Here is a 57042-nt window from a genome sequence, read left to right as displayed (position 1 = left end):
ACGATGACCGCGTTGAGCGGCGAGGTGTGGCCGACATACCGCATCACCGCCCGCTCCACCACGACGCCGAGCGCGAGTCCACACAGGAGGGCGGCGCCGAAGCCCAGCCAGTACGAGCCGGTCGCGGACGTGACGCTGTACGCCGCGTACACGGTCGCGACGGCCATCGCGCCCTGCGCGAAGTTGACGATCCGGGCGCCGCGCCAGATGAGCACCAGAGCGAGCGCGAAGGCGGCGTACACCGCGCCGCGGGAAAGCCCGTCGAACGTGAGGAACACGAACCGGTCCACCGGCTCCCTCCCTTCAGAATCCCAGGTACGCGTGGCGCAGCGCGGTGTCGTCGCGCAGCCGCTCGGCGCTGGCGGCGACGGCGACGCGGCCAAGGGACATGACCACGCCGCCGTCGGCCACCGAGAGAGCGCCGCGCACGTTCTGCTCGACCAGCAGGACGGTGAGGCCGCTGGTGTCGCGCAGCCGCCGCAGCAGCGCCATGATCTGTGCGGTGACCCTCGGCGCGAGACCCAGTGACGGCTCGTCGAGCAGCAGCAGCCGGGGCCGGCCGACGAGTGCCCTCGCCAGCGCGAGCATCTGGCGTTCGCCACCGGAGAGCTGGTGTCCACTGTGCTTTCGGCGGCCGGCCAGCGCGGGAAACGTCTCGTACGCCTCGGCGATGTCGCGCCGGAGCCCCGCGGCGTCGCGTCGCCATAGGCCGCCCAGCCGCAGGTTTTCCTCCACGGTCAGCTCGGCCACGACACCCCGGCCCTGCGGCACGTGCGCGAGCCCGCGCCGCACGAGCTGCTCCACCTTCGCCCCACGCAGGTCGGCGCCGTCGAAGACGATCCGGCCCGCGGTGGGCTTGAGGAGACCCGAGAGGGTGCGCAGCAGCGTGGTCTTCCCGGCGCCGTTGGCGCCCAGCACCGCGGTGATGGCGCCCCTCGGGACGGTGAGGTCGACCTCCTTCAGCACGGGCGCGGCGCCGTACCCGGCGACAAGCCCGTGGACCTCCAAGATGGACGCGCCGGTCATGCCGGTGTCTCCGCGTCCACTGTGGTCACCTCGGCGCCCAGGTAGGCCTCGGCGACGGCCGGGTTGTCGCGGATCTCGTCCGGCGTGCCGGCGGCCACCACGCGGCCGAAGTCGAGCACGACGATCTCGTCGCAGACCGCCATCACCAGATCCATGTGGTGCTCCACGAGGACGACCGCGATTTTCCGGTCTTTGATGAACCGGCCGAGCTCCTGGACCTCCTCGGCGCTCAGGCCGCCGGCCGGCTCGTCGAGCAGCAGCAGTCGGGGCCGGGCGGCGAGCGCGCGGGCGAGGGCGACTCGCTTGCGCACCGCGTACGGCAGGGTCGCCGGCGCCGCGGCGGCGTGCTCGGCCGCACCCACCTCGGTGAGGCACTCCATCGCCAGGTCGCGGAGGCGGCGCTCGTCCCGGTCACTGCCGGGGAGCCCGAGCAGCGCCGGGACGAAGCCAGCCTGTGCCGTGTGGCTCGCCCCCGCCATCACGTTTTCCAGCACGGTCAGGCCGTCGAACAGCCCGACGCCCTGAAGGGTGCGGGCGATGCCCAGCGCGGTGAGCCGGTGTGGCTTGGGCCGCAGCGGCGCGCCGTCGAGTGTCAGCGAGCCGGCGGACGGCGTCACGAACCCGCACACGACGTTGAACAGCGTCGTCTTGCCGGCGCCGTTTGGCCCGATCACACCGACGATCCGGCCGGGCGGCACGCGCATCGACACGTCGTCGAGCGCGACCAGGCCGCCGAACCGGGCGGTGATGCCGTGCAACGCCAGGGCCATGCTCACCTCGCCGGGTTATTACACCAGGAGTGTAGGTTCTTGGATCGAGTCGTCCAATCCCCTGTTACGCGCTCGTTACGCGGGCAGCAGGTCGACCAGCTGCCCGAGGGCGGCGCGGTGCCGGTCCGGCGTGCCGAAGGCGATCGCCGACGCCTTGGCCCGCTTCAGGTACAGGTGTGCCGGGTACTCCCACGTGAAGCCGATCCCGCCGTGCAGCTGCACGCACTCCTCGGCGGCGTGCACGGCGACCGGAGCGCAGTGCGCCTGGGCGAGGGCGGCGGCGACCTCGGCCTCGCCACCCGCCTCGCCGGCGCGGGCGGCCGCGTACCGGGCGACCGCCCTGGCCTGGGTGACGTCCACCCACACGTCCGCGAGCCGGTGCTTGACCGCCTGGAACGAGCCGACCGCGCGGCCGAACTGGCGCCGCTCCTTCACGTACCCGACGGTGGTCTCCAGGCACCACGACGCGACGCCGAGCTGTTCGGAGGCGAGCAAGGCGGCCCCGGTCGTGAGCGCCGCGCGCACGGCGGCCGCACCGGTGCCGGCGTCGGCGATCCGCTGCCGGGGCGCCCCGGCCAGCGTGATGTCGCAGAGCTGGCGCGTGGTGTCGAGCGATACCACCGGTGTACGGGTGACGCCGGACGCCCGCGCGTCGACCGCCCAGAGCCCGTCGCTCGCCGGCACCAGGAGGATTTCCGCGGACAGTGCGTCGGCGACGCTGGTGATGGTGCCGGGCTGGGGGACGGGGTCGTCATATGGCGACCGGGAGAACGGCACGGCCAGCGCGGCGACCACCTCGCCCTCGGCGAGCAGCCGGAGCAGGTCGGTGGCGCCGCAGGCGAGCAGGGCGGTCGTCGCGACGACGGCGCTGCCCAGATATGGCACCGGCGCGACCGCCCGCCCCAGCTCCTCCAGCACGAGCGCGGCGACCCGGTGCTCGGCACCGGCGCCGCCGAGCTCCTCGGGCACCAGCAGCCCGGCCAGCCCCATCTCGCCGGCGAGCGTCCGCCACAGCTTGGCGCCACCTTGCTCCTCCGTAGACAGCAGAGCGCGGAGGCTGTCCCGGAGGTCTGTTTCGGTGTCGTCGTAGAGCAGGTCCGGTGTGGTCATCGCGGCAGCCCCAACACCCGCTCGGCGATGATGCCGCGCAGGATCTCGGACGTGCCGCCTTCGATCGAGTTGCCCTTGGCCCGCAGGTATCGGTGGGTGGGCGCCCGGTCGGCCACGTCGGTGCGCTCGGGCCGGCGCAGCGTCCAGTCGTCGTGCCGCAGCCCCTCCTCGCCCAGCACCTCCAGCTCGAAGCCGGTGATCCGCTGGGCGAGGGTGGCGTGCGTGAGCTTGACCGCCGAACCCTCCGGGCCGGGCTCCCCCGCGGCCAGCTGCTGGCGCAGCCGCGCGGCGGTCAGCCGGGCCGCCTCGGCCCGCACCCAGAGCCGCATCAGCTCGTCGAGCCGCCCCGGCGTACGCACGTCGGGCCGCTCCCGCCAGGTCCGCACGAGCGGCTCGATCGGGCCGCCTTCGCGGGGCAGCGGGGTGCCGCCGATCGCGACGCGCTCGTTCATCAACGTGGTACGCGCGACCTCCCAGCCCTCGCCGGGCGCGCCGAGCCGCAGGTCGTCCGGGAGCCGCACGCCGGTCAGGAAGACCTCGTTGAACTCGGCCTCACCGGTGATCTGCCGGAGCGGCCGCACCTCGACGCCGGGTGCGGTCATGTCGCAGACGAAATACGTCAGACCGCCGTGCTTGGGCGCGTCCGGGTCGGAGCGCGCCAGCAGGATGCCCCACCGCGCCTTGTGTGCGAGCGAGGTCCAGACCTTCTGCCCGGTCACCACCCACGTGTCGCCGTCGCGGACGGCGCGGGTGGCGACGGCGGCGAGATCGGATCCGGCGCCCGGCTCGCTGAAGAGCTGGCACCACACCTCCTCGCCGGTCCAGAGTGGACGGAGGAAGCGACGCCGCTGCGCGTCGGTGCCGTGGCGCAGGATGGTCGGCGCGGCCATGCCGAGCCCGACGCCGTTTCGGCCCGGGTCGTTGTCCGGCGCGCCCGCCGCGGCGAGCTCGGCGTCGACCGCCGCCTGGAGCGCGCGCGGCGCGTCGAGGCCACCGAGTCCGACCGGAAAGTGCACCCAGGCGAGCCCCGCGTCGAAGCGGGCGCGGAGAAACGCGAGCCGGTCGCCGTCGACGGGGTGGCGGGCCAGCAGCTCCTTGACGAGAGCGTCCCATGTTTTTGCACTCACAGTGCAATCATATGGGCGACTGCCCTCCCGGGGAAGCCGTCAGTTGCGCGTGCGACCCATGTACACGTTGCGGGCGCGATAGAAGGTGTCGGCGGTGGGCCCCGGCGAGCCGGACGAGCCCTCCATCTGGAGGTTGATGATCAGCCACATCGGCTTGCCGACGAAGTTGGAGCCGCGGTGCTGCCCCTTCCACTGCCCGTCGAGGTAGTAGTGGATGTCCACGTCGGTGGCGTTGACCTTGGCAATCCACACCCGGTACTCGTGCCAGCCACCCGGGTTGGACACGCCGACGATCGTGTTGTCCCACGCCCCGTCGTAGGTGTTGAACCAGTTGCGGGCGTCCCCCTTGTACTCGAGGATGTCGCTCTCCGGCGGCCAGCTGTTGGCGCCGGTCAGCCAGAACGCCGGCCAGGTGCCACGCGTCGAAGGCGCCTGAAACTCGCCCCGCACCTCGTAGTTGGGAAACTGGTCGTTGACCAGCACCTGGTCCTTGGCGTGAATCGCGCCCGAGTGGTAGCGGATCGGCAGGTGCGGGTCGGCGGAGCTGGTGCCCTCGTCCCAGTTGATGCGCGTGGCCTTGATGTTGAGCTGCCCGCTCGGCGAGAGGTAGACGTGGTTGGTGTCGGTGGCGCTCGCATACATCCGTGCGCTCCCGTTGTGGTCGGAGCCCCAGGGATAGCGGAAGTGCCACTCCGCCATGAGCGCGTTGCGGTCGGCGAACGACGACCCGTTGATCAGCGTCTCCCAGGTCGCCGCCCGCGCGGACGGCTGGGCGATCACCACCACACCCACCAGCGTTACGGCCAAGCTCAGCCCGGCCCGCACGATCCGGATCATCGGGAACCACCTCCGGAGGCCGAGCGTAATATCGAAATCTATCGAAGTCTATGTGGATTTGTCGGCGGTCCCTGGCAGGCTGGCGGCCATGGATGGAGCAGACCCCGACCGCTGGTCAGCCGTCGCCGAGGGCTGGGCCGAGCTGTGGGGCGGCTACGCCCAGCCGGTCTGGCGGGCGATCCTGGACGCGAGCGGCGCCAGGCCGGGCACCCGGGTGCTCGACGTCGGCTGCGGCTCCGGCGACCTCCTCGCCTTCGCCGCCGGCCTCGGCCTGACCGCGGCGGGCATCGACCCGGCGCCCGGCATGGTCGAGCAGGCCCGCGCCCGCCTCCCCGAGGCCGACATCCGCCTCGGCTCAGCGGAGCCCCTTCCCTGGCCGGACGCCCACTTCGACCTGGCGGTCTCGGTCAACGCGCTCCAGTTCGCCGAAGACACCCTGGACGCCCTGGCCGAGATGGCACGGGTCACCACCCTCGCCGGCCATGTCGCGATCGCAAACTGGGCCGAAGCTGCCCAAAACGACCTAGACGTGATCGAGAAGGCGGTAGCCCGCGCCGCCGGCGAAGACCCCCTCCCGGACGGCGAGCTACGCCAGCCCGGCGGCCTCGAGCGGCTGTTCGCCGAGGGCGGCCTGGAGGTGGTCTCCGCCGGCCTGGTGCCACTGCCCTGGCACGCCGCCGACGACGACACGCTGGTCCGCGGCGTCCTGCTCGGCGAAGACCAGGCCACCATGGCCGCCCGCGCGCCCGCCGTCCTTGCCGCCGCCGGCGGGTACCGCACCGCTGACGGCGGATACCGCCTGGTGAACGCCTTCCGCTACGCCGTGGCCCGCCACCGGCCCTGATCAAGCCCCCTTCACGCGACGCGCCGGGTGTGAACCGAGTTGGCAGTTGCTTCGCGACTGGGCTAAAGTTCTGATCCGTCGCCGGGAAACATCCCGGCTGGTAGTGCGGACGTAGCGCAGTTGGTAGCGCATCACCTTGCCAAGGTGAGGGTCGCGGGTTCGAGTCCCGTCGTCCGCTCGGAGTGAGGCCACGACAAGACGTCGGGGGTCACCTCGGTGGAGTGGCCGAGAGGCGAGGCAACGGCCTGCAAAGCCGTGTACACGGGTTCAAATCCCGTCTCCACCTCGCACCACATACGGGCGATTGGCGCAGTGGGAGCGCGCTTCCTTGACACGGAAGAGGTCACTGGTTCAAACCCAGTATCGCCCACCAAATCGGTTCTACTTGAACCATGGCCTGCCAGAACCATGGCAAGCAGGTCCGCTCCGGTCAGATCAGACCACGCAGCCTCGCCCTCGTCGGCGGGGCTGTTGGTGTTCGGGCCTCCGTACGGGTCCGTCCGTCGTTGGAAGGTCAGCTGTTGCGCTTCCACGAGATCCCGTACCGGCTGGGCCAGCTCGTGGCGCGAGATCTCCTCGCCGTCGACGAACAGCTTGGCAAAGACGATCTTGTTCATCGCCCGCTTGAGGCTGGTCCCGCCCTGGTCGTAGAAGGTCTTCGGGTCACCTACCAGCGCCAACGCTGCCAGGAACACCTCACGCCCGGCTTCCAACCGGCTGGAGGCGTCGGCCAGCTGTGCCTGCACCTGGTCGTGCTCGGCCCGGATCGTTTCGAGCTTCTTGCGGATCTTGTCCCTCGGCCAGCCCGGAGATCCCACCAGTTCCAGGTACTGGTCCTCCTTGGCGTCGAGCTCGCTCAGGCGAACCTTGAGGCGCTTCTTCAGCGCCGCCAGGCTGCCCAGGTCAGCCAGTAGCGCGTCGTCCAACTCCCGGCGTACGCGCTCGCGGAACTCATCGCCCAGCCGCACCGTGGCGTAGTGCCGCGCGACCGCCGCCTCCACCGCCTCCACACGCAGATAGGGCTGGTCGCAGCCGTGCTCTTGGCGGCCTCGGCACAGGAAGTAGAAGTAGATGCCGCCGTTGCCCTTGCCGCGCATGATGATGAACCGCCGTCCGCAGCGACCACACCACAACGTGCCCTTGAGGTAGTGATTGTGGGTCCGCTGGCGAGTGCCGCCGCCTCCGTGGAGCGCCAGCACCCGCTGCACCCGCTCGAACACCTCTGACGTTACGAGTGGTTCGTGCCTGCCGGGGTACTCCTCCCCGTCGTGCCCGATGACCCCGAGGTAGTAGCGGTCAGCCAGAATCGTCCAGAACTGACTGATCGACAGCGGCTTCGGTGAGGTGCGCTTGTCTCCACGGGTGCGGAGGCCCGCCGCCGTCAGCTGGTCGAGCACCTGCCGCGCGCTGTACTGGCCCGTGGCGTACAGCGCGAAGCCGCGCGTGATAAGCGGCCCGCGTTCCGCGTCGACGGCCACGGCCCGAATCTCCCGTCCGTCCACGTGGTCGCGGACATTCAGGTAGCCGAGCTTGGCGCGAGAAACCGTGCCACCGGCCTTCGCCTTCTGGCCCATCTTGTAGCGAATGTCTGCCCCGTTGGCCTCGGACTGGTACTGGTCGACCGCGTGAATAATCGTCTCGACCATCGCGCTTTCCGGCGACTCGCCCATGTCGAGCACCGTTGACACGACCCGCACGCCATAGCGACCCAGTTCACGCTTGGTAATTGCCGCGTCGATGCTGTTCCGAAAGATGCGGTTGAAATGGTAGACAATGACAAAGTCCACGTCTTGCTCGCGCCGGATGCGAGCCAGCATCTCCTGGAATACCGGTCGCTTGTCGACCGTGGTGGCCGTCCGGCCTGGCTCGACGTACGTGTCGACGATCTCCGCGCCCAGCTGCTCTGCCTTACGGGTGGCCGCCTCGCGCTGGGCCCGAGCAGGAGACGTGATGGAGCTTCATCGGTTCGCGCTCATCGTCGACCGCCTGCCCGACCGAGCAGACGCCGCGCAGGTGGCTGACCGGCACGGCGACATCTTCCTCGCGCCCGGCCACCACGAGGTTACCGTACAACGCGCCGCCCTCAGCCTGGCTGAAGCCGTCGTCTCGGCCGTCCATGACTTGGAGGCACTCGATCTCCAACCAGTCCGGGTTTGCGACAACGACTGGGTCACCCTGGCGCATATCGCCGAACGCATCGAGCGGTCCCGCGAACTCGTGCGGCTCTGGTCCATCGGGCGGTACGGGCCGGGCGACTTCCCGCCGCCGCTCAACCCCGGCCGCGACACCAAGTTCTACTCGTGGACCGAGGTCGCCGTCTGGCTGCGGCGTCACATGGACGTCGACGTAGACCGGCCCGACCCGACGCTCGTGGTCGCCAACTTGCTGTTGCAGGCCCGCCGCTTGGCTCCGTCAACTCGGAGCCGCGAGGTCCTCGGCAACCTGGTCGACTCGTACCGACCGACACTCAAATAGCCTCGCAGCAGATGACCGCCTCCGGCAGCATTACCTGCTATGGCCGATGAACCCGAAGGCGACGCTTCCCAAGCACCGCAACGTACCTACGTCGTCGTGCTCCGAGCGCGGTCTGGCGCCCGGTTCAGGCCCGAGGAAGGTAGCGAGTTCTTCCTCCCGTCCGTGCCAGGCTCCCAAGGCACGGTCCGCTTCCGGCTGCGAACGCGTTGGGTTAACGCGGGTCACGAGGCGCCGCTCCCGCGGGAACTGTGGATCGAGGCTCGAGGTCCGGCACCGTCTCTTGACCAGGCGTCCTCGACCTTCGCGGCCGTGGCTCGCTACCTTGCCGCGCTGCTCGCCTTCACGGCCAATACGCAGGTAGGTATTCCTGAAACTCACCTGGCCTACGACGCGTCAGACGGAGTCACCCATCGCGACTTCCTTGAGGTGTTCGTTCCTGATGAGCGCGGCCACCCAGGCGAAGGACGCCTCGTCAGGACTGACGAGATCACGGCCGTCTTCGTCGGCATGGACACTGCCCCAGATGGCGCACGGATCTCGCGAGCCCTTCATCAATACAGCCTGGCGCTCCGGTACTGGTATTTCGGTGGCGAGTGGCTCGCCCTGGCCCACCTCTACATGGCTGTCGAGAACCTAACCAAGGCCGTAATCCGACGCCGATGCCAGGACGCCGGCATCGATGAGGAAGCACTCGCCGAGAGTCAGGCAATCGACACGAGCGACAGCTCAAAGTGGCCACATAGGCTAGAGGTTTGGGCGCGCCGAGAGATAATCTTCGACGGCAACGTCGCCGCATATAACCGAGCGCGAAACGCGAGCGATGGCGTTGAGCATGGGTTCATGGAAATGAACAAGGTATATGAGTATGCGCTCGCGACCACCGAGATCACCTTCGGTTACGTGCGACGAACCATGTTGCGGCTCGTGGGTATCGACCAGGCCGGTCAGCCCGACCTCTACGATCGCCCACCGCGCGACGTCCAATCGCTGCGCAAAATGATTCGTGGACAGTTCATTGGCGATGGCGCCGATCCTGCGCCCGCAGGCGAAGAGTACCCCTACCTCAAGTGGAACTCAAACGTCAAAACCATGACGCGGGACGGCGACAAGTTCTCGCTCTCGTTTGAGGAGAAATTCCGGGTCTATTGTGCCCCCTCGTATACCTTCACCGGACAAGCCTTTGAGGTCCGAGGACGGGCTGAGACAGGCAGCCCCATACGCCTCGATACTGTCATAGAGGTCACGAAGACACCGCCGACGTTGCCAACGTCGGAGGCATTCGACCTCATGCAGCGTGCAACCTCCTTCGCGAAAACGGTCGCAGCGCACGGTCAAACGTCTGGGATACCGCCCCTGTTGCTGAACGTCTTCGGTCTTTCGGCAGTACAGCTCTCGGTCTTCGAGGCGATCGAGGTCCTGCTCCGCCGCAATAGCCTTGCTGAAACACTCGTCCTGCTCCGCAATCTCATCACTGGGACGTGCCGGCTCCAAACTATTGCCAACGATCCGAATCCTATTGGAGTGGCCATCCGGCTCAAGCTCGATGCGCTGGAGCGACAAATTGCCCTCTACCCCACCGATGAGAACGTTGCACAACTCGTGGGTGGGAGGATCGCCGAGTATCGCAGGGCCGCAACAAAGCGAGGGATCGCCATTCCAGACTCCGTACCAGACATAACGAGCACAGAGTTCTACTGTGAGAGTGCCAACACCTTGCGGTTCACAGAAGAAGTCGCGCAGGGCGACGAGCTAGCAATCGCCCTACACACCAGGACGGAAGACGACGGTAGCCAAGGCATTCACACCACCCTGCCCGACGACAAGATGGTTCGCGGGATCGCCGCCGACTCTGCATCTGCTCTAGTGGTGTCATTTGTTTCACTGGCTATCGTTCTCGGCTGGTCCTTCGATCGCGATGTGGCGTCTGCCCTTGAGGCAGACGCTCAGCGCCTCGGCGCGGACGAGTAACGCTGAGACGACCGCCGGCGTCAAACAGCGGAGCCACAGGTCTCGTCTCTCGCCAAGCGCCGAGGCAGCCAAATCCCCAACTATCGTCTCGTCTATGCATGTCTCCTCAGGCCACCCGGCCGTGAGCGGCGACTAATCGTCCACGTGATAGCGGCTCCAGTTGGATGACGATCACGCCAAACGGGCCATGTATACCGGCTGATACCTCGTTGTACGGTACATGTCGCGATCGGTAAATCTTGAGCCTTGACGCCCTAAGCCTGTAGTCGTACCGTTACTGCACGTAATCAACGCACGTTCGGTCGAGAGGGAGTCGCAGGCCAGGTAGCCCGAAGAGGAGGGGCATAGAGGTGAAACTCAATATATTTTCGGTCCCATTATCGAATGTGCCCCGACTTGAAGAAAAGTTTGCCTCCGTCGGCCTCATGACCGTAAACGAAGGCGAGCAAAGTGGCTGGAAAACCGCCTTTTACTTTTCGAAGGACGAAGAGCCAAATCCCATCCCGTGGGTTGAGGAATACGCGGAGTTCTTCGGCAAGGGCACCTTCCGCAATCTCATCTATTTTGCGGCCTACGTATTCCACAAAGAAGACCGCTACTTTGTTCTCACATACGGCAAGAGTCACTTCTACGTCAGACCGCTCTGTGATCACGACTTTGGCATTGAGATGGCCAAGCGAATCGCCGACGAGAACGACATCAAACAAACCGCTTCCAAGAAGTTCGCCGGCAAGAAGAAAAAGGAAATCAAGAGCTATACGAGCAACACGCCGCTCAACATCGAGAGCGGCGAGTCGGTTGACTACTTGCGGGCAGCCATAGAGCTCGGCACCAGAGAATCGTTCGGCCAATCGGGAAAATTTGGCTCCTCGGTACTACTCAACGCCCCCATCACGAAGACAGACATCGGCGCGTTGCTCGACAAGATTGTGGCCCTTCTTGGTAAGGAGCCAAGATTTAAGCTTCCGCGCACCACGGTCATCGCAGACGAAGAACAGGTCAACGCTTACGACCAAGGGTTGGTAACCGCGATCACCGGCGACGGCGACACCACCGAGTTTACACACTCGGGCCACGATATTATCGGCGTCGACTTCGTCTTCTCCGGCAATGAACGCTATACCCTTTCGTGCCGCGGCCACAAGCAGAAAGCGCTCGGAGACGCGGAGCTGGATATTACGCTGCTGCGTGAGTACATCGCATCCGAGGATATTAAACCCGACGAAGTGCTCGACATCCGCGTGCGCATAGACAACGAGGGCCAGAAATCCTACTGGAAACCGCTTCGAGAGGCGCTTGATTTTATTGTCGCGGGCGAGAATGTCATGCTCTCTCAAGGCCGCTGGGTTCGCTTCAACGAAGACTACATCGATCAGCTAAATGAATACCTGGACGCCATTCCGGTCGAGGCCACCGAACCGGAGTTTCGCATCATCAGCATGGAAGAAGGGGATTTCAACACTTCAGAAGCCGCCAAAGGTCTTGGTTATGTGGTGGCAGATAAGGACTTCTCCAAGATTAAGACAAAGATGTCAACACCCATCGAGGCGTGGGACCTACACAAAGGCGCGACAGTTTACGCTGTCAAGTTCGGCACCGCACAGAATCTCGGCTACGTCTGCGACCAGGCCAACAATGTCCTTGAGATCATTCGAACCAATTCCAACCTGAAGAAGCTGAATCAGGAGTTCAAAACTTATTGCCTTTGGCTCGGCTTCAAGCTGAAGAAGCTCCCTACCGGAATTTCTGCATCCGGGTCGATCATCCTCAAGCAGAAGATCGAAGCGTGGGCGCGTAGGTGCCGAGATCTCGGGATCGAGCCGAGACTCAAGCTGTCCCTGCGTCAGTAGGCTTGGCCTGGCCGTACGGCCCCTATCAACGACCTCTCAACGGTGGTACCGCCCAACGCCGCTTCGGCGTAGCGTGCGCTTCACGCAACTCTCGCTAACGCCATACTGCTCCGCGAGGGCGCGAATCCGGGTCCCGGCCCTGAAGCGCTCGACCAACTCTTCTCGCTCCGCCTCGGTCAGCCGCCGGGTCATGCTCGGTTCGCCGGTACTGAAGACGCCAAGCTCGTCCGTCCGATCACCTGCTTCGATCCGCCGCGGTACGTCGATCATGGGACCAACGAGATCCTGGCAGTTCGAGTATCGCCGTAGGACCTCCACACATTCTCCCAGCTCACGGCCCCTTTCCTCAGTAATCAGGAAGGGGCCGCGCTGCTGCCCGGGTGACGGCCGACGCGGAAGATTTCTAGTGTGGGGTCGTGGCTGTCGGTCGTCTGCGTCGGGTCGCCGTCCTCGTGCTCGAGGGGGCGAAGCCGCTCGACGTGGGCATCCCGGCGCAGGTGTTCACGACGCGGGCGAGCATGCCGTACGAAGTGCGGGTGTGCGGGCCGGCGCCCGGCCTGGTGACCGGCGGTGACGGCCTTTCTTACCACGTCGCCGACGGCCTTGACGCGCTCGCATGGGCCGACATCGTCTTCATCCCGGGCTACCGCTTTCCGGACCGTGACGATCCCCCGCCGGTCGTGGTCGACGCGCTGATCGCCGCGCACGGGCGGGGCGCGCGGCTGGCCGCGATCTCGACGGGGGCGTTCGCGCTGGCCGCGACCGGTCTGCTCGACGGCCGGCGGGCCACCACGCATTGGCACTACACCCGGGCGCTCGCGGAAAAGCACCCGACCGTGCGGGTGGACGAAAATGTGCTGTTCGTCGACGAGGGCAGTGTGCTGACGTCGGCCGGCGCGGCCTCGGGCATCGACCTCTGCCTGCACATCTTGCGCGGTGATCTTGGGGTGGCCGCCTCCAACCACGCGGCCCGCCGGCTTGTCGCGGCACCGCACCGCAGCGGTGGCCAGGCGCAGTACGTGCCGCGCAGCGTGCCCGAGCCGCTCGGCGAACGGTTCGCGGTTACCCGCGAGTGGGCGCTGCACCGGCTCGACAAGCCCCTCACGCTCGAGACTCTCGCCCAGCACGCGGCGGTGTCGCCGCGCACGTTCTCCCGGCGGTTCGTCCAGGACACCGGGTACACGCCGATGCAGTGGGTCCTGCGCGCCCGCATCGACATGGCCCGCGAGCTGCTCGAACGGTCACAGCGCAGCGTCGAGCAGATCGCCGCCGACGTCGGGCTGGGCACCGCGGCCAACCTGCGGCTGCATTTCCGGCGCATCCTCGGCACCACCCCGAGCGAGTACCGCCGCACCTTCGCCCGCGGCAACCAGGTGGCGTGATCCTTGCGGACCGTGGCGCTCACGCCGCTGTCCCGGCCGGCCACGAAACCCGAATCTGGACTCATGACACGCATCGCCATCAACGGATTCGGCCGTATCGGCCGCAATGTGCTGCGCGCGCTGCTGGAACGCGACAGCAAGCTCGACGTCGTCGCCGTCAACGATCTCACCGAACCCGCCGCCCTCGCCCGCCTGCTCGCGTTCGACAGCACCGCCGGTCGGCTGGGCCGGCCGGTAACCGTCGACGGGGACGCCTTGGTGGTCGACGGTCGCCGCATCACGGTGCTCGCGCGGCGGGAACCGGCCGAGCTGCCCTGGGCGCGGCTCGGCGTCGACATCGTGCTCGAGGTGACCGGCCGCTTCACGTCGGCCGCCGCCGCCCGCGCCCACCTCACCGCGGGGGCGAAGAAGGTGCTGGTCGGCGCTCCCTCGGACGGGGCGGACGTCACGCTGGCCTACGGGGTCAACAACGACGCGTACGACCCGGCCGCGCACACGATCGTCTCGAACGCCTCCTGCACGACCAACGCGCTGGCGCCGCTGGCCGCGGTCCTCGACGAGCTCGCCGGCATCGAGCACGGCTTCATGACCACGGTGCACGCCTACACGCAGGAGCAGAACCTCCAGGACGGCCCGCACCGCGACGCCCGCCGCGCCCGCGCCGCCGCTGTCAACATCGCGCCGACCACGACCGGTGCCGCCAAGGCGATCGGCAAGGTGCTGCCCCGCCTCGACGGCAAGCTGTCCGGCGACTCGATCCGCGTACCGGTGCCGGTGGGCTCGATCGTCGAGCTCAACACGAGCGTCGCCCGGGACGTGACCCGCGACGAGGTGCTGACCGCGTACCGGGTGGCGGCGGACGGGCCGCTCACCGGCGTACTCGAGTACTCGGAGGATCCCCTGGTCTCCTCCGACATCGTCGGCAACCCGGCGTCGTCGATCTTCGACTCGGCCCTCACCCGGGTCGACGGCCGCCACGTCAAGGTCGTCGCCTGGTACGACAACGAATGGGGCTTCTCCAACCGTGTGATCGACACGCTCGAACTGCTCGCCGCCTCCCCGTTGGAGTAGCCGGCACGCCGCACGCCGAGGCGTTCCGCGTCGTGCCGGCCGTGGACGCCAGACTGCGGGGTATGGAGTTCTTCTGCTACCACCGTGACCGGTCCGACTCGATGGCGCTGCGCGAGGAGCTGTTGGAAGAGCATTGGTCCTACATGGACCGATACTCCGGACAGATGATCGCTCGCGGCCCCACTCTCGCCGGCGACGGTGAGACGGCCACCGGCAGCGTGCACATCGTCGACCTGCCCGATCCGGCCGCCGCGCGGGCGTTCGCGTTCGACGAGCCCAACTATCAGGCCGGTGTGTACCGGGATGTGCTGTTGCGCCGGTGGCGCAATGTGTTGGGCCGCGACATGTGGGACTTTCCTGGCGGCCGGACCGGTGGCGACCGATACCTGGTGCTCGGGCTGGGCGCGGGGCCGGCCGCTGACCTCGCGGTGCCGGCGGGCCGGGACGAGTTGATCGCGTACGGGCCGCTGCTGTCCGACGACGGCACCGTGTGGCTGGGCACCGCGGCACTCGTCCATGCGCCGGACCCGCACGAGGCGGGCGCTTTGCTGGCCCGGGACCGGTACGCCGACATCGAGGTGCACGCCTGGCGCTTTGGTGGCCGGCCGGCGTGATCCGCAGCATCGCCCAGGTCACGGCGACACCTTAGGAAACGTGCCCGGTGCGCGGCCGGCGCAGGCCGACACCGGCTCGCTGCTCAGCCCGATCACCCAGATCTACGGCACACTCGCCGGCGGCGGCCAGCCCGAGCAGGTGGTCCGGCAAGTGGTGACCGCGGTGGCGGGCATCCGCGCCGACGTCCTGGCCCACGTGGAGCGGATACCCATCGCCGGCGTGCGCGCCTGCGCCACCCGGCACGTCAACGAGTTCGCCGATCTCGAGCGGCTCGCGCCGGCCGCCGCGCGGGCGTGGGCACAGGACGCCACGACGTGCGTGACATTGATCGACACCCACCTGCGGGCGGCTCAGGTCCGGCCGCCGCAACCCGACCCGGTCGTGCCGCCCGACGACAAACCCACCGTCGACCTGCTCGGCCTGGCGGTGAACGTGGTCGGGCCGATTGCCATGACGGCTCGGTCGCACACCGGGCTCGGCAACGACGGTCTACGGCAGGCGCTGGTCGGCGCCAACAACACGGTGATCACGAAGATCGCGCCGTACTGCACCGAATGGCGACAGTACGAGGACGACTCGAACCTGTTCGAGCTGTGGTTCGTGCGAGCCGTGGCACTCGTGCGAGGAAACGCCCGTGACTCCACCCGTGGACAAGGATCGGGTCAGGTCCGAAGCGATGAAGTACACGAGCTGGGTCATCGCGCGCGCCGCGCTGTCCCTGCTCTGACCGTCGACGGCGGCCGAGCTGACCGTCGAGCCGATCGTCAGACCGGCCGCCACATTCCAATCTGGACGGTGACGCCGGTCGAGGCGAGCACGAGCGGCTCGTGGTCCGGCGTGGGCAGTCCCGCGGCCTGTACCACGTCCTGGTCGAGGTGCTCGACCTCGGCCCGGCGCAGGGGCCACGGCGGGTGCTCGGCGTTCGCGGCGACCATGCGCCCGGCGAGCCGGCTGTAGAGCCGGAATCGGGCGGTGAGGAAGTGGTCGAGCGGCCGGACGCCGGTCTCGGCCAGCTCCTCACCGACGCGCACCGAGACGTCGCACCGGGCGCCGGCAGTGCCCGGCCAGCGCCGGCGGGCGCGGTAGACCATGCGCGGTCCGACGACCTCGACGGCCATGCCGGACCAGAAATACGGCAGGCCATACGCCGCCCGGCCGGCAGACACCGCGGGCAGCCGGCCGGCGTCGAGCGAGAAGAACCAGATGCCACTGAGCCCGTCCGGCCCGCGGACGTAGGTGCGCACGTTGGTCTCCGGAAACCGGGACAGCCACGGGAGTGCGGGAACGCCGGGCAGGCGCACGCCCTCCATCCGGAACGGGACCAGGCCGATCCAGGCGGTGCCGTCGTGGGTCTCCACCGTCAGACCGGACGGCAGGAGTGCCTGCACCTGATCGGCGGGGTATCGCCAGTGCAGGAAGGTGAGATCGCGCCAGCTCTGGATCATCACCGCCATGGACCGAAGCCTACCCAGGCCGGCTCACCGGTCGACCGAGATGGTGGCCGTGGCGAGGCGGCCCTGATGCTCGGCGACGTCGCCGCAGATGGGACCCGAGCCCCCCGGCTTCGGCCCGTACAGCGCGATTTCGTGGCTACCTGGCTTGGCGGACCTGGGCACGTCCATCGCCATGAAGATCTGCGCGTGGTCCTGGTTGGCCGGAGCCGCGTACCGGAGAAGCTTGTGCGCCGTCGGGGCGCCGTCGAAGCGCAGCTCCGCCGCACCGCACAGCCGGCGGTTGCGAAACGCCAGCACGGTCAGCCGCTCGCCCGGTGCCGCCGACTCGGGCACGACAAGCTGGAGGTGTACCGGCGAGATCGTCTCGGCGGACGGCGGGGGCAGGGCGGGCCCCGCCGGCTGGGCCTCCGGCGATCGGTCGCCGCCGGTCGTGTGGACGGCCAGCAGGACCGCGCCGGTCGCCACGACGAGCGTCGCCTTCTCGGCGAGCTTTCGCATTCGGCGCCTGGTCGGCGAGGTGGACGATGGCTCGGGATCTCCACCAAATGTGATCACGTCGGGGTTCATCGCGGTCTCCTCGAAGGCAATGTGGAAGGAGGTCACTAATTGCTTTCGCAGCCCAATCGGCGACTACCGCGATAAGCGCGGGCCTGGCAGGATGAATCGCACATCCTGGATCGGGCTTGCGGCTCCCATGACATCTGTCCGATGTGGTGTCCGGCGATGTTCCCGGACGACTCGCGGACAGCGCGGCGCGGCTGGCCTGACCTGAGAGGGGTCGGCAGATGGACGCCCACGGTGCTGGCGAGGTGGCGAGCCACGCTGATCCCGTGCAGGATTTCGCCGAGCGATTACGCGAGTTGCAGATCAATTCCGGCGGACCCTCGGTGCGCGATCTGGTGAGACTTACCGATAAAGTCGGTTTGCCGTACACGCGAGGGACCATTCATGACAAGCTGACCGGTCGCTCGGCGGCTCCTTGGGAGTTCGTAGAGGCATTCGTCCGGGCCTGCGCTTTGCACGCCGGTGCGACCGGCGAGCCCGATCTACGACCATGGCGTGAATCGCATGCGCGAATGGTGCGCGAGTTGGCCGCGCTGCGGGCCGGGCGGCGCCGCACCGTCCGCACCGACGTGTGCCCGTATCGAGGGCTTGAGTCGTTCACCGCCGAGCACAGCGAGTGGTTTCACGGGCGCGACGCGGCGGTGCACGACGTGTTGGCCGCGCTGGCCGCCCACCCGCGCGGCGTCCTGCTGCTCGGCCCGTCCGGGGCCGGCAAGTCCTCGGTGCTCCAGGCGGGTGTCCTGCCCGCGCTGGCGGCGGGCCAATTGCCCGGCAGCGACCGGTGGATCAGGACGCTGGTCCGGCCCGGCAAAGATCTGCTGGCCGAGCTGCGCCGCGCGGGGCTCGACGACGTGGAGAGCCGACCGATCGGTGCGGCGGTCGCGGACCGGCTGGCCGGCGAGCCGTCCGCTTCCCGTGTCCTGCTGGTCGTCGACCAGTTCGAGGAGTTGTTGACGCCGGCGGTCGCCAACGAGGAAGACCCAAGCCACCAGCGGGCGATCGACGCGTTGGCGGCCGCGATCGGCACCCCCGGGCTGAGCGTGGTCCTGGCCCTGCGCGACGACTTCTACCCCCGGCTGGCCTCGCACGCGCCGGCGTTGCTGCTGGCCCTGAGCCCAGGCCTGTGCAACGTGTCGGCAAACCTCAACGTCCAGGACCTGCGCGACATCATCACGAGGCCGGCCGAGGCCGTGGGCCTCGACTGCCAGGAGGGTCTGCCCGAGCGGATCATCACGGACGTGCTGGCCGCCGACCTCCACGCCGAGCCGGCACGCCACGCCCCGGTCACGATGCTTCCGCTGCTGGAGCTCACCCTCCAGCAGCTGTGGCAGCGCCGCCACGAGGGTGCCCTGACGCACGAGGCGTACCAGCGGATCGGTGGCATCGCCGGGGCCCTGACCACCTGGTGCGACAGCGCCATCGCGGAGATGCCGACCGGGCGGCGGGCGATCGCCCGGCGGATCCTCACGGCGCTGGTCCGCCCCGCCGACACCGTCCACCACATCCCCGCGGTCCGGCAGCAAAAGTCCGTAGCGGCGCTGCGCCAGTTGGCCGGCACCGCGGCCCCGGCCGGCGGCGAGCCGTCCGAGCACGGCGTCGACGAGGTCCTGACCGTGTTGACCGATCACCGCATCGTGGTAACCCGTACGGCTGGGCGACCGGACGGCGCCGATGCCGTCCCGGTCGCCGAGCTCGTCCACGAGGCGCTCATCCGAGACTGGGCCACCCTGCGTGAGTGGGTCGCCCAGGACCATCGCTTCCACGACTGGCTGCGCCGCGCGGAGGAGCGGCACACCCGCTGGGCCGACCACCATGAGGCCGGCGATCTGCTGCACGGCAGCGACCTGGCCGAAGGCGTCGACTGGTCGCGACAGCGCCGGCTGCCGGCACACATCGCCAGCCTCCTGACCGCCAGCCGGCGATACCAACGAATCGGGATCCGCCGCATCCGCATCCTGGCCGCGGTGCTGGCCGCCCTGCTCGTCGTGGCCCTCGGCGCGACGGGGCTCGCGTTGCGGCAGCGGCAGAGCGCCCTCACCGCACAAGAGGTGGCCCTGTCCCGCCAGCTCGCCGCCCAGTCCACCGCCCTTTTCAGCTCCAACCCCGAGCTGGCGGGACTGCTGGCCGTCCAGGCCTACCGGACGAGTCCGACCAAGGAGGCCCTCGGCAGCATCTACAGCGCGGAGGCCTCCCCGCTCCTGCGGCTGCTGAGCACCGACGCAGACGTCGACGCACAGGGGTCCGTGGCATTCAGCCGGGACGGGCACCTCCTGGCCAGCGCCGCCGCCGACGGCACCGTCCGGCTGTGGAGCATGCCCGACGGGCAACTCCGCGCCACGCTGACCGGCCACACCGCGGGCGTGCCGTGGATGGCGTTCAGCCCGGACGGCAGCACCCTGGCCACAGCCGGCGAAGACCGCACGGCACGGCTGTGGGACCTGGCCGGGAAGCGGGAGCGGGCCACTCTCGAAGGTCACACCGAAGCGGTGTGGACAGTGGAGTTCAGCCCGGATGGTCGCACTTTGGCCACGGCCAGCGCAGACGGCACCCTGCGGCTATGGGATTTGGCCAGCACGCGGTCCCGCGCCACTCTGCGCGCCGACGCCCTTGACGTGTACACGATCGTGTTCAGTCCAGATGGGCGCACCCTCGCCGCCAGCAGCAACAACCCGAACGTGCGACTGTGGGACGTCGCCACCGGGCGACCGCGCGCCACCTTCGCCGGCCACAGCGACCACGTGTGGAACGTCGCGTTCAGCCCAGACGGACGCACGTTGGCCACCTCCAGCGAAGACCGCACGGTGCGTCTGTGGGATCTGACCAGCCGGCGACCGCGAGCCACTCTCCACGGCCACACCGCCGGGGTGCGGGCGGTGGCGTTCAGCCCGGACGGGCGCACTCTGGCCACCGGGAGCTTTGACCACACGGCCCTCCTGTGGGATGTCGCCACGCTGCGACCGCGCTCCACTCTCACCGGCCACACCGCCGACGTAAACGTCACGGACTTCAGCCCGGACGGCCGGATATTGGCAACGAGCGGCAGCGACGGCAGGCCCCGGCTGTGGGAGGTGGCCACCGGAGAGCCGCGGGGCACGCTACCCGGCACCGGCACCGGCGTGGCGGCATTCAGCCCCGACGGGCGCATGATCGCCGCCGCCAGCCTCAACGGCACCAGGCTCTGGGACCTGACCGTCGGCCAGCCTCGCGTCAGCTTCACCATCGGCGAGACCAACATGGGGACGGTGCAGATCGGCCCGGACGGGCACACCCTCGTCACCGGCAGCACGGACGGCAACGCCCAGCTGTGGGCCCCGACCGGTGGACCACCGCGGGCCACGCTGGCCGGACACACCGGCTGGGTCCCGGAGGTGGCGTTCAGCCCGGACGGAAAGACGCTGGCCACGGTGAGCCTCGACGGCACCGGGCGGTTGTGGGACCTGCCGAGTAGGCGCACACGCGCCGCCCTCCGCGGCCACACCGACGAGGTGTGGTCGGTGGCCTTCAGTCGAGACGGCCGCACCGTGGCGACTGGTGGCGCGGACAAGACCGTCCGGCTGTGGGAGGCCACCACCGGGCATCTGCGTGCCACGCTGCCTGGCCACGCCGACGGCGTGATATCGCTGGCGTTCAGTCCGGACGGCCGCACCCTTGCCACCGGCAGCGGCGATCGCACGGTCCGGCTGTGGGACCTGGCCAGCAGGCGGTACCGCACGCTCACCGGCCACGTTAGCGCCGTCGACGCGGTGGCGTTCAGCCCCGACGGCAAGACCCTCGCCAGCGGCAGTTGGGACGGCGTGCGCATGTGGGATGTCGCAAGTGGACAGGCCCGCCTGACTCTCACCGACCACACCCAGCAGGTGATGACGGTCGCGTTCAGCCCAGACGGCCGCACCTTGGCCAGTGGCGGTTACGACCGCACCGTCCGGCTGTGGGATGTGGCCACCGGGCTGGTCCGCGACGTCCTCGTCGGCCATTTCGCCAATGTGCTGTCCCTGTCGTTCAGCCCCGACGGGCGCACTCTCGCCTCGGGCAGCTGGATGGGCGAGGTGAAGCTCTGGGAGGTCGGGATGCCCACCGTCGCCGCCGCCATCGACAAGATTTGCCGGATGGCCAACCGCGACCTCACCCCGCGCGAGCGTTCCGTCTACCTCCCCGCGAACCAGTCATCCACGCCGATCTGCCCCTGACCGCGGCCGGCCAGGCGGGGCCGAGCCGCCGGCCGGGAGCGATGCCCGCGGGAAAGCACCCCAAGAAACGGTCCGCAGGTGACGCGGACGTGGAAATCTGCCGGCTAGCGATCGTCGGACTGGGCTTCGAGGAAGGCGCGCAGGATCTCCGCACTCGCTTCGTCGAGGCCGGCGGTGAGGTCGTCACCGCGTTCGCCTTCGGCCGCGCGGCGGATCGCCTCGCGCATGGGAACCGGATCCCACCGCGAACCCGTCGGCGATGGGATAGCGCATCGCGAGCACCGCGACGCCCAGCTCCTCGACCATCCCCCGGGCCAGGCCCACCGGAGCGCCCGGGTCCGCCCCGTCGGCCAGGTCGACCTGGTCGGCGGCGTCGCCCAGGCCCAGGTCGCGCAGCGTGCTGGGCGCGGCCATGGCGCCGGAGCTGCACGCGGAGAGCACAGCCAGCTTCAGCCGCTCCATAGGGGACTGCTCGACGCCGGACAAGTTACCGCGTCGCCTCGAAACCCGCCTGGGTGCCGCGTGTGATCACGCCGGCGACGACCGGCGGGTCATCGGCCATCGGTACGTGGCCGCAGCGCGGCAGCGCGTCGATCCGCACGGTGCCGGGTAGCTGGTCGAGGTGCCGGGACTGGCGCGGCAGCAGGATCATGTCGCGGCTGCCGAACGCGAGCGTCATGGGTGCGGCGATGCCGGTGCCGTCGAGGAACCGCCGCGTGTTGGTGGCGCGCATCGTCGCCTCGAAGCCGGTGCACTTCGCCAGCGCGCGCACCGAGGTGCGGGCGTAGTCGGCGCTCATCGCCCACGGCCGGCCGTGGGTCTGCGCGAGAGTGACCGTCCGCCCGACCGCGGTCGCGACCGCCCACAGCAGCAGGCGGGTGGCCCGGCGCGCCATCCACCGGCTTGCGCCGAGGCTGATCCGGCAGTACAGCGGGGCGCCGCCGCGCCACAGCCCGGCCGGGGAGAGCAGGGTGACGGTGCGCACCTCGCGGATCCGGGCCAGCTCCAGGACCACCCAGCCGCCGAGCGAGTTGCCGGCGATGTGAAACGGCCCCACGCCGAGCCGGTCGAGAAACTCCAGGAGCGCCGCGGCGAGCGCGGCCGGCGTCGGCTCTACGGTGGCCGGCAGCTCCGGGGAGTCGCCGAACCCGGGTAGGTCGACGGCGATGACGTCGAACCGCTCGGCGAGGTGGACGACGACCGGCTGCCAGGTGGCCTTCGAGCCGCCGATGCCGTGTACGAGCACCAGCGGCTCGCCCCGGCCGGTACGGGTGAACGCGAGGTCAGTCATGGCGGACGGCCCCCAGGTGGCGCAGCTTCTCCGGGTTGAGCACGAAGTCGATCTCGGTGATCCGGCCGGCGAAGACGGTGAACGCCATCACCCCGACCACCCGGCCGGCGCGGCTGAACACCGCGCCCGGCATGCCGTTGACCGGCGTCATCCGCCAGTCCGTGCGGTCGCGGGCGGCCAGGCCGAGCAGCAGCCTCGCGACGTCGCGGGCTCCGCTCACCGGGCGGCGCGCCGAGGTGACCTGGCCGCCGCCGTCGGAGCGCAGGACCACCCGCGGGTCGAGCACGCCGGCCAGCGCGTCGAGATCGCCGTCCGCGGCCGCGCGCAGGAACGCGGTGACCGCGGTGCGGTGCTCGTCGCGGTCCGGGGTGAAGCGCGGGGCGCGCTCGTCTACGTGCCGCCGCGCGCGGGCCAGCAGCTGCCGGCACGCCGTCTCCTGCCGGCCAACGATGCCCGCGATCTCGGCGTGCGCGAACCCGAACGCCTCGTGCAGGACGAAGACGATCCGCTCGGCCGGGCTGAGCGACTCCAGCACCACGAGCATGGCGAGGCTGACCGAGTCGTCGAGGGTGAGCCGGTCTTCCGGGCCGAGCGCCGGCGCCGGGGCCACGACAGGCTCCGGCAGCCACGGCCCGACGTACCGCTCCCGGCGGGCCCGGGCCGAGGTGAGCTGGTCCAGGCAGATCCTCGTCACGGTGGTGGTCAGCCAGGACCGCGGATCGTCGACCTCGGCGCCGGTGCGGACGAGGCGCAGGTACGCCTCCTGCACCGCGTCCTCGGCCTCGCTGACCGTACCCATCAGGTGGTAGGCCACCCGCATCAGATGCGGCTGGTGCTCTTCGAACATGTCGTCCACGCAATGGGAGACGACGCACCCCCCGCGCGCGTGACATCGCCCCGGCTTTTCAGCCCAGGAAACGGGCGCAGGCGACGAAGCCGGCCAGGGCGAGATAGGCGAGATTGGCCGCGATCACCCTCGACTCGTGGCGGCGCAGGTGGGTGATCATCGCGCCGACCATCAGCAGCACCACGCCCAGGGCGGCCAGCGGCATCAGGACGGGCGCGACGTCGAGCGCGGCGGGCAGGACCAGGCCGGCGGCGGCGAGTACCTCCACGGTTCCGATCGCTTTGATGGCGCCGGCGCTGAAGTCCTCGGTCCACGCCCCGCCGGGGAGTGTGGCCAGCTTCTCCTTGGGCAGGACCAGCTTGGCGGCGCCGCTGGCCAGGAAGGCGACAGCGAGCAGACCGGCGATGATCCAGGAAGCGGTGTTCATACCCTTCCCGACGAGGCAGCCGGGCAAGGTGTGAGGTCCCGTATTGACGCCGCCGACCCCGGCCGCGAGGATCGCACTCGATGATCGCCTGCGAGAGCCTTGTCCGCATCTACCAGACCGGATCGGTCGAGGTGCAGGCGCTGCAAGGGCTGGACCTGGTCGTCGACCGCGGCGAGATGATCGCCGTCGTCGGGGCGTCCGGTTCGGGCAAGTCGACGTTGCTCTCCATCCTCGCCGGGATCGACGCGCCCACCGCCGGGCGGGCGCGCGTCGACCGGTGGAACCTGCTGGCGATGTCGCGGGCCGATCGCGTGCACTACCGGCGGCACACGGTCGGTTTCGTACGGCAGCAGACGGCGAGCAACCTCGTGCCGTACCTGACCGCGCGCCAGATGGTCGACCTGCCGATGACGGCCGCCCGCGTACCGGCCCGCGACCGCCGCGAGCGCGCCGGCGAGCTGCTGGCGGCGCTCGGCGTCGCGAGCTGCGCCGACCGGCGCCCCGCCCAGCTGTCCGGCGGCGAGCAGATGCGCGTCGCGATCGCGGTGGCGCTCGCCAACCGGCCCCGCGTACTACTGGCGGACGAGCCGACCGGCGAGCTCGACGCGGCCACGTCGGCCGAGGTCTTCGAGGCGCTGCGCACCGTCAACCGCCAGTTCGCCGTCACGGTCGTCGTCGTGACCCACGACCCCGCCGTCAGCGGCCAGGTCGAGCGCACCGTGGCGATCCGGGACGGGCGCACCAGCAGCGAGGTGCTGCGCCGCACCGCCACGCGCGAGGACGGCGGCACGCACGTGATCGCGGAGGAGTACGCGGTGATGGACAGGGCCGGGCGGGTGCAGGTGCCGCGCGACTACCGCGAGGCGCTGGCGCTGACCAGGCGGGTGCGGTTGGCGCTGGAGGCCGACCGCGTCGAGATCCGCCCGGACACCGGCGGCGACGCGTGACGGACGCGCTCGTCGCGGTGCGCGGTGTGCACCGGCGTTTCGGCTCGGGGCCGACGTCCGTGCACGCGTTGCGGGACGTCTCCTTCGACGTCACGGCCGGCACGATGGTCGCCCTCGTCGGGCGCTCCGGCTCCGGCAAGACCACCCTGTTGAACGTCATCGGCGGCCTCGACCGCCCGGACGCGGGAAGCGTCGTGGTCGACGGCACCGAGGTCACCGCGCTCGACGAGGACGGCCTGTCCCGGCTGCGGCGGGCGAAGGTCTCCTACGTGTTCCAGACCTTCGGGCTGATCCCGGTGATGTCGGCGGCGGAGAACGTCGGCGTCCCGTTGCGCCTCGCCCGGGTGCCGACGCAAGAGCGTGAGCGGCGGGTGGCGCTGTTGCTGGAGCTTGTCGGCCTGGCCGACCACGCCGAGCAGCGGCCGGACGAGCTGTCCGGCGGACAGCAGCAGCGGGTGGCGATCGCCCGCGCGCTGGCCGCCTCGCCGCGGCTGCTGATCGCGGACGAGCCCACTGGGCAGTTGGACGCCGAGACGGGCCTGTCGGTGATGGCGCTGCTACGCGGGGTGGTGGAATCCGAGGGCGTCACGGTGCTGGTGTCCACACACGACCCGGTGATGATGGAGCTGGCCGACCGGGTGATGCGGATACACGACGGCCAGGTCGAGCCGTGAGCGGCAGCTCGTGCTGAGGCTGCTGGCCCGCCGCGCCCGCGCGCAATGGCCGCTGCTGGCCGCCCTCCTGGCGGTCGTCACGATCGGCGCCACGCTGCTCGGCACCTGTGCCCTGCTGGTCACCCGCACCGGCGAGCGGGCCCTCGAGGTCGTGGCGGCCCGCGCGGCCCCCGACGAGGTCAAGGCCACCGCTTTCACGGTCACCGTCCGCGCCTCCGACGCGGCCTCCGTTGCCGCCGACACGCGCGCCGTGCTGACCTCGGCGCTCGCGCCGTTTCCTGCGACGACGGCGATGCGCGCGTCGTCGGTGATGCGGTCCCTGCCCTCGGGCGGCGAGATGGCCGAGACGTACCTCTCGGGCCTGGACGACCTTCCGGCCCGCGCACGGCTGGTGGCCGGCCGCTGGCCGCGGCCCGGCATGGCGCCGCTGGAAACTGTCGTCCTCGAGTCCACGGCGCGGACGCTCAGGCTCACCCCCGGCAGCCGCGTCCACCTCGGCGAGGAGCTGGCCGTCGACCCGGCCCCCGCGCTCGACGTCACCGTCGTCGGCGTCGTCCGGCCATTGCCGGGTACCGGCTGGGAGCGGGACCCGCTCGTCGGTGCCGGCTACGACTTCGCCTTCCAGGGCCAGAACCCGCAGCCCGTCCACGCGTACGGGCCGTTTCTCGTCGACCTCGCCGACCTGTGGGCCAGCGGCTCGCTCATCGGCCGGCTGGAGGTCACGGCGCGGCCGGACCTGTCCCACGCCGCTCGCCGCGACCTGGACGCCGTCGCCGCCAACATGTCCGGCGCGGACCGGCGGCTGGACGCCGCCCTCGGCGACCGGGTGCGGATCCAGCGCGTCGAGTCCGCGCTGCCGCTGACCCTGCGAAACGCTCGCGACCAGCAGCGGGTTACCGCCGCCGCGGTGCTCGCGATCGCGGTGCTCGGCTGCGTGCTGACCGCGGCCGCCCTCGCGCTGGCCGGCCGGCTCACCGCCGGCGTGCGTACCGGGGAGACCGCGCTACTGTCCGCGCTGGGCGTCAGCGGCGGCCAGCTCGCCGCCGCCGCGACCGTCGAGGGCATCGCGCTCGCCCTGCTCGCCGTGGCGATCGCGATACCCGCGTCGTCGGCCCTGCACGCCGGTCTGACCCACCTGTCGCCGCTGGCCGGCGCCGGGCTCACCACCGGACCGGGCGTCGACGGCACGCAGGTGCTCGCGGTCGCCGCCGGGGCGGTGGCGCTCGCGGCGGTGCTCGTCGTCCTCGCGATCCGGCGCTCCCCCGGGCCGGGTGAGCGCCGCGGCCGGCGCGAGCTGCTCGCCCGATCCGGTGCCGACCTGCTGCTCGTGGCGTTCGCCGCCGTGGGTTGGTGGCAGCTGAACAGCCAGCCGACCGGCTCCGGCACGCGCGCCGACGCCGTCCGCGTGGTCGCGCCCGCGCTCCTGCTCACCGCCGGTGCCGCGCTGGCGCTGCGGGTGGCGCCGCCCGCCCTGCACGGCCTGGACCGGCTGGCGCGCAGGGCCCGCGGGCTGGCGTTTCCACTGGCCGCGTTCGAGGCCGCGCGCCGTTACCACGCGATGGCCGCCGGCCTGCTGATCGGCCTCGCCTGCGCGGCCGGCACGTTCGGGGTGGCGCTCGACGCGACGTGGGAACGTTCGCAGCACGACCAGGCGGACCTGTCGGTCGGCACCGACCTCGCGCTCACCCTCGCCGCCGCGCCGGGCCCGGGCGACGGTGCGGCCGTCATCGCGGCGACCGGTGGCACGGTCAGCCCGGCGACCGACCGTGGTATCGCCGTCGGGCAGTGGATCGGCAGCGCCGGCGACCCGCCGCGACTTGTCGCCGTCAACGCGGCGCGGGCCGGATCGCTGCTGCGCGGACGGCTGGACGGCGACCGGACCTGGGCGGACGTCGGTGCCGCGCTCGCGCCTCCCACCCGCGTCGAGGGCATCGCCGTCCCGGCCGGCGACGCGCTCACGATCACCGGGACGGGCGGCGCCGGGATCGTCGTTACCCCTCGGCTGCTGATGCAGGACGCCACGGGACTGCGGACCACCTGCGAGGGTGAGCCGATCCTCCTCGACGGCACCACACACCGGCTGGCCGACTGCGCACCGGTCGACGGCCTGCGGCTGGTCGGCGTCGCCTTGCCGGTCTCGCCCGCGGAGGCCAGCGGTGACATCGCGATCACGCTCACCGTGCCGGGGGCGGCGGGCTCACCCTGGACGGCCACCTCCCCACCGCCCTCACCCGCGCGGCTCACCGATCCGGCGATCGTGGTCACCGGCACGCGGCTGAAGATGACGGCGACGGTGCAGCCGGCGGGACCGGAGGGCGCGGCCCGCACGCTCGTCGCGACCGCCTTTGCCGATCCCGGGCCGGTGCCGGTCGCCGTCTCCAGCCGCCTCGCCGGCGACCTCGGTGTCCACAAAGGAACCGAACTCAGCGTCCCGATCGGCACCACGCCGGTGTCGATCAGGGTGGCCGAGGTGGTGCCGACGGTCCCGTCCGCCCCGGGCGCGGCCGCGATCCTGGCCGACGTGGACACGCTTTCCCGCGCGCTGGTGGTCAGCGGCGACCTGGAGTACCCGGTCGACGCCTGGTGGGTCGGAAACCCCGTCGCCGGCGCCGGTGGCGGCGCATCGCGGGCCGGCGAGACCGCGCGGCTCATCGGCAGCCCGCCCCGCGCCGGGCTCCCGGCGGCACTGCGGCTGCTCGTGCCCGCGACGGCTCTGCTGCTGTTCGCCGGCGCGATCCTGCACCTGACGTTCGACCTGCGGGTACGTGCCGTGGAGGTGGCGCGGCTGCGCGGCCTGGGCATGTACCGGCGAGAGATCCGCGCCGTCCTGCTCGGCCAGCACGCCGGCGTGCTGCTGCCCCTGACGCTGGCCGGCGCCGCGGTCGGCGCGCTCGCTACCCGCATCGTCGCACCGCTCATGGTCCGCTCCGACACCGGAGCCGTACCGGTGCCGGCCGTCGTGCCCACCTGGCCGTGGGCCGCGGAGGCCGCCCTGATCGCCGTGCTGCTGGCCGGGTGCGCGCTCGCGGCGACCGCCGTGGTCGTGTCGCAGGCGCGCCGGGCCGACGCCGCGCACCTGCGGGTGGCGTCGTGATCCGGCCGCGGACGCCCGCCATTCACTGGCCCAGCGTCCGGGGCCGGGCCCGCGCCGACACCGGGCCGCTGCTGCTGGCCGCCGCCGTCGTCGTGGTCGTCGCGCTGCTCGCCGGCGCGACGCCACCGCTGCTGCGCGCCGCGGCCGACGACGCGGTACGCGACGCGGTCCGCGCGGCCGGCCGGGACGCCGACGTCCTGGCCCACGCCCGATGGGAGTACGACGACGGGCCCGGCGGGCGGGTCCGCGCACCGCGCCTGGCCGAGGACATGGACAACTTCCGCGACCGGGCGAAGCTGGACCTCGACCCCGCCCTGGCCGCCGTGCTGCGCCCGCCCGTCGCCACGGTCAACGGCCCCACCCTCAAAATCACAGACGGCAGCCTGCCGCGCACGTTCCGGCTCACCTACCTGGTCGACGAGCACGGCCCGTACAGCGACCCGTCGCGGGTCACCTGGGTCGCCGGCGGCCCACCGGAGTCCACCGTGGACGGGGCCGTCACGGTCCCCTACAACGGGCCGCCGTGGCAGGTACAGGTCGGTCTGTCCGAAGTAGACGCAGAAGCGCTCGGCCTGCGGCCCGGCGACCGCATCCCGCTCGTGGACCAGTACCGGCGGGTCAAGGACGTCCGGGTGAGCGGCATCTTCCGGGCGACGGACAGCGCCGACCCCACCTGGCGGCTGGCGCCCTGGCTGCTGCGGCCGGTGGCCGGCGCGGACGGGGTGGGCACCACCCGGCTCGGCGGCCTGCTCTCCCCCGAGTCACTGCCCGACGCCCGGCTCGCGTTCGACCGGGAAGAGCTCGACCGCACCGTCCGGTTCTCCCCCGACCCGGACGCGCTCGACTCGGACTCCGCCCAGGCGATCACCGCGGCGCTGGCCACCCTCAAGGCCACGTCCGGCGCCTCGAACGTCGGCGACACGTCCCTGAAGTGGGAGTCACAGCTCGACTTCGTGCTACGCGAGGTGCGGACCCGGGTCGACGCCGCGTCCGCGCAGGCGTCTGTCCTGCTCACCGGTGTCCTGGCCGGCGCGGTACTGGTGCTGCTGCTCGCCGCGGACCTGCTGATGCGCCGCCGCCTGCCGGCACTGGCCGCCGCCCGGCAACGCGGCGTCGGCCTCGCCGACCTCGGCGCCGAGCTGCTGATCGAGTCCGCCGCCGTCGCGCTGGTGGCAGCCGCGGCCGGGCTCGCGCTGGCCCGCGCCGTCACGCCCGGCATCTCCTGGTGGTGGGCGGTTCCGGTGGCCCTCGCCGCGGCCGCGGCGGGTCCGGGGTTCGGCACGCTCTACGCCGCCCGGTCCACCCGCGACCGGCGCGCTCCGGCCAACCGGGCCGCGCGCCGCTGGATCCGGCAAACCAGGCAGCTGCGCCGCGCCGCGCTGGAGGCCGCGGTCGTGATCGCCGCGGTCGCCGCGCTTGTCGCGCTGCACCAGCGCGGGATCGTTCCGCCGAGTGGCGACGGCGGCGGTGCGGCGCTCCCGTCGAGCGCACCCGCCCTCGCCGCCATCTCCGGCACGCTCGCCCTGCTGTGGCTGCTGCCGGCCGGCACGCGCCTCGCGCTGCGCCGGGCCCTGCGCTCGCGGCGCCCGCTGGCCGTCTTCGGCACCGCCCGCGCCGCCGCGACGTCAACGCGCGCGCTGCCGTTGCTGGTGATGGTCGCCGCCGCCGCGCTGGCCTCCTTCGCGCTCACGCTCGACGCCACCGCCGAACGGGGCCTGGCGGACGGGGCCTGGCGCACCGTCGGCGCCGATGCCCGCCTGGACGTCAACCCCGCCGCGGGAATCGACGTGGCCGCGCTGACCCGAAGCGTCGCCGCCGCGCCGGGCGTCCGGCAGGCCGTCGCGGCACAGGTCATCGACGGCGCCCGGGTCACCACCGACGCGACGCTCGTGACCCCACGCCTGGTGATCGTGGACGCCGCCGCGTTCCAGCGGCTGCTGGCCACCACCCCACTGCCGGACGCCCCGGACCTCGCCCAGCTAGCGCCGCCGGCTCAGGGCGACGTGCCCGCGCTGGTGCGTTCCGGCGACGGCAGCCTGCGAACCGGGATGCGGATGCGGCTGCCCAGGGACGACGCACCGGCCATCACGCTCAAGGCGGTGGGCACGGCACCCGCCGTCGGTGCGGCCGCCGACGTCGTCATCGTGGACGCCGCCGCCCTCACCGCCGCCGGCGCGCCCGCGGTGCCGAACACCGTGTGGGTCACCGGCCCCGGGACGGCTCAGGCGCTGGCCGGGCATGCCGCCGTGCTCCGCGCGGACGTGCTGCGTGAACGCCGCACCGCGCCGCTCACCGCCGGCCTCCTGCGGCTGGCCGAGATCTCGGCCGCGGCACTGGTGGCTTTGGGCCTGCTCGGGCTCGCGCTGGGCGCGGCCGCGGGCGCACCCGACCGGTGGCAGACCCTCAGCCGGCTGCGGACGCTCGGCCTGCGGGTACGCGAGGCCCGCTGGGTCGCCGCCGGAGAGCTGCTGCCACCGGTGGCGGTCGCGGCGGTCGGCGGGCCGCTGATCGGGATCCTGCTCGCCCACCTGACGTTCGGGCCGCTGGCGCTGCGGCTGGTCACCGGCACGGGCGACGACCCGGGGGTGGCGGTGCCGTGGTGGGGCGTCAGCCTGGTCGCTGTCGCGTTTCTTGCCGCGGTCGCCGTCGTGGTGCCGGTCGAGTCCGCCGTACGCCGCCGCCGGCGGCTCAGCGAGGTGCTCCGCGCCGGCGGATGAGGTGGAAGAAATGGTCGGCGCGGACCACGCGGTACCGATCGTCCAGTTCGGACGCCAGCGTGGCGGCGTCGGACGGGGTCATCGACCAGGCGAGCACGCCGATCGACACGAAGCGCGGGCCTGGTCCGGCCGCGCGGGCGAGCACCCGGCGGCACTCCTCCACAGTGGACACGAGACGGCCGGTCGCGACGGGGAGACCCGACACCGTCTTCACGCGGTGGCGGAAGGTCCAGTGCTGGAGGATGCCGAGCGGCGCCACATCCCGCGCGTAGGCGGCCAACCGGCGCCGTGACATGTCGCGGTCGATGCGGCGCGCGCGGTTGAGCACGTTGACCACCGGTGGGCCGGGGTCGAGCGAGTACTCGGCGGTCTGCCGGGTGAAGGCGGGCAGGTGGCGGGCCGGCCACACGCCTGGATACGCGTACCCGGCGCCGGACGGCCCCGCCACCAGCAGGTCGTTCGGGGTGGCGGTGCGCTGGTAGTAGGCCAGGATCGCGGGGGCGGCGTCGCGGAGCAGCGGGCTGACCGTCCAGTTGAGCGGCACCCGCCCGCGCTCGGGCGTGTCCCAGAGCCGGCGCATCGCGTGCTGGCAGTACTGGAGATTGTCGCCGTCGGTCATCGTGAACGTGACGTACACGCGGTCTTCCAGCGGTGGCACCTCGGGTGACGGCGGCGCCGCCAGCGCAGACCGCACGCCGCCGAAGACGGTGAGGTTGTGCGCGAAGTCGGCGGGCACCACGTATACGGCGTGCCGGGAGGCGAGCTCGGTGCCGCGGCTCTCGCCGGACACGCCGCTCGGCCACCAGCCCACGTAGGGCGAGTTCGGCGGCATGTCGGCCAGAAGTCCTTTGAGGAGCGTGCGGTCGCGCGCGTGGGTCCAGATCACGAACGCCCGGTTGGCGACGGCGTAGTCCCGCAGGAAGCCGGGAACGTCCGGGCTCAGTCCCACGAGCATCCGGTGCGTGGTGCGCGGCCACAGCCGGTCGACCGCCCACCGGTACGCCTGCCGGTCTTCGTCGAACCGCCCGCGGAGGTCGGCCAGGATGGGCAGGCCGAGCCGGTCGGCCGCGTCGGGGCCGGCCACGACGGCGTCCTCCAGGCCGGCCAGGGTGGTGGCCACGTTGACCGTCGCGGGCACCGCGGGGTCGGCGAGGACCGCGCCGCGGATCTGCCGCCGGTGCCGCGCCACGAGGTCGTCCACGCCCGCGACCGGGGTGGCCGGGAGGGCGAGGGTGTCGAGCCAGGTGTGGCTGCCCTCGTCGGCCTCGCGCACCAGCCAGATCTGGGGAAGGTCGCGGTTGACCACGCCCTGTGCCGTCGTGGCGAGCAGCACGTCCGCCGCCGGCGCATCCCTGAGGTCGAGCACGTCCAGGGCAGCGGGGCTGGCGAACCTCGGCAGCGCCTGCCCGTCCGGCCAGAACACAGGACCAGGTTACGGGCCGCCGGGTGATCCAAATCAACTGGCAAGAAGCCTTCCAGTAAGGAATGCTCGGCCGGGCACCCGATACGGAGGGACGGGCATGTCGACCCTGTGGACGCGCGACTTCGGCTTGTACTTCGTGGCCCGCTCGGTCGCGCTGCTCGGTGACGCCACGCTGCCGGTCGCGGTGGCCCTGGCGGTACGCGGCGCCGGCTACGGAGACTCCGGCGTGGGCCTGGTGCTCGCCGCCTGGATGGCGCCGTTCGCCGCGCTGCTGCTCTTCGGCGGCGTGTTCGCCGACCGGTTCACCGCGCGCCGCATGATGATCGGCGCGGACCTGGTCCGGGTCGGCACCCAGTCGGTGGTCGCGGTCGCGCTGCTGACCGGGCGGCCCTCGCTCTGGCTGCTGCTCGTGATGTCCGCCCTGGCCGGCTCCGCGGCCGCGATGTTCCAGCCCGGCGTGGCCAGCCTGGTGCCGCGCGTCGCCACCGACGTCCAGCGGGCGAACGCCACCCTCCGCGTCGCCGACGCCGGCGCCCAGCTCGTCGGGCCGGCCCTGGCGGCGACGCTGACCGCCGCGTTCGGCGCCGGGATGGCGTACGCGCTCAACGCCGGCACGTTCGCGGTCAGCGCCGCCTGCCTGCTCGCGCTCCGCCTCGACCCGGTGCCGCTGGTCGCCCGGGGCGCCTCGATGATCCGCGACCTGCGCGAGGGCTGGCACGAGTTCCGGTCCCGTACCTGGATGTGGTCGGTGATCCTGATCTGGGCCGTGTACGGCGTGCTGCTCTTCGGCCCGATCTACCCGCTCGGCTCCGGCCTCGTCACCGAGCGGCTGGACCAGCAGGCGTACGGCTTCACGATGTCCGCGATGGGCGCCGGCACGATCGTCGGCGGCCTCGTCGCGATGCGGTACCGGCCCGCGCGCCCGCTGGCCGCCGGTGCCGTGGCGCTGTTCGGGTTCGCGATGATCCCGCTCAGCTACGCCGCCCACGCGCCGCTGTCGCTCCTGCTCGGCGGGCACGCGGTGGGCGGCGCCGCGTGGGCCTTCTGGTCGGTGATGTGGGCGACAAGCATCCAGACCCAGGTGCCACCGGCGGCGCTCAACCGGGTGAGCGCCTACGAGGTGGCCGGCTCGGTCGGCACCGTCCCGATCGGACAGGCGCTCGCCGGCCCGGCCGCCGCCCTGCTCGGCGCGGAGACCGTGCTCGGGGTGGGCGCGGCGGTCGGCCTCGCCGGCTGCCTCGTGCTGCTCGCCGTGCCCGGCATCCGCGGCCTCCGCCGCGCCCCGGAGACCGCTCGATGCGTGCCGGTGTAAAAGCCCCTTCCACCTGGCACCGGGGTTTTACATTGGGGAACGTTGAGTGGCGCCCACCCTCCGGGCGTGACTTGACGGCGCCATACGTCGACGGGGCGGCTCGCATTTCTTGATCTATGAGCCGGACGCCAGGTGCCCGTGTCCCAAAGGCATTCGGTTCTGAGAGCAGCCTGGTTTTGGGCTGCCTCCCACCCGTGGAGAAGGGAGCAGTTGTGCCCGATGCGCCCACGCAGGACCTGCGCGACGTTCTCGTGGTCTCCTGCGACATCGTCGGCCACTCCTCCGAGCAGGAGCACGAGGTGCAGCTCAGCCGGGTTACCGGCATAAACTCGGTGGTCGCCGAAACGATCGAAAAGCCGGTACCGGCGATTTGGGCATCGGGTGGCGACGGTGGCCATGTGATCTTTCCCGATGGTGATGACGCGAGTGCGGCGCAGGCCGCGCTCGACCTGATCCATCGATTTCTGGAATGGTCGGCGAAAGACGACGTCGGCCTACGGGTAACCGCTCACGCCGGCCAGGTCAGCCAGGTGCGCGGCGCCGACGGCCGGGTGCAGGTGGTCGGCAACGGCATCAACGTGGCCGGCTGGCTGCTCACCCGCGGCGGTCCCGACGGGGTGATCGTGTCGGACGCGTTCCGCTGCCGGCTCGAGCAGCACGGGCCATGGCCCGGTGTGGAGTTTCACGAGCCCCGGTCGCTGCGCGACAAGAGCGCGACCGACCAGCAGCTCTGGCGGATGTCGCTGGGCGACTTCGACTCCAAGTGGTACGGCCCGGCGCGGGACGACCGGGCCCGCTTGGCGGAGAGCCGCGGCTGGGAGCTGATGTACTACGCCAAGCGGATCCTCCAGGTGAACAAGACGGACGGGAAGGCGCTGGACGCGCTCACCCGGCTCAAGCGGCTCGATCTCGTCTACACCAATCCCGGCGGCGAGCAGGAGGCCAATCCGTTCTTCGAGTACCTCCAGCCGACGATGCTCCGCGAGGTGGCCAAGTCGGCCCAGCTCGTCGAGCGGCAGTACAACGAGGTGATCTGCAAGCTCGGCGACGAGGGCGACACGATGTTCGTCATCCTGCGCGGGCGGGTCGGCGTCTACAAGACACCCGGCCGCGACGACAACCGCCCCACCGAGCCGTACTTCTCCCACCAGGAGGGCGACGTCGTCGGTGAGCTGGCGTTCGCGCTCGGCCGGCGGCGCACCGCCGATCTCGTGGCGATGACACCCGTGGTGCTGCTCTCCTTCCACCTCAGCGACATCGAGGGCCACCTCGAGGCGCGGGCGAAGCAGGGCGACCGGGACGCCATCCACGCGCTCGCGATGATCAAGAGTTTCATCAGCCGCCGGGTTCTGGAGTACATCAGCCAGGAGGTCGACTTCCTGGTCGGCGCCGACGGCTCCGGCCCCCTCGCGGTGCCGCGCGACTCCACGGCCGACCCGCTGGCCGGGCTGAGCGGCCACACCGAGCTGATCACCGTACCCGACGAGCTGCGCCGCCAGATCACCTTCGAGGGCATCGCCGAGGCGGCCGACCTGGACCGCGGGCGGCACGGCATCTACCTGCTCGCCGCCGGCGAGCTCAACAGCCTGGTCGGCCCCGGCAGCACGCTCTCCCATGAAGACTTTCCGATCCTCTGGGCGGACGTGCCGGGCTTCCTCGTCCTGCCCAAGCAGCGCTTCGAGCCGCGCAGCAACAAGGTCAAGGTGTTCCGGATCGAGTCCAACGGCATCATGGGCCTGGAGTGGACCCGGCGCGAGGCGTTCCGCAAAGCCGTGCTCAAGTCCGTGCCCTGGTCCTGCTTCGTCTACGACGCCTTCATCTCCTACACCCACCACGACGCCGACGAGGCCCAGCACTGGGCCCGCGAGCTGCGGGCCCGCGGCCTGCGGGTGTACATGAACGAGCCGGCCGAAGGCGCCGGCTTCCTCCAAGAGGTCGACGACGGTCTCAAGCACTCCCTCGCGCTCGTCCCGATGATCTCCTCGAACGTCCAGATCCGCGACCTGACCGACAACTGGGTCGTCAAAGAGGTCAACGCCCGCAAGTCGTACTTCCCCAAGTCACCGCACATCTTCCCGGTCGTCTTCGGCGAGGCGCGCCCGGAGCTCATCGCACCCGGCGTCACGCCCATCAAAGTGATCGGCGACCGCGCGGAGGCCATCGAAAAGCTCGTCCAGAAGCTGGAGCAGCTCCGCGACGGCCGGCTCGAAGCACCGCACACCGACAGCGAGATCATCGACGTCACGTTCGACTGAGCATCACCCCAAGCGGCGCACGAGCACGAGCCGCGGGCGGGTGAGCAGCGCGGTGGCCAGCACCGCCACGATCGGCGCGACGAGCACGGTGATCGCGAGCGGCAGCCACGGCACGCGCCACTCCAGGTTGGAGCGGAAGGCGACCATGCCCGCCGCGGGCGCGATCCCGCCGACCACACCGAGGATCGCGCCGATGCCCACGATGAGTCCGGCCTGCGCGGCGGCGATCCGGCGGCGCAGCCGGGGGCCCGCGCCCACAGCGGCCAATGTGGACAGATCAGTGCGCATCTCGGCGGTGGCCAGGCCGACCGCGACCGCGCTGGCGGCCAGCGTGACGACGGCGCTGACCGCGGCGAGCACGAGGAACATCGCGCCGTAGTCGCGCCCGTAACGCTTCCGCCCGCCGGCTTCGGCCTGCGCCGGATCGGTGACCGCCGGCGTCGCCTCGACCTGCGCGGCGAGGATCACCGAGTTTCCGGCGGCGAGCTCGGCCGCCGTCGGCGGGCGGGTGGTGTCGACGAGCGCACCCGCGGGCCGGGTGGCGAGGCCGAGCCGCTTGGCGGTCGACTCGGCGACCACGGCGGCGGGCAGCTCGCTGAAGGCGTCCGATACCGGCACGACCACGGCCGGCACCCGGTGGCCCGCTTCGCCGACGACCAGCTGACCATCGATCGGGACCCACGGGTAGAACACCACCGCGCGGCCGTCGCGCAGGGCGGCCAGGGCGGCCGGGGGTGCGTCCGCCCCCGTCACCGCGCGGATCACCTCCGCCCCACCGATGGCCACCTGCCCCGACACGTACGCGGGGAGGCCCGAGTCGCCGTAGAGCGGACCCTCGGACTCCTGCCACGCCTGCCCTTCCGCGAGGGTGAGCGGCACGATCTCGCGCACGGGCAGCGCCTCGGCCAGCTCCCGCCGCCGGTCGGGCGTCAGGTGGCCCGCCGCGACCTCGGGCACCACCACCAGGCCGGCTCGCGCCTCGGGCTGGAGCACAAGGCTTTCCACGTCGTCTGCGGCGTTGTAGAGCATCAGGGCCATGCTCCCGGCGACGGCCGTGCAGACCGCCGCGGCCGAGGCGGCGGTACGCAGGCGGTGGCGGGCGGCGTGCCGTACCGCGAGGCGCAACGCCAGCGGGAGGCGGCGGCCGAGCCGGCCGGCGACGGCGACCACGACGGGCGTGGCCGCCGCGACACCGAGCAGGATCGCCATCGCGCCGGCCGTCACGGTGATCACGCTGCCGGTCGGTCCGGCGGCGACCACCGCGGCGGCCGCACCGCCCGCGGCCATGAGCAGCCCGCCCACCAGCCAGCGCAGGTTGCTGGCCTTGGTAGCCGGCTCGCGCCCGGACAGCGCGGCGCGCAGGCTCTGCCGGGCGGCACCGCGCGCCGGCCCGAGCGCGGCGAGCAGGCCCACCGCGACCGCGAAGAGCGCGATGGCGGCGAGCCAGCCCAGCGGTGCCGCGCCCTCGCGGAGCGGGTGGTTGGCGACGCGCTCGACGGTGTCCTTGTTGAGCTGGTACGTGAGCACGCCCAGCAGCACGCCGCAGCCGCCGGCGAGCGCGCCGAGCACGACGCCGTTGGCGAGCACCATCCGCGCGATCTGCGGCCGGCTGGCACCGACCGCGGCCACCATCGCCAGCTCGCGCCGCTGCCGCCGGGCCCCGATCGCGAACGCGGCGCCGGCCAGCAACGCCACCTGGAGGGCGGCGAAACCGACCACGAGCGTGAAGGCCGCCACCCGGACCGCCATCTCCGCGGCGCTCGGGCCCACGTCGCCGCGGTACGTGGTGCTGATCGAGGAGCCGCACACCTGCGCCCCGTCCGGCGTCGTCTCGCACTTCTTGGCGCCCTCGTACGGCGTCCAGCCCGTGCCGCCCGGCGGCAGCTTCACCAGGGCCTTTCGGCCCGCGGCGGAGAGCGGCTGGTCGGCGTCGGTGACGACGAGCGGGATGCTCAGCTCGCGGGCGGCGTCGATGATGCCCACAATGGACCGTTCGCGCGGCGGGGCGCCGACGGCGAGCTTGTCGCCGACCCCGACGCCGGTGGCCTTCGCGAGCGCGGCGGAGACCGCGGCCTCGCCCGGTCCGTGCGGCGCGCGGCCGGCCCGGACGAAGAACATGCCGGCGGTCAGCTCGTCGTCCACATTGGCCGCGACGTAGTCGCGCAGGCTGTAGAACCCCGCCGCGCGCACGACGGTGCGGCTCTCCGTGACCCAGGCGGTGCGGCTGCCCGGCGGGAGTGTCGCGAGCGCGCCCTCCGTGCCGTCGCCGTCGATCAACCAGTCGGCCGTGCCGAGGCGCCAGCTGGCCTCGGCGTCCGCGGAGGTGTACGTGCTCGTGTACGACAGCAACAGCACCGTGCCCGCGAACACCGGCAGCGCCAGCATCAGCACGATCAGCAGCGTGCGCGCCTTGCTCCGGGCCGCGGCCCGCCGCGCCACCCGGATCGCCACCCGCCAGGATCCCAGTCCCTCGCCAACGCTCATAGCCGTCCTCGCTTCGCGGCGTGCCCGATGATCCGCTCGCTCATGAGGTCAGCAGCTCCTCGGCCCGGTCACGCCCGCCGGTGCTGTCGACCATCCGGCCGTCGCGCAGGAACACGATCCGGTCGGCCCAGCTCGCGAACCGTGCCTCGTGGGTGACCAGCACGCCGGCGGCGCCGCGGTCGACCCGCGCCCGGATCAGGTCGAGCACCGCCTGCCCGGTGGCGGAGTCGAGCGCGCCGGTCGGCTCGTCGGCGAGCAGCAGCCGCCGCCGGCCGATCAGTGCCCTGGCCACGGCGACCCGCTGCTGCTGGCCACCGGAGAGCTGGTCCGGAAACCGGTCCGCCTCGGGCGCCAGCCCGACCTCGTCGAGCGCGGCGAGCGCCTCGGTCCGGGCCTTGCGCGCGGAGGCGCCGGCCAGCTCCCGCGGCAGCGCCACGTTTTCCGCCGCGGTGAGACCGGAGACGAGGTTGAAGTCCTGGAAGACGTAGCCGATCCGGTCGCGGCGCAGGCGGGCGAGCGCCGCCGCGCCGAGCCCGTCGAGGGCGGTGCCCTCCACGCGTACCCGCCCGGCGGTCGGGGTGTCCAGCCCGCCGGCGAGCGCCAGCAGCGTCGACTTGCCCGACCCCGAGGGGCCCATCACCGCGACGAGCTCGCCCGCCGCCACCTCCAGGTCGAGGCTGTCGAGCGCCCGCACGGTCGTGGCGCCGGACCGGTAGTCCCGGCACACCCTCTCGAGGCTCAGCACGGTCATCGTGCGTTCCTTTCCGTCGTACGAGCCGCGCGGCGCGGCCGTTTGGGCGCCGGCAGGCGGCCGCCCCGCCGCAGCACGGTCGACTCGACGTGGTCGAGCCAGCGCACCTCGCCCTCCAGCGCGAAGACGAGGCTGTCCAGCAGCAGCACGCCGGCCACGTCGTCGACCTCGTCGGCCGCGCGGCGCAGCGTGTTGTAGTCGCGCATCAGGCGCAGCGACTCGGTGCGCTGGCGCTGCACGACCGCGGTCACGTCCACGCCGGGCGTGGTCGCCGCCATCAGCAGCTTGATGGCCAGCTCGTTGCGCGGGCGGTCGGAGTCGGCCACCGGCGTGCTGAACCACCGGTCCAGCGCGGCCCGCCCCGCGTCGGTGATCGCGTAGACCGCGCGGCCCTCGTCGTTGGTGCCCTCGGCGGCGACGAGGCCGTCGCGCTCCAGGCGCTCCAGCGTCGTGTACACCTGCCCGACGTTGACCGGCCAGGTGCCGCCGGTGCGCGCCTCGAACTCGGTGCGCAGCTGGTAGCCGTACTTGGGGCCGTCGGCGAACAGCGCCAGCAGGCCGAACTTCACGCTCATCGCCACGCACCTTACCGAGTAAGTAGTTACTGGGTAAGTAGTATGTGGATCGGATCGCCGCTCGTCAACCCAGCACGGTTAGGTCCGGGCCCACGCAGACGATGTAGAACCTGTCCGTGCGCGGGTCGGCGACGATCCGGGACGGGCCTTCGAAGAGGCCCAGGCCCAGCTCGTACTCGTCGACGATCCGCTCACCGGCCAGGTCGACCACCTGGACGGTGCCCGGCACGGCCAGGCCCACGACAAGGCGCGCGCCGTCGCGACTGACCGCGACCGCGCTCGGTTCGGGCTCGAGCGGCGGGTCGGTGGAGAGGATGGGCGGCTGCGGATAGCGGGTGGTGATCGGGATCGTGCCGATCGGCTCAAGCGGGTCGGTGCGGAGCACCTGGATGGCCGCCGGCCGCGAGGTGGCGACGTAGAGCCGGTCGCCGGACGGGCTCACGCACAGCGCCTCCGGGGTGCCACCGACCGGCACGGCGCCCCGGCCGGTGAGGCACTCGATGTCCACAGTGGTGACCGACCCGTCGCCCTGGTTGGCCACGTAGAGCCAGTCACCGCCCAACGCCAGCGCGGACGGCCACCTTCCACTGTGGATGGTCGCGACGACGGTGCGGGCCCACATCGCGATGACCGAGACGGTGCCGTCACCGCCGTTCGCGACGTAGACCCGGTCGCCGCCGGGGTCGGCCAGCACGGCGCGGGGCCGCACGCCGACCCGGATCCGGGCCACCCGCCGCCGCCTGGCGAGGTCGATGACGGACACCCGGCCGCTCGACTCGGCTGCGACGTAGAGGTGCGTGCCCTCCGGGTGCAGCGCCACCACACCGACGGAGTGCCGGCGCAGGCGCCTCTCCCGGCCGGTCTCCGTGTCGACGAGCGAGATGGAGCCGCGGTGCGGGAGCCACCACAGGCGGGGTGGGTGGAAGTTGACCAGGTAGAGCCGCTCGCCGGTGCGGCTCACCGCGAGGTCGACCGGCCAGTGACGCGTCGCGATGATGTCACGCCCGTACACCCTGCCCATGATTGCGCCACTCGGCCAGGAACTCCTCCCACGTACGGCCCGCGGTCGCACCCGTGGTGAGCAGGTTGGCGCCGGCGCGCATCGCCGCGGCCGCCCGGCCCGGCATGCGCATCGGCAGCAGCGGGCGGCGCTTACCGGCGGCGCGCAGGTAGTCGCGGATCAGCTCGTCCATGCCGTACACCCGCGGGCCACCGAGGTCCGGCACGAGACCGGCCGGCGCGCCGAGCGCGAGCTCGACCATCCGGGCCGCGACCCGCGGCGGAGTCGACGGGCTGCACCCGCATGCCCGACGGGACGGGCAGCACCGGCAGCTTCGCCATCTGGGCCGCGGTGCGCAGCATCAGGTCGTGAAACTGGGTGGCCCGCAGCGTGGTCCACGGGATGCCCGACTCGGCGACCACGCGCTCGCCGCCGAGCTTGGCCGCGTAGTAGCCGAACATCGTGCGGTCGGCCCGGCTCGTCACCGGCACGCGGTCGGCGCCGACGACGGAGATGTACACGAGATGGCGGACGCCGGCGCCCGACGCGGCCCGCACAAGCTCGCGGGCCTTGAGGTCGTCGCTGGTCGAGCGCACACCGGAGGCCACCCGCCAACTCGCCAGCCGCGCCCGCCGCCGGGTGCGCTAGCAGGTCGCCGCGCGTCGTGCCGTTACTTCCAGACCCGATTTGCCCACCTCCGCGCCAGCTGCGGACCGCATGCTCCCGCGGGCACCGCTCCCGGCCGGCGGCTCGCGGACCGAGCCGAAACCCCCGGCCGTCCACTGCCGGGCCCGCGGGACAAGCCCAAAAGGATTCTCCGCGGACAGCCAACGCCCTAACGCAGCGTCCTCCGCATGCCCGGTGTCCACCGCGCTTCGATGATCGTTAGCCCGCAAACCGCATTCTCGCCGGCGTGTCACACAGGTTCCGGGCTAACGATCATGACGCCGCCCACATGCTGAACCACACCCTAAACAGTGGGAGAGTGGCCGGCGGTCCGCCGAGGGTGACCGGCCTAACTGGACAGTGAGACGCCCGTGAGGTCGGCTGAGTAGGCCCAGAGGCGTGCGGCCTGCTCGGGGTCGACGGCGTAGGGGCGCACGCCGGCGCCCGGGGCGCCTTCTGGCACCAGGTCGGCGATGTCGCAGTCTTCGCAGTAGACGCCGCCCATGCCGGCCAGGCGTGGCGAGGTGGCGGCCCACACCTGGGTGGCGGCGCCCTGCTCCGGGGTCTTGAACGACGGGTCGAGCGCGTTGCCCTGCTCGTCGATCCAGCCGGCGGCGACCATCTCCGACCGTGGCAGGTGGCGCTGTAGCGGGGTGAGGATGCTGCCGGGGTGCACCGCGAACGCGCGCACTCCGGCGTCCTGGCCGAGCGTGTCCAGGTGTACAGCGAAGAGGACGTTGGCGGTCTTGGCCTGGCCGTAGGCGGTCCACTTGTCGTAGCCGGACGTGAAGTGGATGTCGTCCCAGCGGATCGGTGAGCGGCGGTGCCCGCCGGACGAGACGGATACCACGCGGGCGCCGCCGTCTCGGGCGATCGCGGGCCACAGGCGGTTGACGAGCGCGAAGTGTCCGATGTGGTTGGTCGCGAACTGCGCCTCCCAGCCGGGCCCCACACGGGTTTCGGGGCAGGCCATGATGGCCGCGTTGTCGATGACGAAATGGACGGTGCGCGCGGAGGCTAGGAAGCGCTCGGCGAAGGCGCGGACGCTCTCCAGGTCGCCGAGGTCGAGCTCGTCGACCTCGACGCCGGCGATGCCGGACAGCGCCTCCGTGGCCACGGCCGGGCGGCGGGCGGGCACGACCACGTGCGCGCCGGCGCCGGCGAGCGCGCGGGTGGTCTCCAGGCCCAGGCCGGAGTAGCCGCCGGTGACGATCGCGAGCTTGCCGGACAGGTCGATGCCGCGCAGTACCTCGGTGGCGGTGCTCCGGTATCCGAAACCGGAGCCGATCTTGTGTTGTGCGGTCCTCGTCGTCATGCTCCGGACGCTACGACTTCGAGGACGCTCGAACGCAAGCTCAGCCCTTGTCGTAGAAGCGCTGGGCGCCGGGATGCAGCGGCACCACACCGGTGCGCGCCGCCGCCTGCCGGTCGGCCGAGCCCCACTCGGGGTGGCCGTCGACCAGCTCCTGGCGGTACGTGAAGATCAGCGCGGTCAGGTCGTGGGCGAGCTGCTCGGGCATGTCCGCCTCGACCACGACGAGGTTGCCGACCGTGACGGTGGGGATGTCGCCGGGCAGCCCGTACGCGGAGGCGGGGATCTTGCCGGTGCCGTAGGTCTCCGGGTAGAGCCGGTCGAGCTCGGGCACCAGGCCGTCGAGCGGCAGGAAGCGCATCTTCGCCTTCGCGCCCATCAGCTCCGTGATGCCGACGGTGGGCAGGCCGCCGGACCAGAACGTGGCGTCGAGCGTGCCGCCGGCCAGCCCTCGTGTGGTGGCCGAGAGGGAAAGGCTGGAGCGCCTGATGTCGCGGTCGGGGTCGAGGCCGGCGGCCCGGATCAGCCGCAAGGCGAGAAACTCGGTGCCGGAGTTGACCGTGCCGGTGGAGACCCGCTTGCCGCGCAGGTCGGCGGGTGACCTGATGCCCGCGTCGGCGCGCACGACAAGGTGGGTGTAGCCGTGGTAGGCCACCGCGAGCGCGCGCAGCGGCCGCGGGCCGTCGGCGAACGTGCCCCGGCCGCGTACCGCGTCGGCGGCCACGTCGGCGAAGGTCAGCGCGATGTCGACGTCGCCGCGTGCCATGCGGAGCAGGTTGTCGGCGGAGCCGGCGGTGGGCGCGACGATCGCCTCGTAGCCGGCGAGGTGGGTGGTGATCACGTCCGCGTAGGCGCCACCGAGCTGGTAGAAGACGCCGGTCGCGTTGCCGGTGCCGAGCACGAGATGGCGGTCGCGCAGGCCGGTGGGCGGGTCGGGCGCGCAGCCGGCGGCGAGCGCCACCGCGGCCGGCAGGGCGAGCAGGCGCCGCCGCTTCACGACGGGCGGGCGCCGGGGTCGAGCGCGGTGGCCACGCGCCGGGCCAGCACGGCCGTCTCGTAGCCCACCTGGCCGAGGTCGGCGCCGGACTCGGCGAGCACGGCCAGGTATGCCCGGTCGGCCACCGACATGATGAGCAGCACGCCGCCGTCCATGTCGAGCACCGACTGGCGGATCTGCCCGGTCTGCATGCACTTCGCCGCGCCGGCCGACAGGCTGGCCAGGCCGCTGGTGATCGCGGCGAGCTGGTCGGCCTGGTTGGCCTCCAACCGCTCGGAGGCGGCCAGCGCGAGGCCGTCGACGGAGACCGCCAGCGCGTACACGACGGACGGCACCTTGCGCGCGAACGACGTCAGCAGCCAGCCCAGGTCACCGTAGTCGACGGGGGCCGGCAGGGAGTCCGTAGCGTGGTTCATGGGTGTCCTCCCGGGTCGGCGGCGCGCTGGCTGGCAGTGCGGGTGGTGGTATCGCGGTGCGGCGGCCCGCGGCGATGCCACTGGCCAAACTGGACAGTCGCGCGCGCACCTCGTCTGGATCGGGCGTGCCGCCGGCGCTCGGGCGCCCGGCGACCGGACCGGAGGGCAGCGCGGTGGCGGGTGCCCGCTGCGGCAAGCCGGATGCGGGTGACCGCTGCGGCAAGCCGGATGCGGGTGACCGCTTTGGCAGGCCGGACGCGGTCAGCCCGTCGACGAACGCGGGCACCATCGCGTGCGGCGCCGGCTGCTCCTGGTGGTGCACGACGGTACGCGGCGGCGCGGCCGACGGGGTGGGCCCGGGCGGCGGCCCCAGCAACTGTCCACGGTAGAACCGGGCCGGCGGCGGGAGCGGCGCGAGGACGCGCTCCGGCAGCGTGACGGTGGCCGCGGTGCCGCCGCCCGCCACGCTCGTGAGCCGCACCTCGATGCCGTGCCGCGCGGCCAGCCGCCCCACCACGAGCAGGCCCATCGTGCCCACCAGCGTGCTGGTGAGCGCGGACGGGCGGGCGATGCGGTCGTTGGCCTCGGTGAGCCGGTCGGCGGTGAGCCCGATGCCCTCGTCGAAGATGGTCAGCGCCACGTGGTCGACAGCCTGGCGGGCGGCCACCCGGACGGTCGTGGTCGGCGGCGAGAAGCTGGCGGCGTTTTCCAGCAGCTCGGCCAGCAGGTGTACGACGTCGCCGACGACGTGCGCGGCGACCGCCACCAGCGGGGTGGCCACGGCGTCGACCCGGCCCGGCTCCTCGATCTCCGCCGCGGCGAGCTGGATCACGTCGCGCACCGCCACCGGCTCGGTGAACCGCCGCCCCGGGTCGCCGTCGGCGAGCACGAGCAGGTTTTCCTCGTTGCGCCGCATCCGGGCGGCCAGGTGGTCGAGGGCGAAGAGCCGGGCCCGGCCGGCCTGGTCGGCCTCGTGCCGGGCGAACTCGCCGATCATGTGCAGCTGCCGCTGCACCAGCGTCTGCCCGCGCCGGGACAGCGCGGTGAGGGTCGCCGTGGTCTCCATCCGCTGGAGCGCCTGCTCGGCCGCGAGCCGCAGCGCCTGCCGGTGCACCGTCGCGAACGCGGTGGCCAGCTCGCCGATCTCGTCGGCACCGGGCGGCAGCATGGCGTCGACGCGGGTGCCGGAATCCCGCAGCGTGCCGCGCACGGTGGGCTCGTCGGGCGCGGCGGAGACCTGGGCGACGGCGTCGGGCAGCTCCGTGTGCGCGACGGTGAGCGCGGTGGCCCGCATCCGGCGCAGCCGCCGGCTCGTGCGCACGGCCTGGATCACCGCGCCGGCCAGCGCCAGCCCCACGAGCAGGCCGGTGAGCGCGGCGGTCATCAGCGTGCGGGTGTGCGCGGCGACCTGGATGTCGTACGCCTCGCGCTCCATCGACGTGGACAGCTCCGACTGCATCAGCCGCAGCCGGCGCAGCAGGCCGCTCTGCGCCGCCCACCAGACGTCGGGGTCGACCTGGAGCGTGGCGGGCGCGCCGCCGGTGTCGAGCACCTTGTCGCGCATGTCGCGGGCGCGGGTCACGTCGTCGCCGGTGACGAGCTCCTCGAAGCGCGCGTGGGTCTGGCCGGGCAGCCGCTCGATCACCTCGAGCTGCTGGTGCTCGGCGCCCTCCCAGGCGGCCAGCCGCACCAGCTCGCCCGGCTGGAGCCGCTCCCGCGTGAAGACCCGGCGGAGCAGGTCGAGCTGCTCGGCGGCGAGGTGTTCGAGCTCGGTGACGAGCACGACCGCGCGGGCGCTCTCCAGCAGCCGCTGCTCGGTCAGCTGGCTGGGCACCGCGTCGGCGATGCCGATCATCGCGTGGGTCACCGCGTTGTAGGCGTCGAACACCTCGGGTGAACCGTCCGGCGCGCTCACCGCGATCGCCCGCACGCTGGTCAGGACGTCGACCACGGCGTCGGCCGCGTCGAGCTTGCCGGCCAGCGCGGGCGAGACCTCGCGGGCGTCGCGGGCCGCCGCCGTGTATCGCGCGCGGGCCGCGTCGGTGCGGGCGCGCTGCGCCTCCAGGAGCTGCTTGCCGGCCTCGCCGCCACGCAGCCGCAGCGCGATGGTCTCGGCGTACTCGAGCTCGGCCTGGTGGGCGACCGCGATGCCGGCGTTCGCCGTGCGGGCCAGGATCCGCGCGTCGCCCGCGCGGCCGGACTCGGTGAGCGCGTCGCGGGTCTGCAACACGCCGAGCGTGACCAGACCGACCGTCGCCACGACGACGGGCAGCAGGATGCGCACGCCGATCGAGCGCAGCGGCCCGGGCCCGCCGGCATCGGCGCGAGGGTGGTGGGTGGCGGGCACGCCGGCGTCGGCGCCAGCCGGCCCCGGCCCGCCGTGGTGGGCGGGCACGCCGGCGTCGGCGCCAGCCGGCCTCCGCCCAAAGCCGCCCATAGCCGTCCACTCCGTCTCCGGCCAAACAAGTCACCCCCCGCGGGCGACCACGCCTACGATCGGCCCATTCGGGCCTTAGCGACATCCTCTGCACAGCTACCTCGGGCGAACCGATAGTGCCAGGGCGTAACGACCACCACCGATCTTGATCTGCGCGGCTCGGATGATCGGCGGGTGTCTCATCCCCCGACCGGTGCGCACGGCGATCGCGAATTCGATTTCATTCCGGAATGACACCGAGTAATAGCTGCGGAAATTGGGCAGGCATTCATGAGTTACTGTGTGCGCTGTGACGAGACGTTCCGCAGAAGTCCGCCTTGATTCACTACTCAGCACCGCCTGCGACGTGATCGTGGAGCGCGGCCTGGCAAACACCCGCACCTCCGACGTGGCGGCAGCGGCAGGCGTCAGCCAAGCGTTGGTCTTCTACCATTTCGCCACGAAAGAAAATCTACTCGCTCAAGCTTTCGCGTACGCGGCGGAGCAGGACCTGGCTCGCCTCCACTCCGTCGTCCACTCCACCGCGACGCCACTGGAAAAGCTCAAAAAGATCCTCCGGCTGTACGCGCCGCAGGGCCGTTCCAAGTCGTGGGCGATGTGGATCGACGGCTGGTCGGAGTCGCTGCGCACACCGGAGCTGGAAAAGGTTTCCCGCCGGCTGGATCTGCGGTGGAAAGAGGCACTCACCGAAGTGATCACCGCGGGCGTCGACGAAGGGGCGTTCAAGTGTGACGACCCGGCCGGCGCCGCCTGGCGGATCCTGGCGATCATCGACGGCCTCGCGGTACAGGTGACCGTGCACGACCGGGTGATGAGCCGCCGCCAGCTCAGCGAGTGGATCCGGCTGTCCGCCGCCCGCGAGATCGCCATCGAGCCGGCCCAGCTCATATAGGCGGGAGCGCGGCCCGTGCGGGGCCGCGCTCCCCTGTTCAGTCGAGCAGTTCCGTCACCGAGCCCGCCGCGACGGTCCGGCCGCCCTCGCGCACCGCGAAGCCGAGCCCGACCTCCATCGCGACCGGCGAGCCGAGCCGCACCGTCAGGTCGACGGTGTCGCCGGGCATGACCATCGTGATCTCGCCCAGGTCGACCGAGCCCGGCACGTCCGTGGTCCGGAAGTAGAACTGCGGCCGGTAGTTGCCGAAGAACGGCGTGTGCCGGCCACCCTCGGCGGTGGTCATCGCGTACAGCCGCGCCCGGAACCGCGTATGCGTGCGGATCGACCCGGGCGCCGCGACCACCTGGCCGCGCCGCACCTGGTCGCGCTTCACACCACGCAGCAGTACGGCCGCGTTGTCGCCCGCCTCGGCCCGGTCCAGCGACTTGCCGAACGTCTCCAGCCCGGTGGCCACAGTGGACGTCGTCGGTACGAAGCCGACCACCTCCACCGTCTCGCCGAGGCGCAGCGCGCCGCGCTCCACCGCGCCGGTGACGACCGTGCCGCGGCCGGAGATGGTGAGCACGTTCTCGATGGGCATCAGGAACGGCTCGTCCAGCACGCGGGGCGGCACCGGGACGTACCGGTCGACCGCGTCGAGCAGGTCCACGATGGACCGCGTCCAGCGCGGGTCACCCTCCAGCGCGCGGAGGGCGGAGACCCGCACCACCGGCACCTCGTCGCCGGGAAACCCGTACTCGGACAGCAGCTCGCGCACCTCGAGCTCGACGAGGTCGAGCAGCTCCTCGTCCTCGACCGCGTCGGCCTTGTTCATCGCCACCACCAGGTACGGCACGCCGACCCGCCGGGCGAGCAGCACGTGCTCGCGGGTCTGCGGCATCGCGCCGTCCTGCGCCGAGACGACGAGGATGGCCGCGTCGACCTGCACCGCACCCGTGATCATGTTCTTCACGTAGTCGGCGTGGCCGGGCATGTCCACGTGGGCGTAGTGCCGCGTGGCCGTCTCGTACTCGACGTGCGCGATGTTGATGGTGATGCCGCGCGCGACCTCCTCCGGCGCCCGGTCGATGCCGTCGAACGACACGAACTGGTTGACGGACGGGTCCCGCTGGGCGAGGACCTTGGTGATGGCGGCCGTCAGCGTGGTCTTGCCGTGGTCGACGTGCCCCATCGTGCCGATGTTGAGGTGCGGTTTGGTCCGCACGAACTGGCTCTTGGCCATGGTGGATCAACCCCTTGTTTCTGGGAAGAGAGTGATGGCGGGGCACCCTCCTCCCGGCGTCCGCGCGCGCCTACCGGCCGTCCGCAATGGACGGTCTACCCGCGCGGGAACGGGAGGAGGGTCAGGTATCCAGACGGACCGGCGACGCACACGCGGCGGCCGCGACCGGCAGGCCAGTGCCTGCGGGCCGCGCGAAGCCAGCCGGGGCGAACATGCGGATCACGGTAGCTGTCAACACCACCGCGCCCAACCGTATTTCCATGGCGAAGCGGGGAGCCAGTAACCTGACTCCCCGCCTCTGGTGTGGGACTTGCGTATAGGTCCTATCCGAGGCCGCTGCGCATGGCGGTGATCAGCTCACCGTTGGCGGTGTCGCCGTTGAGCTCCCAGAAGAAGGCGCCGCCGAGACCCTGGTTGCGGGCGTACGTCATCTTGCCGCCGATCGTGGCCGGGGTGTCGTAGCTCCACCACTGGTTGCCGCAGAAGGCGTACGCCGTGCCGGCGACGGTGCCGGTGGCCGGGCAGCGCGTCTTGAGCACCTTGTAGTCCTCGTTGCCCGCCTCGTACGTGCCGGGTGCGGCACCGGTCGCCGAGCCGCCGGGCGCGGCCTGCGTGACGCCGGTCCAGCCACGGCCGTAGAAGCCGACGCCGAGGAGCAGCTTGCTGGCCGGTACACCCTTGCTCTTCAGCTTCTGTATCGCCGCGTCGGCGTAGAAGCCCTGGGTCGGTATCCCGGTGTACGACGTCAGCGGCGAGTGTGGCGCGGTCGGGCCCTGTGCGGCCCAGGTGCCGAAGTAGTCGTACGTCATCGGCATGAGCCAGTCGACGCTGCCCGAGGCACCCGCGTAGTCGGCCGCGTCGATCTTGCCGCCGCTGCTGCCGTCGGCCGTGATCGCCGCGGTCACCAGCGCGCTGGAGCCGAAGCGGGTGCGCAGCGCGCCCATCAGGTTCTTGAAGGAGTTGGGCCCGCTGGTGTCGCAGGTGAGGCCGCAGGCGTTCGGGTACTCCCAGTCGATGTCGATGCCGTCGAAGACGTCCGACCAGCGCGGGTCCTCGACAAGGTTGTAGCAGGAGTTGGCGAACGCGGTCGGGTTCTGCGCCGCGTGGCCGAAGCCGCCGGACCAGGTCCAGCCGCCGAACGACCAGATCACCTTGATGTGCGGGTACATCCGCTTGAGCTTGCGCAGCTGGTTGAAGCTGCCGCGCAGCGCGCCGGCGTCCCAGGTGTCCGCGACGCCGTCGACGCTGTTCGCCGTCGTGTACGCCATGTCGTAGTCGGCGTAGGAGTCACCGATCACGCACTGGCCGTTGGTGACGTTGCCGAACGCGTAGAGGATGTGCGTCAGCTTCGACGCCGAGCCGCTCGTGTGGATGTTCTTCACGAAGTACTGCCGCTGGTAGACACCCCACTGCGCGAAGTAGCCGACGAGCTTGCGCCCGGCGGGCGGGGGCGGCCCGGTGGTCGGCGGCTGCGTGGTGGGCGGGGCGGTCGTGGGAGGCGCGGTGGTCGGGGGGTTGCTCGTCGGCGGGGCGACGGTGGTGGGGGTGGTGCCGCCGCCGCAGGGCGCGCCGTTGATCGTGCAGTTGGTCGGCGCGCGGAACGCGCCGGTGCCGATGTATCCCCACGTCTGCGAGCCGCCGGGCGGGATGGCGCCGGCCCAGCTCTTCTTCGTGGCGACGTAGTGGTTGTTGGTGCGGGTGACGTCCGCGTCCCAGGAGCTGCTGATCGTGGTGCCGGCGGGAAGGTCGAACTCGACCCGCCAGGTGGCGACGGATGCGTCCGAGCCGTTCGCGACCGTGACCCGGACCTCGTGGCCGCTCCCCCAGTCGGAGGTGGCCGTGAACTGTGTAGTGACGCTCCCCGCGCCGAAGGCCGACGCGACGGGGATCGCGGCGACTGCCACAGCGACCACCGTGCTGGCCCACAGCGCACGCCGTAGGGATCTCCTCATCCGACGTCTCCCTAATTGTTAGGAAACTTTCCAGAAGGTTGATGCGACGTTACTCACACGGCTGTGAACTCGTCAAGATGCGAATTTCTCGATCCGTGCGCGGCTCAACCGCTGGGCCCTCGGCTACGTACGTATGGATGAGCGATCGGCCCGGACGAGCGCTCCGGGCGAGGGGAGGACGGCCCATGACGGCCCAGCCAGGCGAACGCACTGTGTCGTGGCTGGACGAGGACGACCCCAACCGGGGCTCCGTGCCATTCATGCCGGTGGAGTCGGTGATCGAGCTGACGCCGTCCGGCGAGGAGTCGCCACCCCCCAAGAAGTCGCGGCGTGAAAAGGCGCCGAAGCCCTCTCGCGGGAAGCTGTGGCGGCGTGACAAGGCGACTCAGGAGAAGCCACCGCGTGAACACCCACCCCGCGACGTGACACCTCGCGCAGGAGACTGGCCGGCGCCGGCCAGCGAAGAATGGCTCACCACACTCCGCGGCCCGGCCCCCCGCGACGCGCGCCCCGCGGAGGAGGAGTGGTCGACCGTCCCGGACGAGGCGCCACGCACCGGTCCGCACCCAAGCTGGGCGGCCGGCCCCGAGGAGACGGTCGACGACGACGGCTGGACGACGACGCCACCCCTCCGGCCGCCGCCCGCGGAGGCTCCGGCCGGGCCCATGACGCGCGAGGACTGGTTCACTCCGCGCGCCGACGACCGCCCCCAGGACCAAGGGTGGGATCCCCCACGCGAGGCCGACCCGGAGCCGGACTACCGGACCGGATGGAACGAGGACCCGGAGCCGGCGGCCCCGCCCGAGCCCACGGCCCGGCCCGACTGGGTGGCCAGCCCCGAGCCGGCGGCCCGCACCGACTGGGCCTCCCCCGAACCGGCACCCCGCTCCGAGCGGGCCGCCTCCCCCAAACCGGCGGCCCGACCCGAGTGGGCCGCCTCGCCCGAACAGGCGGCTCGTCCCGACTGGGCGAGAAGCGCCGAGCCGGCGGCCCGCCCGGACTGGGTCACCTCCCCGGTCCCCGCCTCCGCGCCGGCCGCGGCACCGGAAGGCGGCTGGCCCGAGCCCGCGCCCAGCGACGCCCCCGTCCCGGAAGCCTGGCCGGCACCGCTCGACATCACGCCCGACGACGACCTCCCCGAGCCGCCGGCGAAGCGCCGCCGAGGGCCCAGGTCCACCGGCCCGACCGGTGGGCGGCCACCCGGCCGGCCCGGCCGCCGGCGCAAGCCGCTGATGCTGCTCGCGATCGCCCTCACCGCCGCGGTCGTCGGCGCCGCGGTGGTCGCGGCCGCCAGCGCGTACCGGCTGGTGCTCGACGGCGGCGGCCTCTCGCACACGATCGCGGCGCCGCTCGGCGGCCGTACCCAGGCGGAGCTGGAGCTGGAAAGCGGCGCGGCCATCGTCACCGTGCTCGGCACCGACCTCGGCGACGACCTGTTCCAGGTCACCACGCCGGACAGTGACGACGCCGTGCCGCGCGCGACGATCGACGGCGACCGCACGACGGTACGCGCGACCTCGGACAGCGGCGAGGGCGCCAGCGCTGTCGAGGTGCGGCTCAACTCGCGGGTGACCTGGCGGCTGACGTTTCGGGGCGGCGCGAAGACGCAGACCGTCGACCTGAGCGGCGGGCGGCTGGCGGCGCTGGACATGGAGGGTGGAGCCACCCGGCTGGAGCTGATCCTGCCCAAGCCGACCGCCACCGTGCCGATCCGCCTGCGCGGCGGGCTCGACGAGCTTTTCGTGCACGCGCCCACCGGCGTACCCACGCGGGTGAAGGTCACCAAGGGAGCCACCAATGTCACGCTCGACCGCTTCAACCGGTCGAAGGTCGCGCCCGACACGACATTCACGCCGAACGGTTGGGGGGATGCGAAAGCACGGTACGACGTGGATGCCGCGGAGGGTATCGGGACGGTGAAGCTGGACCGCCGCTGACCTGTTGTCGCTTTCCGCCCCGGGTGACTGGTTCTGTGTGCACGGGTGACAAATTGCTGACAGAAGAGGCTCTTGCCATCTGTTAGATGGTCGCGAATCCTTTCCCACGAGTCGCGCCGACGAGGGGGCTACGCCGGCGCGGAAGTCACCAAAATGGGGAGGGGCCGTGACTTCAGTACTCCGTACACTTCGGCGCACCGCGGCGCTGACCGGCGCGCTGCTTCTCGGCAGTGGAGCGGCTCTGGCCGCCGCCGCGCCGGCGGGGGCGGCGAGCGTCGGTTACGTCCGGCTCGCGCATCTCTCGCCGGACACACCGGAGGTCGACGTATACCTCGACGACCTGTCCGGTCCGGCGGAAACGCAGGTGTTCAAGGGCGTCGGATACGGCGTGATGTCGGCGTACCTGCCGCTGCCGGCCGGGCGCTACGCGGTGTCGATGCGCCAGAAGGGCGCCGCCGCGTCGACGCCGCCGGTGCTCACCACCGACGTGAGCGTGACGACCGGGCAGGCGTACACGGTGGCCGGCGTCGGCCGCTACGCCGACCTCGGCCTGCGGATCCTCAAAGACGACATCAGCGCGCCGGCCGCGGGCAAGTCCAAGGTGCGGGTCGTCCAGGCCTCGGTGCGCGCGCCGGTGCTCGACATCTCCGGCGCCACCGGTGCCGAGATCGGCAAGGGCGTGCAGTTCGCCACCACCACCGACTACCGCGAGGTGCAGCCGGGTGACTGGCAGGTGCGCCTCCAGCCCTCCGGCGGCGACGCGACGGTCGCCAAGTGCACGATGGCCGAGGGTGGCGTCTACTCGCTGATCGTGCTCGACGCGAAGTCCGGCGGCCTCACCACCGAGCTGCGTGAGGACGCCAAGGGCGGCGTCGTGGTGCCGGCCGGCGGTGTGGACACCGGTGCCGGCGGCTCGTCGGGCGGCCCGGTGCCGTACCCGATGATGTTCACGGGCCTGGTGGGCGTGCTGGTGGCCGCCTCCGCGGCGGTCGGCCTCGTCGCCCTGCGGCGGCGCGCCGCCCTCGCCCGCGGAGCGTCCCCCGAGGCGTAGTGCGCGCGTACGTCCTGGTCACCGCGGGCGCGATCGGGCTCGCGGCGGCGATCATCGGCGCGGCTGCCATCCCACACCGGATGGCGGCCGCGCCGTCATGGGAAGAGCCGGTGCCCTCGCCCGCACCGGTCGCGATGACCACCGTGCCGCCCAAGCACCAGCCGCAGGGCCCGCCCACCCGCCTGCGCGTGCCCCGGATCGGCGTCGACACGCCGCTGGTCACGCTCGGCCTGGACAAGGCCGGCAAGCTCGAGGCGCCCAAGGTGTACGACAAGGCGGGCTGGTTTCGCGGCGGGCCGTCGCCGGGCGACGTGGGCCCGGCCGTGCTCGCCGGCCATGTCGACTCCAAGGCCGGCCCGGCGGTCTTTTACCGCCTGCACGAGCTGAAGGTGGGCGACAAGATCGAGGTGCGGCGCGGCAAGGACACCGTGACCTTCACCGTCACCGTGGTGACCAAGCACCCGAAGGACGGGTTTCCCACCGCCGCCGTCTACGGTCCTACACCCGGGCCCGAGCTGCGCCTGGTGACCTGCGGCGGCGTATTCGACCGCCTGCGCAACTCCTACCGCGACAACGTGGTCGTCTTCGCCGTCACCCAGCCAGCCCAGGTGATCCCCAAATCCGCCGCGGGCTAGGCGTTGAGCTTGCGGCGGCCGGCGAAGCCGCACTCCAGACGGTGGTACCAGCCGATGTCGCGGTCGCCCTCCAGCCAGCACCACAGCACCGGCCGGCCGTCGCGTTCGCCGGCGAAGTCCAGCAGGACCGGCGCGTACCCCTTGACCTGGATGTCGTGCTCGCCGAGCTCGTCGAGGATGCCGTAGATGCGCGCTTCGAGTCCCTTGACCTCGGGCAGGCCGCCGTGCGGGCTGCTGCCGCCGTCGGCCAGATCGGCGTGCAGCTCGGCGAGGTCGGCGCGGAGCACGATCAGCTCGTCGACACGCGGTCGGAGGGTGGCGAGCAGGTGGCGGGCCTGGGCCAGAGTGAACACGTCCGACAGTATGGGGCATTCGTTAATCGGTCATGGAGCTGCCCGATTTGTCGGGATACCGACTACACAAGGTGATCGACGACGTCGACCTGGACGGCGTGGTCGTACGTGGCCTACGCGGCAGCTTCCACCGCCGTCCCACCGGGTCGGACGTGCTCACCGTCGGCGTCTACAGCTACGCCGGTGCCGAGCTCATGATGGCCTGGGGCTACGTGGGTGAGCCGCACTGCCGCTTCAACGCGCTGCGCCGGCCCGACGGCTCGTGGGAGCCGCCCCGGCAGGGCTGCCCGCCGGTGTCCAGAGTGCACGACGGCGGGCGGGTCACCGCCCTCACGCTCGGCGAGCACATCCTGCCCACCGAACCGATGACCGGCCCGCCGTCGGGTGGGGCGCGCGCTCCGGATCCGAACGCTGTCCTGCCGGCGGTCGGCGGGCCGGGAGGACTCGGATCTTGGCCGCCGCCGGCCGCGTGCGCGGCCGACAGCGGGTCCTGAGCGGGGCGCTGCCCCTGGTCCCTGTTGAGTTGTGCACTTCTTCAAGTCCTGGGCGCCCGCCCGCTGCGGGGTTGGCGGACGCCCCTCGCGCTCCGGGTTGGAGCGCGGGCCTAGCGGTGTGCGTGCGCCGGCGCGGGGGAAGGCGCGGTCCGGCGCACGTACATCAGGGACGCGGCGGTCAGACCGAGCCCGGTCACGAACGCGACCGCGTGCACGAGCGGATGCACGATGGGCACGAACGCGATGACCGCCACCGGCACTTGGACGACCGCCACGAGGGCCGCCAACAGACCCCTTCGCCGACCGCCCCATAGGTACGCCGTCCAGACCGGCGCGGTCACCACCGCGAGCACGAGCACGTCAAGCATCGCGTGGAGGGCGGGGTTACGCACCTTGTCGTGTGCGAAGGCGGATGCCGGTGAGGACACCCAAAGGGCCGCCGCCACACCACCGATGATCACCGCGAGACGTCGCATGGCCGTACCTCCCTGAGTGTCGCTATCACTACTCCCTGTCATGACACTAGGAGTGCAGAGAGCGGCCGGGAAGGGATGAACGCATGAGTGAATCAGGAGCACACGAGAGTGGCGCGCGTTCCTGCTCGCCGGCTCACTCGCTCTGCTGGGCGAGCTGCCGGGCCCGGTCGCGGGCCGCCTCCAGCGCCGCGAGCAGGGCGGCACGCACGCCGTGGTTTTCCAGCTCGCGGATCGCGGAAATCGTTGTCCCAGCAGGGGAAGTGACCGCCTCGCGGAGCTTGACGGGGTGCTCACCGGAGTCGCGGAGCATCACCGCCGAACCGATCGCCGTCTGCACGATCAGCTCGTGCGCGACCTGGCGCGGCAGCCCGAGCAGGATGCCCGCGTCGATCATGGCTTCGACGAGCAGGTAGAAGTACGCCGGCCCGGAGCCGGACAGCGCGGTGACCGCGTCCTGCTGCGACTCGGGGACACGGAGCGTGGCGCCGAGCGGCTTGAACATCTCCTCCGCCAGCGCCAGGTGCGCGGCCGTGGCGTGCGGGCCCGCCGAGATCGCGGTCATCGCCTCGTCGACCAGCGCGGGCGTGTTTGTCATGACGCGCACGACCGGCGTGCCCTCGGGCAGCCGCCGGCCGAAGAAGCCCGTCGGGAGGCCGGCACAGAGCGAGATCACAAGCTTGTCCGGCGGCACCTTGGCGCCGATCTCCTCCAGCAGCACGCCCGCGTCCTGCGGCTTGACCGCCACGGCCAGCACCTCCGCCTCGGCGACGGCGGTGAGGTTGTCGACCATGCGCACGCCGTATCGCTGGGCGAGCTCCTCGGCCCGCGCGGCGCGGCGCGTGGTCGCCATCAGCTTGTCGGCCGGCCAGCCCGCACGCAGGAGCCCGGAGAGCATCAGCTCACCGATCTTGCCCGCGCCGATCACCGCGACCGTATGAACACCCGGTGCCATGCGGCCATCCTCTCGCACGCCCACCCAAGGCCCGTCTGGCGGGTGCCGCGAGGTGCCGGCAAAGATCAAGATCAAGCTTTGTGCTACCGCGATGATGCTCCTATGGTTGTCAAGCGGCGGGGTCAGGGTCGTTTGTTGTGATGATTTGGTAGAGCTCGCGGGCGATGTAC

Annotated in this window: 49 protein-coding genes, 3 tRNA genes and 1 pseudogene (1 of these 53 only partly in view); 23 read left to right on the top strand and 30 right to left on the bottom strand. The window is 71.6% G+C overall.

What is annotated here, in order from left to right:
• From ACTMTJ_RS17685 to ACTMTJ_RS17660, 6 genes are all read right to left on the bottom strand, one after another.
• On the bottom strand, positions 1 to 290 hold the beginning of the coding sequence (locus ACTMTJ_RS17685; protein ID WP_441217827.1) for a branched-chain amino acid ABC transporter permease. It extends 589 nt beyond the left edge of the window; the window shows 290 of its 879 coding nt (coding positions 1–290); it begins with the start codon at positions 288 to 290; its stop codon lies off the left edge, out of view.
• A 13-nt stretch (positions 291 to 303) separates the two neighbouring features.
• The gene (locus ACTMTJ_RS17680; protein WP_441217825.1) at positions 304 to 1026 is read right to left on the bottom strand and encodes an ABC transporter ATP-binding protein; all 723 of its coding nucleotides are present in this window, start codon (positions 1024 to 1026) and stop codon (positions 304 to 306) included.
• Positions 1023 to 1796, bottom strand: a complete 774-nt coding sequence (locus ACTMTJ_RS17675) for an ABC transporter ATP-binding protein (protein WP_441218230.1) — start codon at positions 1794 to 1796, stop codon at positions 1023 to 1025. Before ACTMTJ_RS17675 ends, ACTMTJ_RS17680 begins: the two co-directional genes overlap by 4 nt.
• Positions 1797 to 1871: 75 nt before the next feature.
• Entirely contained in the window at positions 1872 to 2906 is a 1035-nt protein-coding gene (locus ACTMTJ_RS17670) for an acyl-CoA dehydrogenase family protein (RefSeq protein WP_441217823.1), read from the bottom strand.
• Positions 2903 to 4033, bottom strand: coding sequence for an acyl-CoA dehydrogenase family protein (locus tag ACTMTJ_RS17665; protein ID WP_441217821.1), 1131 nt, complete (start codon positions 4031 to 4033; stop codon positions 2903 to 2905). The genes ACTMTJ_RS17670 and ACTMTJ_RS17665 overlap by 4 nt, the downstream gene beginning before the upstream one ends.
• A 39-nt stretch (positions 4034 to 4072) precedes the next feature.
• Complete coding sequence (locus ACTMTJ_RS17660; protein WP_441217819.1) at positions 4073 to 4870, bottom strand: glycoside hydrolase family 16 protein; 798 nt, start codon at positions 4868 to 4870, stop codon at positions 4073 to 4075.
• 88 nt (positions 4871 to 4958) lie between these two features.
• On the opposite strand from ACTMTJ_RS17660, the gene ACTMTJ_RS17655 reads away from it, so the two are divergent.
• The 5 genes from ACTMTJ_RS17655 to ACTMTJ_RS17635 all read left to right on the top strand — a co-directional run bounded on the left by ACTMTJ_RS17655 (position 4959) and on the right by ACTMTJ_RS17635 (position 6628).
• Positions 4959 to 5714, top strand: coding sequence for a class I SAM-dependent methyltransferase (locus ACTMTJ_RS17655; RefSeq protein ID WP_441217817.1), 756 nt, complete (start codon positions 4959 to 4961; stop codon positions 5712 to 5714).
• A gap of 105 nt (positions 5715 to 5819) precedes the next feature.
• Positions 5820 to 5892 (top strand) — tRNA-Gly (locus ACTMTJ_RS17650).
• 37 nt (positions 5893 to 5929) lie between these two features.
• Positions 5930 to 6000: transfer RNA gene (locus tag ACTMTJ_RS17645), tRNA-Cys, on the top strand.
• Positions 6001 to 6012: 12 nt separating this feature from the next.
• A tRNA-Val gene (locus ACTMTJ_RS17640) sits at positions 6013 to 6087 on the top strand.
• Between the two features lie 19 nt (positions 6088 to 6106).
• Positions 6107 to 6628, top strand: a complete 522-nt coding sequence (locus ACTMTJ_RS17635) for a hypothetical protein (RefSeq protein ID WP_441217815.1) — start codon at positions 6107 to 6109, stop codon at positions 6626 to 6628.
• 75 nt (positions 6629 to 6703) lie between these two features.
• On the opposite strand, the pseudogene ACTMTJ_RS17630 reads toward ACTMTJ_RS17635, so the two are convergent.
• Positions 6704 to 7666, bottom strand: a pseudogene (locus tag ACTMTJ_RS17630) (recombinase family protein); the annotation flags it as partial.
• On the opposite strand from ACTMTJ_RS17630, the gene ACTMTJ_RS17625 reads away from it, so the two are divergent.
• From ACTMTJ_RS17625 to ACTMTJ_RS17600, 6 genes are all read left to right on the top strand, one after another.
• Positions 7665 to 8189, top strand: a complete 525-nt coding sequence (locus ACTMTJ_RS17625) for a hypothetical protein (protein WP_441217813.1) — start codon at positions 7665 to 7667, stop codon at positions 8187 to 8189. The pseudogene ACTMTJ_RS17630 and the gene ACTMTJ_RS17625 sit on opposite strands and share 2 nt — an antisense overlap.
• Positions 8190 to 8498: 309 nt before the next feature.
• Positions 8499 to 10157 carry a hypothetical protein gene (locus ACTMTJ_RS17620; RefSeq protein WP_441217811.1) on the top strand — a complete coding sequence of 553 codons (1659 nt, stop codon included), beginning with the start codon at positions 8499 to 8501 and terminating at the stop codon, positions 10155 to 10157.
• 386 nt (positions 10158 to 10543) lie between these two features.
• Entirely contained in the window at positions 10544 to 12007 is a 1464-nt protein-coding gene (locus tag ACTMTJ_RS17615; RefSeq protein WP_441217809.1) for a DUF6119 family protein, read from the top strand.
• 416 nt (positions 12008 to 12423) lie between these two features.
• Entirely contained in the window at positions 12424 to 13389 is a 966-nt protein-coding gene (locus tag ACTMTJ_RS17610) for a GlxA family transcriptional regulator (RefSeq protein WP_441217807.1), read from the top strand.
• A 63-nt stretch (positions 13390 to 13452) separates the two neighbouring features.
• Positions 13453 to 14460 carry a type I glyceraldehyde-3-phosphate dehydrogenase gene (gene gap / locus ACTMTJ_RS17605; protein WP_441217805.1) on the top strand — a complete coding sequence of 336 codons (1008 nt, stop codon included), beginning with the start codon at positions 13453 to 13455 and terminating at the stop codon, positions 14458 to 14460.
• Between the two features lie 62 nt (positions 14461 to 14522).
• Complete coding sequence (locus tag ACTMTJ_RS17600; RefSeq protein ID WP_441218228.1) at positions 14523 to 15074, top strand: YciI family protein; 552 nt, start codon at positions 14523 to 14525, stop codon at positions 15072 to 15074.
• 765 nt (positions 15075 to 15839) lie between these two features.
• Here the strand turns inward: ACTMTJ_RS17600 and ACTMTJ_RS17595 are convergent.
• On the bottom strand, positions 15840 to 16529 hold the full coding sequence (locus ACTMTJ_RS17595) for a YqjF family protein (protein ID WP_441217803.1): 690 nt from the start codon (positions 16527 to 16529) through the stop codon (positions 15840 to 15842).
• A gap of 24 nt (positions 16530 to 16553) precedes the next feature.
• The gene (locus ACTMTJ_RS17590; protein ID WP_441217801.1) at positions 16554 to 17027 is read right to left on the bottom strand and encodes a hypothetical protein; all 474 of its coding nucleotides are present in this window, start codon (positions 17025 to 17027) and stop codon (positions 16554 to 16556) included.
• A 578-nt stretch (positions 17028 to 17605) separates the two neighbouring features.
• Here ACTMTJ_RS17590 and ACTMTJ_RS17585 point away from each other — a divergent pair.
• On the top strand, positions 17606 to 21280 hold the full coding sequence (locus ACTMTJ_RS17585) for an nSTAND1 domain-containing NTPase (protein WP_441217800.1): 3675 nt from the start codon (positions 17606 to 17608) through the stop codon (positions 21278 to 21280).
• A 104-nt stretch (positions 21281 to 21384) separates the two neighbouring features.
• Here ACTMTJ_RS17585 and ACTMTJ_RS17580 read toward each other — a convergent pair whose 3' ends face one another.
• Genes ACTMTJ_RS17580 through ACTMTJ_RS17560 form a run of 5 tightly spaced genes read right to left on the bottom strand, consistent with a single transcriptional unit; the run spans position 21385 to position 23845 of the window.
• Positions 21385 to 21507: a hypothetical protein gene (locus tag ACTMTJ_RS17580; RefSeq protein WP_441217798.1), complete on the bottom strand. Its 123-nt coding sequence runs from the start codon at positions 21505 to 21507 to the stop codon at positions 21385 to 21387.
• A complete protein-coding gene (locus ACTMTJ_RS17575) occupies positions 21464 to 21742 on the bottom strand; it encodes a hypothetical protein (protein ID WP_441217796.1) in 279 nt (92 codons plus the stop codon). Before ACTMTJ_RS17575 ends, ACTMTJ_RS17580 begins: the two co-directional genes overlap by 44 nt.
• A gap of 25 nt (positions 21743 to 21767) precedes the next feature.
• Complete coding sequence (locus ACTMTJ_RS17570) at positions 21768 to 22571, bottom strand: alpha/beta fold hydrolase (RefSeq protein ID WP_441217794.1); 804 nt, start codon at positions 22569 to 22571, stop codon at positions 21768 to 21770.
• The gene (gene sigJ, locus ACTMTJ_RS17565; protein ID WP_441217792.1) at positions 22564 to 23418 is read right to left on the bottom strand and encodes an RNA polymerase sigma factor SigJ; all 855 of its coding nucleotides are present in this window, start codon (positions 23416 to 23418) and stop codon (positions 22564 to 22566) included. The genes ACTMTJ_RS17570 and sigJ overlap by 8 nt, the downstream gene beginning before the upstream one ends.
• Before the next feature lie 58 nt (positions 23419 to 23476).
• Complete coding sequence (locus ACTMTJ_RS17560) at positions 23477 to 23845, bottom strand: DoxX family protein (RefSeq protein WP_441217790.1); 369 nt, start codon at positions 23843 to 23845, stop codon at positions 23477 to 23479.
• Positions 23846 to 23925: 80 nt separating this feature from the next.
• On the opposite strand from ACTMTJ_RS17560, the gene ACTMTJ_RS17555 reads away from it, so the two are divergent.
• Genes ACTMTJ_RS17555 through ACTMTJ_RS17540 form a run of 4 tightly spaced genes read left to right on the top strand, consistent with a single transcriptional unit; the run spans position 23926 to position 31277 of the window.
• Complete coding sequence (locus ACTMTJ_RS17555; protein WP_441217788.1) at positions 23926 to 24792, top strand: ABC transporter ATP-binding protein; 867 nt, start codon at positions 23926 to 23928, stop codon at positions 24790 to 24792.
• A complete protein-coding gene (locus ACTMTJ_RS17550) occupies positions 24789 to 25466 on the top strand; it encodes an ABC transporter ATP-binding protein (protein ID WP_441217786.1) in 678 nt (225 codons plus the stop codon). Before ACTMTJ_RS17555 ends, ACTMTJ_RS17550 begins: the two co-directional genes overlap by 4 nt.
• Before the next feature lie 10 nt (positions 25467 to 25476).
• Positions 25477 to 28560: an FtsX-like permease family protein gene (locus ACTMTJ_RS17545; protein WP_441217784.1), complete on the top strand. Its 3084-nt coding sequence runs from the start codon at positions 25477 to 25479 to the stop codon at positions 28558 to 28560.
• Positions 28557 to 31277, top strand: coding sequence for an FtsX-like permease family protein (locus tag ACTMTJ_RS17540; protein ID WP_441217782.1), 2721 nt, complete (start codon positions 28557 to 28559; stop codon positions 31275 to 31277). The genes ACTMTJ_RS17545 and ACTMTJ_RS17540 overlap by 4 nt, the downstream gene beginning before the upstream one ends.
• Here the strand turns inward: ACTMTJ_RS17540 and ACTMTJ_RS17535 are convergent.
• Entirely contained in the window at positions 31249 to 32700 is a 1452-nt protein-coding gene (locus ACTMTJ_RS17535) for a hypothetical protein (protein WP_441217780.1), read from the bottom strand. The genes ACTMTJ_RS17540 and ACTMTJ_RS17535 overlap by 29 nt on opposite strands.
• A 97-nt stretch (positions 32701 to 32797) precedes the next feature.
• Here ACTMTJ_RS17535 and ACTMTJ_RS17530 point away from each other — a divergent pair, with 97 nt between their 5' ends.
• Both ACTMTJ_RS17530 and ACTMTJ_RS17525 read left to right on the top strand, forming a co-directional pair.
• Complete coding sequence (locus ACTMTJ_RS17530; protein ID WP_441217778.1) at positions 32798 to 34012, top strand: MFS transporter; 1215 nt, start codon at positions 32798 to 32800, stop codon at positions 34010 to 34012.
• A 212-nt stretch (positions 34013 to 34224) separates the two neighbouring features.
• Positions 34225 to 36267 carry a cyclic nucleotide-binding domain-containing protein gene (locus tag ACTMTJ_RS17525; protein ID WP_441217776.1) on the top strand — a complete coding sequence of 681 codons (2043 nt, stop codon included), beginning with the start codon at positions 34225 to 34227 and terminating at the stop codon, positions 36265 to 36267.
• A 3-nt stretch (positions 36268 to 36270) separates the two neighbouring features.
• Here ACTMTJ_RS17525 and ACTMTJ_RS17520 read toward each other — a convergent pair whose 3' ends face one another.
• From ACTMTJ_RS17520 to ACTMTJ_RS17475, 10 genes are all read right to left on the bottom strand, one after another.
• Positions 36271 to 38751: an FtsX-like permease family protein gene (locus ACTMTJ_RS17520; protein ID WP_441217774.1), complete on the bottom strand. Its 2481-nt coding sequence runs from the start codon at positions 38749 to 38751 to the stop codon at positions 36271 to 36273.
• Between the two features lie 40 nt (positions 38752 to 38791).
• Complete coding sequence (locus tag ACTMTJ_RS17515) at positions 38792 to 39502, bottom strand: ABC transporter ATP-binding protein (protein WP_441217772.1); 711 nt, start codon at positions 39500 to 39502, stop codon at positions 38792 to 38794.
• A complete protein-coding gene (locus tag ACTMTJ_RS17510; RefSeq protein WP_441217770.1) occupies positions 39499 to 40077 on the bottom strand; it encodes a PadR family transcriptional regulator in 579 nt (192 codons plus the stop codon). Before ACTMTJ_RS17510 ends, ACTMTJ_RS17515 begins: the two co-directional genes overlap by 4 nt.
• Before the next feature lie 64 nt (positions 40078 to 40141).
• Complete coding sequence (locus ACTMTJ_RS17505; protein WP_441217768.1) at positions 40142 to 41089, bottom strand: hypothetical protein; 948 nt, start codon at positions 41087 to 41089, stop codon at positions 40142 to 40144.
• The gene (locus tag ACTMTJ_RS17500; protein WP_441217766.1) at positions 41076 to 41270 is read right to left on the bottom strand and encodes a hypothetical protein; all 195 of its coding nucleotides are present in this window, start codon (positions 41268 to 41270) and stop codon (positions 41076 to 41078) included. The genes ACTMTJ_RS17505 and ACTMTJ_RS17500 overlap by 14 nt, the downstream gene beginning before the upstream one ends.
• Positions 41230 to 41685, bottom strand: coding sequence for an SDR family oxidoreductase (locus ACTMTJ_RS17495; protein ID WP_441217764.1), 456 nt, complete (start codon positions 41683 to 41685; stop codon positions 41230 to 41232). Before ACTMTJ_RS17495 ends, ACTMTJ_RS17500 begins: the two co-directional genes overlap by 41 nt.
• Before the next feature lie 407 nt (positions 41686 to 42092).
• Positions 42093 to 43058: an SDR family NAD(P)-dependent oxidoreductase gene (locus ACTMTJ_RS17490; RefSeq protein ID WP_441217762.1), complete on the bottom strand. Its 966-nt coding sequence runs from the start codon at positions 43056 to 43058 to the stop codon at positions 42093 to 42095.
• 40 nt (positions 43059 to 43098) lie between these two features.
• A complete protein-coding gene (locus ACTMTJ_RS17485; protein WP_441217760.1) occupies positions 43099 to 44052 on the bottom strand; it encodes a TAXI family TRAP transporter solute-binding subunit in 954 nt (317 codons plus the stop codon).
• Positions 44049 to 44468 carry a roadblock/LC7 domain-containing protein gene (locus ACTMTJ_RS17480; RefSeq protein WP_441217758.1) on the bottom strand — a complete coding sequence of 140 codons (420 nt, stop codon included), beginning with the start codon at positions 44466 to 44468 and terminating at the stop codon, positions 44049 to 44051. Before ACTMTJ_RS17480 ends, ACTMTJ_RS17485 begins: the two co-directional genes overlap by 4 nt.
• Positions 44422 to 46905: a sensor histidine kinase gene (locus ACTMTJ_RS17475; protein WP_441217756.1), complete on the bottom strand. Its 2484-nt coding sequence runs from the start codon at positions 46903 to 46905 to the stop codon at positions 44422 to 44424. The genes ACTMTJ_RS17480 and ACTMTJ_RS17475 overlap by 47 nt, the downstream gene beginning before the upstream one ends.
• Positions 46906 to 47194: 289 nt before the next feature.
• On the opposite strand from ACTMTJ_RS17475, the gene ACTMTJ_RS17470 reads away from it, so the two are divergent.
• Entirely contained in the window at positions 47195 to 47797 is a 603-nt protein-coding gene (locus tag ACTMTJ_RS17470) for a TetR/AcrR family transcriptional regulator (RefSeq protein WP_441217754.1), read from the top strand.
• Positions 47798 to 47834: 37 nt separating this feature from the next.
• Here ACTMTJ_RS17470 and tuf read toward each other — a convergent pair whose 3' ends face one another.
• Positions 47835 to 49022, bottom strand: a complete 1188-nt coding sequence (tuf, locus tag ACTMTJ_RS17465; RefSeq protein WP_441217752.1) for an elongation factor Tu — start codon at positions 49020 to 49022, stop codon at positions 47835 to 47837.
• A gap of 323 nt (positions 49023 to 49345) precedes the next feature.
• Complete coding sequence (locus ACTMTJ_RS17460) at positions 49346 to 50974, bottom strand: glycosyl hydrolase family 18 protein (protein ID WP_441217750.1); 1629 nt, start codon at positions 50972 to 50974, stop codon at positions 49346 to 49348.
• Between the two features lie 185 nt (positions 50975 to 51159).
• Between ACTMTJ_RS17460 and ACTMTJ_RS17455 the strand changes: the two genes are divergently transcribed.
• From ACTMTJ_RS17455 to ACTMTJ_RS17445, 3 genes are all read left to right on the top strand, one after another.
• Positions 51160 to 52911 (top strand): hypothetical protein, encoded by a 1752-nt coding sequence (locus tag ACTMTJ_RS17455; RefSeq protein WP_441217748.1) that lies wholly within the window; start codon positions 51160 to 51162, stop codon positions 52909 to 52911.
• 166 nt (positions 52912 to 53077) lie between these two features.
• Positions 53078 to 53962 (top strand): DUF4397 domain-containing protein, encoded by an 885-nt coding sequence (locus tag ACTMTJ_RS17450; protein ID WP_441217747.1) that lies wholly within the window; start codon positions 53078 to 53080, stop codon positions 53960 to 53962.
• The gene (locus tag ACTMTJ_RS17445; protein ID WP_441217745.1) at positions 53962 to 54597 is read left to right on the top strand and encodes a class F sortase; all 636 of its coding nucleotides are present in this window, start codon (positions 53962 to 53964) and stop codon (positions 54595 to 54597) included. Before ACTMTJ_RS17450 ends, ACTMTJ_RS17445 begins: the two co-directional genes overlap by 1 nt.
• Here ACTMTJ_RS17445 and ACTMTJ_RS17440 read toward each other — a convergent pair.
• Positions 54594 to 54950 (bottom strand): DUF2203 domain-containing protein, encoded by a 357-nt coding sequence (locus ACTMTJ_RS17440; RefSeq protein WP_441217743.1) that lies wholly within the window; start codon positions 54948 to 54950, stop codon positions 54594 to 54596. The two genes, ACTMTJ_RS17445 and ACTMTJ_RS17440, sit on opposite strands and share 4 nt — an antisense overlap.
• Positions 54951 to 54982: 32 nt before the next feature.
• On the opposite strand from ACTMTJ_RS17440, the gene ACTMTJ_RS17435 reads away from it, so the two are divergent.
• Positions 54983 to 55444, top strand: coding sequence for a hypothetical protein (locus tag ACTMTJ_RS17435; RefSeq protein WP_441217742.1), 462 nt, complete (start codon positions 54983 to 54985; stop codon positions 55442 to 55444).
• A 110-nt stretch (positions 55445 to 55554) separates the two neighbouring features.
• Here ACTMTJ_RS17435 and ACTMTJ_RS17430 read toward each other — a convergent pair whose 3' ends face one another.
• Both ACTMTJ_RS17430 and proC read right to left on the bottom strand, forming a co-directional pair.
• Positions 55555 to 55920 carry a hypothetical protein gene (locus ACTMTJ_RS17430; RefSeq protein ID WP_441217740.1) on the bottom strand — a complete coding sequence of 122 codons (366 nt, stop codon included), beginning with the start codon at positions 55918 to 55920 and terminating at the stop codon, positions 55555 to 55557.
• A 133-nt stretch (positions 55921 to 56053) separates the two neighbouring features.
• On the bottom strand, positions 56054 to 56872 hold the full coding sequence (gene proC / locus ACTMTJ_RS17425; protein ID WP_441217738.1) for a pyrroline-5-carboxylate reductase: 819 nt from the start codon (positions 56870 to 56872) through the stop codon (positions 56054 to 56056).
• Positions 56873 to 57042 lie beyond the last annotated feature (170 nt).

This window comes from Phytohabitans sp. LJ34 (genome assembly GCF_052068095.1).
In the GTDB taxonomy this organism is placed as follows: Bacteria; Actinomycetota; Actinomycetes; order Mycobacteriales; family Micromonosporaceae; genus Phytohabitans.
The sequence above is the reverse complement of the archived record's forward strand: the minus strand, read 5'-3'. Positions and strand labels throughout refer to the sequence as shown.

Coding starts and splice junctions, on each gene's coding strand:
- ACTMTJ_RS17670 (WP_441217823.1), bottom strand. CDS start 2,906: ATGACCACACCGGACCTGCTCTACGACGACACCGAAACAGACCTCCGG.
- ACTMTJ_RS17600 (WP_441218228.1), top strand. CDS start 14,523: ATGGAGTTCTTCTGCTACCACCGTGACCGGTCCGACTCGATGGCGCTG.
- ACTMTJ_RS17575 (WP_441217796.1), bottom strand. CDS start 21,742: ATGGAGCGGCTGAAGCTGGCTGTGCTCTCCGCGTGCAGCTCCGGCGCC.
- ACTMTJ_RS17460 (WP_441217750.1), bottom strand. CDS start 50,974: ATGAGGAGATCCCTACGGCGTGCGCTGTGGGCCAGCACGGTGGTCGCT.
- ACTMTJ_RS17590 (WP_441217801.1), bottom strand. CDS start 17,027: ATGCGAAAGCTCGCCGAGAAGGCGACGCTCGTCGTGGCGACCGGCGCG.
- ACTMTJ_RS17435 (WP_441217742.1), top strand. CDS start 54,983: ATGGAGCTGCCCGATTTGTCGGGATACCGACTACACAAGGTGATCGAC.
- ACTMTJ_RS17515 (WP_441217772.1), bottom strand. CDS start 39,502: ATGACCGTGCTGAGCCTCGAGAGGGTGTGCCGGGACTACCGGTCCGGC.
- sigJ (WP_441217792.1), bottom strand. CDS start 23,418: ATGTTCGAAGAGCACCAGCCGCATCTGATGCGGGTGGCCTACCACCTG.
- ACTMTJ_RS17455 (WP_441217748.1), top strand. CDS start 51,160: ATGACGGCCCAGCCAGGCGAACGCACTGTGTCGTGGCTGGACGAGGAC.
- ACTMTJ_RS17560 (WP_441217790.1), bottom strand. CDS start 23,845: ATGAACACCGCTTCCTGGATCATCGCCGGTCTGCTCGCTGTCGCCTTC.
- ACTMTJ_RS17555 (WP_441217788.1), top strand. CDS start 23,926: ATGATCGCCTGCGAGAGCCTTGTCCGCATCTACCAGACCGGATCGGTC.
- tuf (WP_441217752.1), bottom strand. CDS start 49,022: ATGGCCAAGAGCCAGTTCGTGCGGACCAAACCGCACCTCAACATCGGC.
- ACTMTJ_RS17500 (WP_441217766.1), bottom strand. CDS start 41,270: ATGGACGAGCTGATCCGCGACTACCTGCGCGCCGCCGGTAAGCGCCGC.
- ACTMTJ_RS17660 (WP_441217819.1), bottom strand. CDS start 4,870: ATGATCCGGATCGTGCGGGCCGGGCTGAGCTTGGCCGTAACGCTGGTG.
- ACTMTJ_RS17655 (WP_441217817.1), top strand. CDS start 4,959: ATGGATGGAGCAGACCCCGACCGCTGGTCAGCCGTCGCCGAGGGCTGG.
- ACTMTJ_RS17580 (WP_441217798.1), bottom strand. CDS start 21,507: ATGCGCGAGGCGATCCGCCGCGCGGCCGAAGGCGAACGCGGTGACGAC.
- ACTMTJ_RS17480 (WP_441217758.1), bottom strand. CDS start 44,468: ATGAACCACGCTACGGACTCCCTGCCGGCCCCCGTCGACTACGGTGAC.
- ACTMTJ_RS17520 (WP_441217774.1), bottom strand. CDS start 38,751: ATGAGCGTTGGCGAGGGACTGGGATCCTGGCGGGTGGCGATCCGGGTG.
- ACTMTJ_RS17595 (WP_441217803.1), bottom strand. CDS start 16,529: ATGGCGGTGATGATCCAGAGCTGGCGCGATCTCACCTTCCTGCACTGG.
- ACTMTJ_RS17675 (WP_441218230.1), bottom strand. CDS start 1,796: ATGGCCCTGGCGTTGCACGGCATCACCGCCCGGTTCGGCGGCCTGGTC.
- ACTMTJ_RS17680 (WP_441217825.1), bottom strand. CDS start 1,026: ATGACCGGCGCGTCCATCTTGGAGGTCCACGGGCTTGTCGCCGGGTAC.
- gap (WP_441217805.1), top strand. CDS start 13,453: ATGACACGCATCGCCATCAACGGATTCGGCCGTATCGGCCGCAATGTG.
- ACTMTJ_RS17475 (WP_441217756.1), bottom strand. CDS start 46,905: ATGGGCGGCTTTGGGCGGAGGCCGGCTGGCGCCGACGCCGGCGTGCCC.
- ACTMTJ_RS17585 (WP_441217800.1), top strand. CDS start 17,606: ATGGTGCGCGAGTTGGCCGCGCTGCGGGCCGGGCGGCGCCGCACCGTC.
- ACTMTJ_RS17635 (WP_441217815.1), top strand. CDS start 6,107: ATGGCCTGCCAGAACCATGGCAAGCAGGTCCGCTCCGGTCAGATCAGA.
- ACTMTJ_RS17510 (WP_441217770.1), bottom strand. CDS start 40,077: ATGAGCGTGAAGTTCGGCCTGCTGGCGCTGTTCGCCGACGGCCCCAAG.
- ACTMTJ_RS17625 (WP_441217813.1), top strand. CDS start 7,665: ATGGAGCTTCATCGGTTCGCGCTCATCGTCGACCGCCTGCCCGACCGA.
- ACTMTJ_RS17530 (WP_441217778.1), top strand. CDS start 32,798: ATGTCGACCCTGTGGACGCGCGACTTCGGCTTGTACTTCGTGGCCCGC.
- proC (WP_441217738.1), bottom strand. CDS start 56,872: ATGGCACCGGGTGTTCATACGGTCGCGGTGATCGGCGCGGGCAAGATC.
- ACTMTJ_RS17490 (WP_441217762.1), bottom strand. CDS start 43,058: ATGACGACGAGGACCGCACAACACAAGATCGGCTCCGGTTTCGGATAC.
- ACTMTJ_RS17570 (WP_441217794.1), bottom strand. CDS start 22,571: ATGACTGACCTCGCGTTCACCCGTACCGGCCGGGGCGAGCCGCTGGTG.
- ACTMTJ_RS17430 (WP_441217740.1), bottom strand. CDS start 55,920: ATGCGACGTCTCGCGGTGATCATCGGTGGTGTGGCGGCGGCCCTTTGG.